The sequence below is a fragment of the Microbacterium sp. genome, from assembly GCF_049650565.1.
Classification (GTDB): domain Bacteria; phylum Actinomycetota; class Actinomycetes; order Actinomycetales; family Microbacteriaceae; genus Microbacterium.
In genome coordinates this window covers 1-40,647 of sequence record NZ_JBASAK010000031.1, presented here as the reverse complement: position 1 = coordinate 40,647, position 40,647 = coordinate 1, and the positions used below count along the sequence as shown (strand labels likewise).

Annotated in this window: 36 protein-coding genes, 4 tRNA genes and 1 pseudogene; 20 read left to right on the top strand and 21 right to left on the bottom strand. The window is 69.1% G+C overall.

What is annotated here, in order from left to right; genetic code table 11:
• Positions 1-213 (top strand): annotated as a pseudogene (locus WA967_RS05690) (murein biosynthesis integral membrane protein MurJ); the annotation flags it as partial.
• Between the two features lie 27 nt (positions 214-240).
• Here WA967_RS05690 and WA967_RS05685 read toward each other — a convergent pair.
• Entirely contained in the window at positions 241-1,263 is a 1,023-nt protein-coding gene (locus WA967_RS05685) for a sugar-transfer associated ATP-grasp domain-containing protein (RefSeq protein ID WP_424419933.1), read from the bottom strand.
• Positions 1,264-1,376: 113 nt separating this feature from the next.
• Here WA967_RS05685 and WA967_RS05680 point away from each other — a divergent pair, with 113 nt between their 5' ends.
• Positions 1,377-2,066, top strand: a complete 690-nt coding sequence (locus WA967_RS05680; protein ID WP_424419931.1) for an alanine racemase — start codon at positions 1,377-1,379, stop codon at positions 2,064-2,066.
• Positions 2,066-3,094: an alanine racemase gene (locus WA967_RS05675; protein ID WP_424419929.1), complete on the top strand. Its 1,029-nt coding sequence runs from the start codon at positions 2,066-2,068 to the stop codon at positions 3,092-3,094. The genes WA967_RS05680 and WA967_RS05675 overlap by 1 nt, the downstream gene beginning before the upstream one ends.
• On the opposite strand, the gene WA967_RS05670 is transcribed toward WA967_RS05675, so the two are convergent.
• The gene (locus tag WA967_RS05670) at positions 3,078-3,290 is read right to left on the bottom strand and encodes a DUF7455 domain-containing protein (RefSeq protein ID WP_424419927.1); all 213 of its coding nucleotides are present in this window, start codon (positions 3,288-3,290) and stop codon (positions 3,078-3,080) included. The genes WA967_RS05675 and WA967_RS05670 overlap by 17 nt on opposite strands.
• 183 nt (positions 3,291-3,473) lie before the next feature.
• Here WA967_RS05670 and WA967_RS05665 point away from each other — a divergent pair, with 183 nt between their 5' ends.
• Complete coding sequence (locus WA967_RS05665) at positions 3,474-5,585, top strand: DNA gyrase/topoisomerase IV subunit B (protein WP_424419925.1); 2,112 nt, start codon at positions 3,474-3,476, stop codon at positions 5,583-5,585.
• Between the two features lie 140 nt (positions 5,586-5,725).
• Here WA967_RS05665 and WA967_RS05660 read toward each other — a convergent pair whose 3' ends face one another.
• The 3 genes from WA967_RS05660 to WA967_RS05650 all read right to left on the bottom strand — a co-directional run bounded on the left by WA967_RS05660 (position 5,726) and on the right by WA967_RS05650 (position 9,507).
• Positions 5,726-6,115: a GIY-YIG nuclease family protein gene (locus tag WA967_RS05660; protein ID WP_424419923.1), complete on the bottom strand. Its 390-nt coding sequence runs from the start codon at positions 6,113-6,115 to the stop codon at positions 5,726-5,728.
• 223 nt (positions 6,116-6,338) lie between these two features.
• Positions 6,339-6,860 carry an AAA family ATPase gene (locus WA967_RS05655; protein WP_424419921.1) on the bottom strand — a complete coding sequence of 174 codons (522 nt, stop codon included), beginning with the start codon at positions 6,858-6,860 and terminating at the stop codon, positions 6,339-6,341.
• Positions 6,861-7,068: 208 nt separating this feature from the next.
• Complete coding sequence (locus WA967_RS05650; RefSeq protein ID WP_424419919.1) at positions 7,069-9,507, bottom strand: DNA gyrase/topoisomerase IV subunit A; 2,439 nt, start codon at positions 9,505-9,507, stop codon at positions 7,069-7,071.
• An 83-nt stretch (positions 9,508-9,590) separates the two neighbouring features.
• Between WA967_RS05650 and WA967_RS05645 the strand changes: the two genes are divergently transcribed.
• Positions 9,591-10,718, top strand: a complete 1,128-nt coding sequence (locus WA967_RS05645) for an alkaline phosphatase family protein (protein WP_424419917.1) — start codon at positions 9,591-9,593, stop codon at positions 10,716-10,718.
• 60 nt (positions 10,719-10,778) lie between these two features.
• Here WA967_RS05645 and sepH read toward each other — a convergent pair whose 3' ends face one another.
• Positions 10,779-11,822, bottom strand: a complete 1,044-nt coding sequence (sepH, locus tag WA967_RS05640) for a septation protein SepH (RefSeq protein ID WP_424419915.1) — start codon at positions 11,820-11,822, stop codon at positions 10,779-10,781.
• Between the two features lie 206 nt (positions 11,823-12,028).
• Here sepH and WA967_RS05635 point away from each other — a divergent pair, with 206 nt between their 5' ends.
• On the top strand, positions 12,029-12,322 hold the full coding sequence (locus WA967_RS05635; RefSeq protein WP_424419913.1) for a DUF4193 domain-containing protein: 294 nt from the start codon (positions 12,029-12,031) through the stop codon (positions 12,320-12,322).
• 63 nt (positions 12,323-12,385) lie between these two features.
• Here the strand turns inward: WA967_RS05635 and WA967_RS05630 are convergent, their stop codons facing one another.
• The gene (locus WA967_RS05630; protein WP_424419941.1) at positions 12,386-12,871 is read right to left on the bottom strand and encodes a DUF3093 family protein; all 486 of its coding nucleotides are present in this window, start codon (positions 12,869-12,871) and stop codon (positions 12,386-12,388) included.
• A gap of 12 nt (positions 12,872-12,883) precedes the next feature.
• Here WA967_RS05630 and dut point away from each other — a divergent pair, with 12 nt between their 5' ends.
• The 5 genes from dut to dxs all read left to right on the top strand — a co-directional run bounded on the left by dut (position 12,884) and on the right by dxs (position 19,944).
• Entirely contained in the window at positions 12,884-13,333 is a 450-nt protein-coding gene (dut, locus tag WA967_RS05625) for a dUTP diphosphatase (protein WP_424419911.1), read from the top strand.
• The gene (locus WA967_RS05620; protein ID WP_424419909.1) at positions 13,330-13,923 is read left to right on the top strand and encodes a DUF3710 domain-containing protein; all 594 of its coding nucleotides are present in this window, start codon (positions 13,330-13,332) and stop codon (positions 13,921-13,923) included. The genes dut and WA967_RS05620 overlap by 4 nt, the downstream gene beginning before the upstream one ends.
• Entirely contained in the window at positions 13,920-14,684 is a 765-nt protein-coding gene (locus WA967_RS05615) for a DUF3159 domain-containing protein (RefSeq protein WP_424419907.1), read from the top strand. Before WA967_RS05620 ends, WA967_RS05615 begins: the two co-directional genes overlap by 4 nt.
• Before the next feature lie 129 nt (positions 14,685-14,813).
• Entirely contained in the window at positions 14,814-17,693 is a 2,880-nt protein-coding gene (acnA, locus tag WA967_RS05610; RefSeq protein ID WP_424419939.1) for an aconitate hydratase AcnA, read from the top strand.
• Between the two features lie 307 nt (positions 17,694-18,000).
• Positions 18,001-19,944, top strand: a complete 1,944-nt coding sequence (gene dxs, locus WA967_RS05605) for a 1-deoxy-D-xylulose-5-phosphate synthase (protein ID WP_424419905.1) — start codon at positions 18,001-18,003, stop codon at positions 19,942-19,944.
• Between the two features lie 2 nt (positions 19,945-19,946).
• On the opposite strand, the gene WA967_RS05600 is transcribed toward dxs, so the two are convergent.
• From WA967_RS05600 to WA967_RS05585, 4 genes are read right to left on the bottom strand one after another with little or no spacing between them, the layout of a single operon-like run.
• Positions 19,947-20,489, bottom strand: a complete 543-nt coding sequence (locus WA967_RS05600; RefSeq protein ID WP_424419903.1) for a hypothetical protein — start codon at positions 20,487-20,489, stop codon at positions 19,947-19,949.
• Complete coding sequence (locus WA967_RS05595; protein WP_424419901.1) at positions 20,486-21,157, bottom strand: TetR/AcrR family transcriptional regulator; 672 nt, start codon at positions 21,155-21,157, stop codon at positions 20,486-20,488. The genes WA967_RS05600 and WA967_RS05595 overlap by 4 nt, the downstream gene beginning before the upstream one ends.
• Before the next feature lie 40 nt (positions 21,158-21,197).
• Positions 21,198-22,646: an FAD-dependent oxidoreductase gene (locus WA967_RS05590; protein WP_424419900.1), complete on the bottom strand. Its 1,449-nt coding sequence runs from the start codon at positions 22,644-22,646 to the stop codon at positions 21,198-21,200.
• Entirely contained in the window at positions 22,643-23,227 is a 585-nt protein-coding gene (locus WA967_RS05585; RefSeq protein WP_424419899.1) for a helix-turn-helix domain-containing protein, read from the bottom strand. Before WA967_RS05585 ends, WA967_RS05590 begins: the two co-directional genes overlap by 4 nt.
• 20 nt (positions 23,228-23,247) lie before the next feature.
• On the opposite strand from WA967_RS05585, the gene WA967_RS05580 reads away from it, so the two are divergent.
• From WA967_RS05580 to WA967_RS05570, 3 genes are read left to right on the top strand one after another with little or no spacing between them, the layout of a single operon-like run.
• Positions 23,248-24,873: an FAD-binding oxidoreductase gene (locus tag WA967_RS05580; RefSeq protein ID WP_424419898.1), complete on the top strand. Its 1,626-nt coding sequence runs from the start codon at positions 23,248-23,250 to the stop codon at positions 24,871-24,873.
• A complete protein-coding gene (locus WA967_RS05575; protein WP_424419897.1) occupies positions 24,866-25,774 on the top strand; it encodes a diacylglycerol kinase family protein in 909 nt (302 codons plus the stop codon). Before WA967_RS05580 ends, WA967_RS05575 begins: the two co-directional genes overlap by 8 nt.
• Positions 25,771-27,393, top strand: a complete 1,623-nt coding sequence (locus tag WA967_RS05570; RefSeq protein ID WP_424419896.1) for a GMC oxidoreductase — start codon at positions 25,771-25,773, stop codon at positions 27,391-27,393. The genes WA967_RS05575 and WA967_RS05570 overlap by 4 nt, the downstream gene beginning before the upstream one ends.
• A gap of 62 nt (positions 27,394-27,455) precedes the next feature.
• Here WA967_RS05570 and WA967_RS05565 read toward each other — a convergent pair whose 3' ends face one another.
• The 4 genes from WA967_RS05565 to WA967_RS05550 all read right to left on the bottom strand — a co-directional run bounded on the left by WA967_RS05565 (position 27,456) and on the right by WA967_RS05550 (position 32,658).
• Entirely contained in the window at positions 27,456-29,600 is a 2,145-nt protein-coding gene (locus tag WA967_RS05565; RefSeq protein ID WP_424419937.1) for a 3-hydroxyacyl-CoA dehydrogenase NAD-binding domain-containing protein, read from the bottom strand.
• A gap of 8 nt (positions 29,601-29,608) precedes the next feature.
• On the bottom strand, positions 29,609-30,814 hold the full coding sequence (locus tag WA967_RS05560) for a thiolase family protein (protein ID WP_424419895.1): 1,206 nt from the start codon (positions 30,812-30,814) through the stop codon (positions 29,609-29,611).
• Positions 30,815-30,887: 73 nt separating this feature from the next.
• Positions 30,888-32,084 carry a ribonuclease D gene (locus WA967_RS05555; RefSeq protein WP_424419894.1) on the bottom strand — a complete coding sequence of 399 codons (1,197 nt, stop codon included), beginning with the start codon at positions 32,082-32,084 and terminating at the stop codon, positions 30,888-30,890.
• Positions 32,077-32,658: a DUF3000 domain-containing protein gene (locus WA967_RS05550; protein ID WP_424419893.1), complete on the bottom strand. Its 582-nt coding sequence runs from the start codon at positions 32,656-32,658 to the stop codon at positions 32,077-32,079. The genes WA967_RS05555 and WA967_RS05550 overlap by 8 nt, the downstream gene beginning before the upstream one ends.
• Before the next feature lie 25 nt (positions 32,659-32,683).
• Between WA967_RS05550 and WA967_RS05545 the strand changes: the two genes are divergently transcribed.
• Positions 32,684-33,841: an alpha/beta hydrolase family protein gene (locus tag WA967_RS05545; protein ID WP_424419892.1), complete on the top strand. Its 1,158-nt coding sequence runs from the start codon at positions 32,684-32,686 to the stop codon at positions 33,839-33,841.
• Positions 33,842-33,847: 6 nt separating this feature from the next.
• Here WA967_RS05545 and WA967_RS05540 read toward each other — a convergent pair whose 3' ends face one another.
• Together WA967_RS05540 and WA967_RS05535 are read right to left on the bottom strand one after the other, a co-directional pair.
• A complete protein-coding gene (locus WA967_RS05540; protein ID WP_424419891.1) occupies positions 33,848-34,279 on the bottom strand; it encodes a SufE family protein in 432 nt (143 codons plus the stop codon).
• Between the two features lie 18 nt (positions 34,280-34,297).
• On the bottom strand, positions 34,298-35,194 hold the full coding sequence (locus WA967_RS05535; protein WP_424419890.1) for a sulfurtransferase: 897 nt from the start codon (positions 35,192-35,194) through the stop codon (positions 34,298-34,300).
• A 139-nt stretch (positions 35,195-35,333) separates the two neighbouring features.
• Here WA967_RS05535 and zapE point away from each other — a divergent pair, with 139 nt between their 5' ends.
• Positions 35,334-36,389: a cell division protein ZapE gene (gene zapE, locus WA967_RS05530; RefSeq protein WP_424419935.1), complete on the top strand. Its 1,056-nt coding sequence runs from the start codon at positions 35,334-35,336 to the stop codon at positions 36,387-36,389.
• 18 nt (positions 36,390-36,407) lie between these two features.
• Here the strand turns inward: zapE and WA967_RS05525 are convergent, their stop codons facing one another.
• A complete protein-coding gene (locus tag WA967_RS05525; RefSeq protein WP_424419889.1) occupies positions 36,408-37,022 on the bottom strand; it encodes a YceI family protein in 615 nt (204 codons plus the stop codon).
• 192 nt (positions 37,023-37,214) lie between these two features.
• Between WA967_RS05525 and WA967_RS05520 the strand changes: the two genes are divergently transcribed.
• Entirely contained in the window at positions 37,215-38,450 is a 1,236-nt protein-coding gene (locus WA967_RS05520) for an ammonium transporter (RefSeq protein ID WP_424419888.1), read from the top strand.
• A gap of 20 nt (positions 38,451-38,470) precedes the next feature.
• Positions 38,471-39,049: a type II toxin-antitoxin system PemK/MazF family toxin gene (locus WA967_RS05515; protein ID WP_424419887.1), complete on the top strand. Its 579-nt coding sequence runs from the start codon at positions 38,471-38,473 to the stop codon at positions 39,047-39,049.
• Between the two features lie 11 nt (positions 39,050-39,060).
• Here the strand turns inward: WA967_RS05515 and WA967_RS05510 are convergent, their stop codons facing one another.
• The 3 genes from WA967_RS05510 to WA967_RS05500 form a co-directional block, all read right to left on the bottom strand.
• A complete protein-coding gene (locus WA967_RS05510; protein ID WP_424419886.1) occupies positions 39,061-39,957 on the bottom strand; it encodes a TIGR01777 family oxidoreductase in 897 nt (298 codons plus the stop codon).
• A 101-nt stretch (positions 39,958-40,058) separates the two neighbouring features.
• Positions 40,059-40,134 (bottom strand) — tRNA-Gly (locus WA967_RS05505).
• A gap of 1 nt (position 40,135) precedes the next feature.
• Positions 40,136-40,208, bottom strand: a tRNA-Val gene (locus WA967_RS05500).
• Positions 40,209-40,423: 215 nt separating this feature from the next.
• On the opposite strand from WA967_RS05500, the gene WA967_RS05495 reads away from it, so the two are divergent.
• Positions 40,424-40,496, top strand: a tRNA-Gly gene (locus WA967_RS05495).
• Positions 40,497-40,550: 54 nt separating this feature from the next.
• Positions 40,551-40,621, top strand: a tRNA-Cys gene (locus WA967_RS05490).
• The last annotated feature ends 26 nt before the right edge of the window (positions 40,622-40,647 follow it).

Below are 40,647 nucleotides of genomic sequence, written 5' to 3'. Positions count from 1 at the left end.
TTCGTGCTGATGGGTGTCCCGGCGGCCGCGGCCGGCTGGGGAGTGTTCCTGCTCAGCGGCGGAACCACGGGCTGGATGCTGCAGGACAAGCTCTGGGGCGCGCTGGGCTCGGCGGTCATCGCCGCAGTGGTCGGCGGCGTCTACGTGGCGCTTCTGGCGGTGTTCCGAGTGCCCGAGCTGCGCACGGCCGTCGGGATGATCCGCCGGCGCTGATCGGCGGCATCCGCTCTTTCCAGGCTCTCAGAATCCGATCACGGCGCGATAGCGCGGCTTGTTGCCCGTCCGGATGCCCGATACCGAGGGCTTGTTCTCGTACACGCCCGCGCCCCAGTTGCCCTCGACGAGCACCGGACCGGTGGGGGTGATCACGACATCCCAGCCCACGTACTGCACCTGCGGCACGACACGGGCGACCCGGTCGATGAACTCGGCCAGCTGGTCGAAGTACGGCAGCTGGAAGTCGGCGATCACGAAACCGGACTCCGGGTGCCTCTCGTGCACGTTCTCATGTGAGTCGTAGCCGGCGGAGCGGGCGTGGCCGTTCTCGTCGAGCATCGTGTAGAAGCCGCCGTAGGTCATCTGGTCGCTGACCGCGCCGCGGCCGAACTTCTGCGCGACCGCGAGGATGTGCGCCTTGTGACCGTCGAAGAACGCGGTCACGCGTGTGGTGTTCACGGTGCCGGGGCAGACGGCCGCGAGGTCGTCGTGCTGCACGATGGCCTGCTCCACCAGCAGCTCGCCGCGCTTGCGCAGCTCGCCGTGGAACTGCGCCCAGTCGGTGATGTCGGCGGCGTGGTAGCGGCGCACGCCGGTGCCGGCCTGGCCCATCGGAGTCTTGGTGATCAGCGTGCCGTGCGTGCGGCCGAACTCCTCGAGCTGGGCGGCGTTGCCCTCGACGACCTCCATCCAGTCGCGGTGCAGGAACTCGTCGAACGTGCGGTTGAAGGCCAGCTTGTCCTGGAACAGGCCGCGGAAGTCCGGGTGGTCGTACTTCTGCGAGAGCTGGTTGGAGACCGGGTGCGTCATGTACGTGGCGCGCTCGGCTGCGGTGAGCATGGCGAAGTCGTAGTCCACGTAGTCCTGGAAGCCGACCTGCTTCGTCGCGGCGCTCCAGAGCATGTCCACGACCACAGCCGGGACGGGCTTGCCGTGGTGCTCGTGCACCTCGCGGGCACGCGCGAACACCGATCCGACATCGATGCGACGGGCGCGGCTGACGAGGTAACGCAGGCGGGGCATGACGCCCAGGCCGTTGGCAGGCATTCGTTCTCCAGTTCGTGACGGACATCCCATTCTAGGCGGGAGGTGCCGCCCACCCTGAGTGCGAGCGGCGGGCGCCGCCGGGATGCCGGAGAGCCGCGCCCTAGACTCGGAGGATGGTCCTTCTCCGCAGTTCAGCGACCACAGCCGTGATCTCCCGCTCCGCCCTGGCATCCGCAGCGCACGCGGCGGCCGGGTCGGGCGGGAGCGTCGCCGACCTGCGCAGGGACGCCTACGGACACGGCCTGCTCACCGTCGCCCGCGCGGCGCAGGATGCCGGCATCCGCACGATGCTGGTCGACGGAGCCGACCAGATCTCGTTGCTGCACGACGCGGGGATCGACGCCACCGACGCGGGCGAGGCGGATGTCCCGGTGCGCGTGCTGTACGGGCTGAACGCCGGTGCTCGACCGGTCATGCGACTCACCGGGCACGTGATGTCCCTCAAGGATCTTCAGCCCGGCGACGCCGTCTCCTACGGCTACACCTACCGCGCCGAGCGTGCGACGACCGTCGCGCTGATCACGGGCGGTTACGCGCAGGCCGTCGTGCGCCTGCTGGGCAACCGGATGGACGTCGAGATCTCCGGCGCCCTGCATCCGATCGTCGGCCGGGTGGCCATGGACGTGTGCGTGATCGAGATCGGCGACGCCGACGGCATCCAGGAAGGCTCCGAGGTGACCTTCTTCGGCGGCACGGGCCCGGCCCGCGACGCGATCGATCGCTGGAGCGGAGTGACGGGCCTCGGCCCGCTGGAACTGGTCTGCGCGGCGGGGCTTGCGGCCACGCAGGCGGAGGAGGACTGATGCCCGCACGTCTGGAGATCGACGCGGAGGCGCTCCGCGAGAACATCGCCGCCGTCCGTGAGCGCATCGCTCCCGCCGAGCTCGTGCTGGTCACCAAGGACGAGGCGTACGGTCACGGCCTGGACTGGGCGGTGCCCGCTGCCCTCGAAGCCGGCGCCCACTGGATCGGCTCCTATGACATCGGTTCGGCGCTGCGCATCAGGGCCATGGCGCCCGAGGTGCGGATCTTCGCCTGGGAGACCTCATCGGCGCCGCTCGTGGCAGACGCCATCGCCGCGGGCATCGACCTGGGCGTCGGGACGATCGAGTACCTGCAGCGGGTGATCGACGAGTCCCGCAAGGCGGAAGCTGTGGCGCGCGTCCACCTGAAGATCGACACCGGTCTGCATCGCAACGGCATCAGGCCGGAGGGCTGGGCGGACGCCGTTGCCGTCGCGCGCGCAGCGGAGGATGCCGGGCTGCTGCGCGTGGTCGGGGTGTGGAGCCACCTGGCCGAGGCCAGCGACGCGGAGGACGATGACGCGCAACGCGAGTTCCGCGCGGCCGTCGAGGCGCTGAAGGCGGCGGGGGGCACTCCCGAGCACCTGCATCTGACGGCATCCGCGGCTTCCTGGTGGCGGCCCGAGCTGCGCGGCACGATGTGCAGGATCGGCGCCTTCTGCTACGGCATCCGATCTGCAGACGGCCCCGAGCTCGACGGGCTTCGCCAGGTCTCGGCGCTGAAGGCCGACGTGATCGACGCCGCCGCCGACCGCGTGCGGCTGGACATCGGTGCGCTGGACGGCTTGCCGTCCACGCTGGCCGGCGCGGCGGTCGGCGACGGGTCGGTGCGGATCCTGCGCGTCGGCCCGACCTGGACGGACCTTGAACCCTGGAAAGGCGCGGCCTGCGGGCAGACGTTCACGATCCTCGGCCCGGGCGCCGTCAGCGCCACGGACCTGGCCGAGCACATCGACACGGTCGGCGAGGAGATCCTGACCAGGATCTCGCCGCTGATCGCTCGCGTGGAGGTCAGTCCGCGTCGATGAGGCGGGCGGTCTCGTCGTGCCAGCTGGTGGCGACGGCGCGCAGCTTCTCCTCGTACTTGCGGCCGTGGTGCGCGCAGAAGAGCATCTCCGTGCCGTTCACCTCGGCGGCGATGTAAGCCTGCGCCCCGCACGAATCGCAGCGGTCCATCGCGGTGAGGCGGTACGGGAGGGTCTCTCGCTCTGTCGTAGCGTTCATCTCGGTGCCTCCTCAATAGGGTTCTGTCCGATTCGAGATCGTGCTCAATACAACCACGCGTGGCGCTCGTGCATGCCCGGTTTGCGGCGTGTTTCGCTCAGCGCGTACGCGCGGGGTCCCGGTACTGGGACGAGGGAGTGTCGTGGCCTGGCGGAGCGCGACCTCGAAATAGAATCGAACATTGTGACAGCCGAGTATTCCGCCCATCATCTCCAGGTGCTCGAGGGGCTCGAAGCCGTCCGCAAGCGCCCCGGCATGTACATCGGATCCAACGGATCGCCGGGCCTCATGCACTGCCTCTGGGAGATCATCGACAACTCCGTCGACGAGGCCATCGCGGGCACCGGATCGAAGATCGACATCGTGCTGTACGAGGACGGCAGCGTCAAGGTCTCCGACCGCGGCCGCGGCGTGCCGGTGGACATCGAGCCGCGCACCGGCCTCACCGGCGTCGAGGTGGTCTACACCAAGCTGCACGCCGGTGGAAAGTTCGGCGGCGGCTCGTATGCGGCATCCGGCGGTCTGCACGGCGTCGGCGCCTCGGTCGTGAATGCGCTCTCCGAGCGGCTCGACGTGGAGGTCGACCGCGGCGGCAAGACCTACGCCATGTCCTTCCGGCGCGGTGAGCCCGGCGTGTTCGCCGATGACGGCGAGCCGCACCCGGACTCGCCGTTCACCCCGTTCGAGAAGCGCAGCGAGCTGCGCGTGATCGGGAAGGTTGCCAAGGGCGTCACCGGCACGCGCGTGCGCTACTGGGCCGATCGCCAGATCTTCACCAAGGATGCCGCGTTCCAGCTGAACGAGCTGGTGACCCGCGCCCGCCAGACGGCCTTCCTCGTGCCGGGGCTCGAGATCGTGGTGCGCGATGAGCGCCCCGCCGCGCACGCCGAGGACGGCGGCGAGGGCCCGGTGGAGACCTCGTACCACTACGAAGGCGGCATCTCCGAGTTCGTCGACTTCCTGGCAGCCGATGCGCCAGTGACCGACACCTGGCGCATCCAGGGCAGCGGGCACTTCACCGAGACGGTGCCGGTGCTCCAGCCCAACGGCCACATGAAGCCCGAGGAGGTGCAGCGCGAGTGCCAGGTCGACATCGCGCTGCGCTGGGGGACCGGGTACGAGACCGTCGTGCGCTCGTTCGTGAACATCATCGCCACGCCCAAGGGCGGCACGCACCAGCAGGGCTTCGAGCAGGAGCTGCTGAAATCGCTGCGCGGTCAGGTCGATCAGAACTCCCGCCGGCTGAAGGTCGGCAACGACAAGCTCGAGAAGGACGACGTGCTCGCGGGGCTCACGGCGGTGCTGACGGTGACGCTGCCCGAGCCGCAGTTCGAGGGCCAGACCAAGGAGGTGCTCGGCACTCCCGCCGTGCGCTCCATCGTCGCCAAGGTGCTGCGCACGGCGCTGGCCGAGCGGTTCAGTTCCACCAAGCGCGACGACAAGAACCAGGCGTCGCAGCTGTTGGACAAGATCGTCTCCGAGATGAAGGCCCGCGTCTCGGCGCGTGCGCACAAGGAGACGCAGCGGCGCAAGAACGCGCTGGAGTCCTCGTCGCTGCCGGCGAAGCTGGTCGACTGCCGGTCCAGCGACGTGTCGCAGTCCGAGCTGTTCATCGTGGAGGGCGACTCGGCTCTCGGCACGGCCAGGCACGCGCGCAACAGCGAGTTCCAGGCGCTGCTGCCCATCCGCGGCAAGATCCTCAACGTGCAGAAGGCCTCGGTCAGCGACATGCTGAACAACGCCGAGTGCGCGGCCATCATCACGACGATCGGCGCCGGATCGGGGCGTTCGTTCGACCTGTCGCAGGCGCGGTACGGCAAGATCATCCTGATGAGCGATGCCGACGTCGACGGCGCGCACATCCGCACGCTGCTGCTGACGCTGTTCTTCCGCTACATGCGGCCCATGGTCGAGGCCGGACGGATCTTCTCGGCTGTGCCGCCGCTGCACCGCGTGATCGTGATGAACCCCGGCTCCAAGCCCAACGAGACGATCTACACGTACTCGGAGGCGGAGCTGCACGCCCTGCTGGCCAAGCTGCAGAAGGCCGGCAAGCGCTGGCAGGACCCGATCCAGCGGTACAAGGGGCTGGGCGAGATGGATGCCGATCAGCTGGCCACCACCACCATGGACAAGGGCGGCCGCCTGCTGCGGCGGGTCACGATCCAGGATGCCGAGGCGGCGGATGCCGCGGTGCGCACCTTCGAGATGCTGATGGGCAGCGAGGTCGCGCCGCGTCGTGAATTCATCATGAGCTCCAGCGACAAGCTCAGCCGCGACTCCATCGACGCGTGACCGCGCACGCGGAGCCGTCGAAGCATCGCTCTGGTTCACGGGGTGTTTCCTGTCTGGGTCGCTGAGCTTGTCGAAGCGTCGCTCAGGTTCACGGGGTGTTCCTGTCTGGGTCGCTGAGCTGGTCGAAGCATCGCTCTGGCTCACGGTGCGTTCTCCACCTTGGCCGCTGAGCTTGTCGAAGCGTCGCTCAGGTTCACGGGGGTGTTTCCTGCCTGGGTCGCTGAGCTTGTCGAAGCGTCGCTCGAAGACTTCGACCTGGACAACGTCGGCAACTCCGCCCCGCGCCCTTCGATCAGTGCGATCTTCTTCGCTCTGCTCCATCCTTGGAGCTGCTTCTCCCGGTAGAACGCGGCATCGATGGTCTTGAACTGCTCGGCGTACACGAGCACCAGCGGTCGGCGTTTGATCGTGAAGCGCGCCGCCCACTGCTCGTCGTGATTGTGCTCCCAGACGCGTGCTTCCAGGTCGCCGTTGGTGCTGCCGGTGTAGAAGCTGCCGTCGCGACAGCGGAGGATGTATGTCCATGCCATGACGGTGAGTCTGCTCGGTTTCCGGGATCAACGGAATCGGGCTGTGGACAACGTGCGGTGCCTCGCGCTTCCGGCTCTCGAGGCTGGCGACGCTTTGAAGGGTTCAGCGACCCAGTTTCTCGGGTCGGGCGGCGCTTCGACAGGCTCAGCGACCCAGAAACGAGGCACCCAGTGAACCAGATGGCGACGCTTCGCTCGCGGCGCGGCGGCCTAGGAATGAGAGTCACGAGTTCAGATCGGCCACAATGCGCTCGACGATCTGCGGGAGCGTCTCCTCGGGGCCGATCCTGCTCTCTTCGATGAACGTAAGAGGCTGCCAGCCGTCGTGCCAGCGACGCATGTCCTCGGGAGTGAAGGCATGGCGCAGCTCGCGCGTCCCGTGGCGTCTGACAGTCTCATCGAACCCCACGTCGAACTGGTAGACGCGGGTGATACCGACGTGGTCGTGCCAGAGTTTCTCAAGAAGCTCCGCGTAGTCGCGCAGGTTGAATATTCCATCGAGGATGACGTCGTAACCGAGGTCGAGAGCCTGACGTCCAGCAGTGTCGATGAGAGCGGCGGCATCGGCTGAACGCGACAGCTTATCAGAGCCGGCGAGAAGCTCTCGACGGAAGTGGTCCTGGTGGATGAGCGCTGTCTTGTCTCCGAGGAGAGGACGAAGCGCGGCGGCCGTGGTGGTCTTGCCCGAGCCGGAGTCTCCTCGCAACACGATGAGGCGCGTGCTCGCTGATCCGACCGGTGGCATGAGTCCAGTGTCACATCTGTTCCCCAATGGGTTACGACCGGTGACGCGTCAGCAAGCTCAACGACCCAGTCCTTAGGTCAGCGACGCTTCGACAGGCTCGGCGACCTCGTTCATGGGGTCGGCGACGCTTCGACAGGCTCAGCGACCCAGTTCCTGAGGCCGGCGACGCTTCGACAGGCTCGGCGACCTCGTCACAGGAAGCGCCGGGTCAGCCGATGGTCGTGCCGATGGAGCCGATGACGGCGTCGAGGGGCTGGCCGGAGGCGTCGCGCTTGGCGCCGGGCTCGGGCAGTCTGCGGGTGGCGCCGTCGGAGCCGATGGCGCGGGGCTCCACGCCCACCCAGGCCAGAGTCAGCCGGTCCTCGCCCTTCAGGAACGCGTGCGCGCGCACGCCGCCGGTGGCGCGTCCCTTGCCGGGGAACTCCGCGAACGACGAGACCTTCGCGCGTCCGGCATCCGCTCCCGCCAGCATCCCGCCAGAACCAGACACGGTGACGACCTCGGCGTCCTGCGCGGATGCCACGACGGTGAACGAGATGACCTCCGCGCCCGAGCCAAGCTTGATTCCTGCCATGCCACCGGCGGGCGCGCCCTGCGGGCGCACGTTCGCGGCGGGGAAGTGCAGCAGATGCGCGTCGGACGTGACGAAGACCAGTTCCGCGTCGTCGGATGCCGGAGCTGCGCCCACGACGACGTCCTTCGGCTTCAGGCCGATGATCTCCAGTTCGGGGCGGACGGCCAGCGCCGACGGGACGATGCGCTTGACCACGCCGTCCCGGGTGCCCAGCGCCAACGGCGTGTCGTCGTCGAAGCGGATCAGCGCGAGCACTCGCTCGCTCCGGTCGGTCAGCCCGAGATAGTCGTGAATGCGCACCCCGGCGCCCAGCCCGACCGAGGTGGCGGGAACGGCAGGGATGTCGACCGGCGTGAACCGCAGCACGCGGCCCGTGCTGGTCACGGCCCCGACCTCGCTGCGTGTGGTCGTGGACAGCGTCGCCTGGATGGCGTCGTGCTTGCTGCGCCGTGCGGGTGTCGTGATCACGGCATCCGCCTCCAGGTCCACGCGCACGGCGCGACCGGTCGTCGACAGCAACACGGTCGTGGGCGCGTCGGCGATCTGCAGCTCGGCAGCGGTCTTCGCCGTGCGGGCCTTCGGGGGAGCGGCGTTCAGCAGCAGCGTGCGCCGCGGCGTGCCGAAGGTCGCGGCGACGTGATCCAGCTCCAGTGCGACCTGCGCCCGCACCAGCGCGGGGTCGCTCAGCAGCTTCTCCAGTTCGGCGATCTCGGCCAGCAGCCTGTCGCGCTCGGTCTCCAGCTCGACTCGCGAGAACTTGGTCAACCGGCGCAGGCGCAGCTCGAGGATGTACTCGGCCTGCACCTCGTCGAGCTCGAACACCTGCTGCAGGCGCGTGCGGGCGGTCTCGGAGTCGTCCGACGAGCGGATCACCTGGATGACCTCGTCGATGTCCAGGATGGCCAGCAGCAGGCCGCGCACCAGGTGCAGCCGCTCGTTGCGACGCGCCAGGCGGAAGCGGCTGCGTCGCTCGATGACGCCGATGCGGTGCTGCAGGTACACCCGCAGCAGTTCCTTCAGGCCCAGGGTGCGCGGCTGGCCCTCGACGAGCGCGACGTTGTTGATGGAGAACGAATCCTCCAGCGGCGTGTACCGGAACAGCTGCTCCAGGACCGCGGCCGGATCGAAGCCGGTCTTGACGTGGATGACAAGCCGCAGGCCGTTCTTGCGGTCGGTGAGGTCGTGCACGTTGCTGATGCCCTGCAGCTTCTTCGCGTTGACAGCATCCTTGAGCTTCTCGATCACCCGCTCCGGGCCCACCTGGTACGGCAGCTCGGTCACGACGATCCCGGTCTTGCGCGGTCCCAGCGACTCGATCGAGGTCTTGGCACGCAGCTTGAACGCGCCGCGCCCGGTCTCGTAGGCCTCCTTCACGCCGTCCAGGCCCATCAGGATGCCGCCGGAGGGGAAGTCCGGCCCCGGCACGAACTCCATGAGCTCGGCCGTGGTGGCGTCGGGGTTCTCCAGCAGATGCGTCGCTGCGGCGATGACCTCGTTGAGGTTGTGCGGGGCCATGTTCGTCGCCATGCCGACCGCGATGCCGCTGGCGCCGTTGACGAGCAGGTTCGGGAACGCCGCCGAGAGAACCGCGGGCTGCTGGAACTGGCCGTCGTAGTTGGGGACGAAGTCGACGACGTCCTCGTCGAGGTTCTCCGTCATGGCCAGAGCGGATGCCGCCAGCCGCGCCTCGGTGTAGCGGGAGGCGGCGGGGCCGTCATCCAGAGAGCCGAAGTTGCCGTGCCCGTCGACCAGCGGCACGCGCAGCGCGAAGTCCTGCGCCAGGCGCACCAGCGCGTCGTAGATGGCGGAGTCGCCGTGCGGGTGCAGCTTTCCCATCACCTCGCCGACGACGCGGGCGCTCTTGACGTGACCGCGGTCGGGGCGCAGCCCCATCTCGGCCATCTGGTACAGGATGCGTCGCTGCACGGGCTTGAGCCCGTCGCGCGCGTCCGGAAGCGCCCGCGAGTAGATGACCGAGTACGCGTACTCCAGATATGAGCCCTGCATCTCCTGGGAGAGGTCGATGTCCTGGATGCGCTCCTGGACGGGCTCGGATGACGAGGGCTTTGGCATGGACTTCCTGCTGGACGCTCGGGGTGGACTCGCGACAGCGCCCGGATGCGGCGCGGCGGGACGCCTGTGAAAGACTGACCCGGATGCCTCTCATGCTACCGTCCAGCCCCGATCAGACCCGGAGCATCGCCGGGGTGGCGCCCCAGCTGCTCGCGGCCCTGCGCGGTGCGCCCGGTGACCTGCGCGGCGCCCGATCGACGGTCCTGGTGGTCATGGACGGCGTGGGTGCCATCTCGCTGCGCGCACATGGCGGGCATGCCCGCACGCTGAACGGTGCGATGGGGAAGAAGGACGTCGCGGGCTCGGTCTTCCCGACGACCACGGCCGCGGCGTTGACGACACTGCTGACCGGCGTCACCCCGGGGGAGCACGGCATGGTCGGCTACCGGGTGCGGCATCCGCAGCGCGACGTGCTGGTCAATCAGCTGCGGGAGTGGGAGACGGCCGGCGTCGATCCGTACACCTGGCAGGCGGCGCCGACGATCTTCGAGCAGGCATCGGATGCCGGGCATCCCACCTTCGCGGTGGGCATCTCCGAGTACGCGAACTCGGGCCTGACCCGTGCGACGCTGCGCGGCGCGGAGTTCCGCGCGGCGGGGTCACCGGCGGATCGCGTGGAGTTGGCGTGGGAGCTGGCTGATGCCCACGATGGCGCCCTGGTGTACTGCTACCTGCCCGAGGCCGACAAGGCCGGCCACAAGCACGGCGTCGACTCTGCAGCGTGGACGGCGGCGCTGGAGGACATCGATGCGGCCCTCAGCCGCCGCGTGCCCGACGGCGTGGGCGTGGTCGTCACCGCCGATCACGGGATGGTCGATGTGCCCGCGCATCGACAGCTGATGCTGGACGCGGCCGGCGGCTGGCACGACGGCATCCGGCACATCGGCGGCGAGCCGCGGATGCTGCACGTCTACACCGAGCCCGATGCTGATGCGGGCGCGATCCTGGCCCGCTGGCGCCGGGATCTGGAGGGCTTCGCCGACGTCATCAGCAGGACCGAGGCCGTCGGTTCGGGGCTGTTCGGGCCGATGGTGACGGATGCGGCGCGCGAGCGCGTCGGCGACATCCTCGCCGTGGCGCACTCCAACCGGGCCCTGTACGACGCCGAGGCCGCCGATCAGCGGGGTCGCGGCATGGTCGGCCAGCACGGCGCGCTGACGCCGGACGAGTGGCGCGTGCCGTTGATCAGGATGGGCGCCTTCGCACGCTGAGGAACGCCCCTTCGACGGACTCGGCACCCAGATTCTTGTGCCCGGAGACTCAGTGAGTCCCTACTCGTCGGTGCGGGCGCCGAAGACGATCTCGTCCCAGCTGGGCAGTGCGCTGCGGCGCTTGCGCCGACCGGATGCGGACTCTGCGGGCTCCGGCTCCGGCGGCGTGGGCGCGGGGTCGCTCTCCTCCTCGAGCGCATCGAAGAGCGCGATCGGAGACGACTCGTCGTTCTCGTCGTGCTCCTCTGCGTCGAACAGCGGAGCGGTCTCGCGCTGCCCGCGGCGGCGGCGCAGCGCCTCCAGCAGATCGGCGGTCTCGGCGCCGGGGTGGCTCTCCTCAGGCGCGCGCCGTGCCGCGGCCTCCTGGACGGCGGCGCTGGAGTGCTCGGGCTGCTCGAAGACGACGGCGACCTCCGGAGCGGGTTCCTCGGGATCGGGCAGCAGCCGCGGCCCGAACGCGCCGGAGTCGAAACGGCTGTCGTCCTTGTACGGGGAGACCCGCTCGGTGTCGACGGCGCGCAGGCGGGGGATGAGCCCCTCGGGCAACGAGCCCTGGCGCGAAAGCTGCGTGGCATCCGCATTGATCGGAGACAGCGTGCTGCGGCGGGGATCGAAGCTCCAGCGCGCGTCGTGCTCCACCTCGGCCGCGGTGAACTCGAGCTTCACGGTCCAGCCGGACTCGTCCTTCCAGCTGACCCAGCGCTCGTCCGAGGCGTGCAGGTCGGCGAGTTTGGCGCGTACGGCCGCGCCGAAGGTGGGCTGCGCATCCGGCTCCACCTCGCTGCCGATGAGCACGGGGACGGCCAGCGCCTGGTCGACGATGTGCTCGCGCTCGGCGAGCACCGGACCCTCGAAGCGTGCGACATCCTCTTCGCTGACACCCAGCAGGGCGGCGACCTCCGCGGCGGACAGTCCCGCGCGGATCTGCGCCTGGATGTCACGGGGGCTCGCGGCCAGTCGTGCCACCACGGGCTCGGCCTCACGGGTCGCTCGACGAACCTCGCGGTGCAGCATGTCGTCGATGGGCAGCGCGAACCGCTGCCCGGACTCGGTGGCGAGGACGAGGACTCCCGCTTCTGTTCCGACGATGGTGACGTTTTCCATACCGATGCCCCTCTGATGGGTGTGCGTTCATGGTGTCATGACCACCTGTGGAGGGGCGGGAATACCGTGGGCGCGCCGTGAGTTTTCCCGGCAGAGCTTGAAAGCATTTGCGAAATTGCTCCCGGTCGTGCAAACTGACGCCCGCTGAACACCCGAATCAGCTCCCCCCCAAACCCACTCGTACCACGGAAGTGGAGATGCACCACATGGCAACCGACTACGACGCGCCCCGCAAGAGCGACGACGACTCCGAGTCGATCGAAGCCCTCAAGGAACGCGTGCCGAACAGCAAGTCCGGCGCAGGCGATGTCGAGGATTCCGACAACCCCACGCCTTTCGACCTCCCCGGGGCCGATCTCTCCGACGTGGAGGACGTTGTCGTCGTTCTCCCGGCGCAGCAGGACGAGTTCACCTGTATGAGCTGCTTCCTCGTGAAGCACCGCTCGCAGCTGGACCACGAGGGCCCCGAGGGTCCCATCTGCAAGGAGTGCGCCGCCTGACGCACCTCGAGACGCACCACGCGCCCCGGCCGATTCGGCACGGGGCGCGTTCTGTGCTCGGCGTCAGTGGTCGGCTGCTGCTGCTGCGGCGCGCGCTGTGCGGATGGCCGCGGCGAGTCGGTCTGGCATGCGCGTGGAGATGGTCCACGACCTCATCGGGTCGGCAGGATCGGTGATCGGCACGACCACCAGGCCGTCGATGCCGCCGCGGATCAGGTGCCAGCCGTCATGCGCGATGTCGCGGCCGCGCCGGTCGCGGGCATCCTGAGCGGTGAAGTGCTCGGGCTCGCCCAGCCACCGCGCGTCGATGTGCGCGCGTCCGGCGTACAGGGTCGTGCCGTTGACCCGCACGACCGGGGCGAGCAGGATGCCGGCGGCCACCAGCACCAGTGACACCGCGGCCCCGATGATGCCGGCGACGCTGGAGGCGACCGGCAGGAAGACCAGGGAGGCCATCGGACCCATCAGGGCGATGGTGATCAGCATCCACAGACTCGGGGACAGTCGCTCGCGATGGACGTCGCGTGTTTCCAGGGGTGTGTTCTGCATTAGCCTCATGGGGTGACTCATTCCGTTGCCGTCCCCATTATCGCCGCACAGGTGCCGCAGTACGCCAATCCGGGCGACGCCGGCGCCGACCTGGTCTCCACCGAGGCCGTGCGGCTGGAGCCGGGGGAGCGGGCCCTCGTCGGCACGGGCGTGCGCATCGCGCTGCCCGAGGGCTATGCGGCTTTCGTCGTGCCGCGCAGCGGCCTGGCGGCCAAGCACGGCATCACGATCGTCAACTCGCCCGGCACCGTGGATGCGGGGTACCGCGGCGAGATCAAGGTGAGCCTGCTGAACACCGATAGCAAGGACGCGTACGATGTGGCGGTCGGTGATCGCATCGCGCAGCTGATCGTGATGCCCGTGATCCAGGTGCGCTTCGAACCCGTCGAGGCGCTGCCGGAAAGCATCCGCGGCGAAGGCGGGTTCGGATCCACCGGCTACACCCAGGGAAAGAGCGAATGACTGAAGAGATCGAACCCACGCCCACGCTGAAGTCGGCGCCGGAGGACCGGGCCACCGCGGGGCCGTTCGACGACACCGAGGCGAACCCGGTTCGCCCGTACATCGACCTCGGTGGCATCAAGGTTCTGCCCCGCGAGGGTCTGAACCTTCGCCTGGAGGTCGAGGAGCAGACCAAGCGCATCGTGGCCGTGGGCCTGGACTACGCGAACTCGTCCCTGCAGGTGCAGCCCTTCGCCGCACCGCGCAGGCGGGGGCTGTGGGAGGAGACCCGGGTGCAGCTGCGCGACCAGATCCGCACCCAGGGCGGCCGCGTCGAGGAGCGCGAGGGCGCATTGGGCCGTGAGCTGCTCGCCGAGGTGCCGATGACGGCCGCCGAGGGATCGGGCATGCGCCTGGCGCGCTTCATCGGCGTCGATGGGCCCCGGTGGTTCCTCCGTGGCGTGATCGGCGGCGAGGCGGCATCCGATCCCGCCGCCGCCGAGCAGGTCGAGGATCTGTTCCGCTCCATCGTCGTGGTCCGCGGCGGCTCTCCGATGCCCCCGCGCGATCTCATCCCGCTGAAGATGCCCTCCACTCCGGGCGCGGCGTGAGCCGACCCGACGACGAGCAGTCGCGTGCCGATGCCGAATCGCCCGCGCACGCCGATGCGGGCACCGGAGCGGATGCTGCGGAGCCGACCGCCGCGGAGCTGATCGGGGCCGCACTGAGCGGCGCCGCGAGGCGTGCGGGGCTGAGCTCCGACGGCGGCGAGCGCACTCAGACCGTGGTCTGGAGCGCGATGGGCGGCTGGCGCGGCATCCTCGAGTCGGTCCTGCCCAGCCTGGCGTTCGTGGTGCTGTTCACGCTGCGCCCGGAGCCGCTGCTGCTCTCCCTGGGCGCGTCGGTGGGGCTGGCCGCGGTGTTCACCGTGGTGCGGCTGGTGCAGAAGTCGCCGCCGTCGGCCGCCCTCGGCGGCCTGGTCGCCGCCGGTGCCGCAGCCGGGCTCGCATTGTGGACCGGTCGCGGTGCGGACAACTTCGTGCCCGGGCTCATCACCAATGCGCTCTACGGCTCGGCCATGATCATCGCGGCGCTGGTCGGCTGGTCCCTGATCGGTCTGGCCGTCGGGTTCCTGATGGGGGACGGCACGGCCTGGCGGGCAGACCGACGCAAGCGCCGAGCCTTCTTCTGGCTGGGCATCGCATGGGGGGTGCTGTTCTTCGCCCGCTTGGGCGTGCAGCTGCCGTTGTATCTGACCGACCAGGTCACTCTGCTGGGCACGCTGAAGCTCATCATGGGGCTTCCGCTGTTCGCCCCGATGGTGGCGGTGACCTGGCTGGTGGTGCGCGCGCTCTACCCGCGCGCCGAGTGAGCAGCGGCCCTGTTCCTCTGCTAGATTTATCTTGACATCAAGATAAATCTCGGGCTTTCGCCCGGACGTCGAGCGGCGCAGACTGGTAAGGCGAGCCTTGCTAGCCTCCGCGTGGCCTTGGCGAGCAAGATGGAGTCGCCTGTCGCTCCCATCAGAACAGAAGGAGACGGATACGTGTCCACGGTGAACAGCTTCGGTGCGAAGAGCACCCTGACGGTCGGCAGTACCGACTACGAGATCTTCCGGATCGACACGGTTGCCGGTCACGAGAAGCTTCCTTACAGCCTGAAGGTTCTGCTCGAGAACCAGCTGCGCACCGAGGACGGCAAGAACGTCACGAAGTCGCAGATCGAGGCGCTCGGCTCGTGGGATCCCACTGCGGAGCCCAACACCGAGATCCAGTTCACGCCGGCGCGCGTCCTCATGCAGGACTTCACCGGCGTGCCCTGCATCGTCGACCTCGCCACCATGCGCGAGGCCGTCACCGACCTCGGCGGCGACCCGAACAAGATCAACCCGCTCTCGCCCGCTGAGATGGTCATCGACCACTCCGTGATCGCCGAGCTCTTCGGCGCCGAGAACGCCCTGCAGCGCAACGTCGAGATCGAGTACCAGCGCAACGGAGAGCGTTACCAGTTCCTCCGCTGGGGTCAGACCGCTTTCGACGACTTCAAGGTCGTCCCGCCGGGGACCGGCATCGTCCACCAGGTCAACATCGAGCACCTGGCCAAGGTCGTCTACGACCGCACCGTCGACGGGGTGCTGCGCGCGTACCCCGACACGCTGGTGGGCACCGACTCGCACACCACGATGGTCAACGGCCTGGGCGTACTGGGCTGGGGCGTCGGCGGCATCGAGGCCGAGGCGGCCATGCTGGGCCAGCCCGTCTCCATGCTGATCCCGCGTGTGGTGGGCTTCAAGCTCACCGGGGAGATCCCCTCCGGCGTCACCGCCACCGACGTGGTGCTCACGATCACCGACATGCTGCGGCAGCACGGCGTGGTCGGCAAGTTCGTCGAGTTCTACGGTGCGGGCGTCGCGGCCGTGCCGCTGGCCAACCGCGCCACCATCGGCAACATGTCGCCGGAGTTCGGCTCCACGGCCGCGATCTTCCCCGTCGACGACGTCACCCTCGACTACCTGCGTCTGACCGGCCGCACCGACGAGGCAGTCGCCCTCGTCGAGGCGTACGCCAAGGCCCAGGGAATGTGGCACGACGCCGCCGACGAGCCCGTGTACAGCGAGTACATGGAGCTCGACCTCGGCACGGTCGTCCCCTCGATCGCCGGCCCGAAGCGCCCGCAGGACCGCATCCTGCTCTCCGAGGCCAAGTCGCAGTTCGAGAAGGACATCCTCAACTACGCCACGCCGTGCACCACCGACGAGCTCGCCGACCTCGAGTCGAAGCACTCGTTCCCGGCATCCGACCCGGGCCAGGTCCCCGGCGAGGAGAACCCGGTCACCCGCCGGGTGCACATCAGCAGCGGCGCTCCGGCCAACGCCTCCAAGCCGGTGCCGGTGACCACCCCCGCGGGCGAGAAGTACCTCCTCGACAACGGCGCGGTCACCCTCGCCGCCATCACGTCCTGCACCAACACCTCCAACCCGTCGGTCATGGTGGCCGCGGGCCTGGTGGCGCGCAAGGCCCTGAAGAAGGGCCTGAAGCAGAAGCCGTGGGTGAAGACCACGCTGGCTCCGGGATCCAAGGTCGTCACCGACTACTACGAGAAGTCGGGTCTGAACGAGGACCTCGAGGGTCTCGGGTTCTACACCGTCGGCTACGGCTGCACGGTCTGCATCGGAAACTCCGGCCCGCTGATCGATGAGGTCTCGGCCGCCGTCAACGAGCACGACCTGGCCGTCACCGCGGTGCTCTCCGGAAACCGCAACTTCGAGGGTCGCATCAGCCCGGACGTGAAGATGAACTACCTGGCCTCACCGCCGCTGGTGATCGCCTACGCCCTCGCCGGTTCGATGCACTTCGACTTCGACACCGACGCGCTGGGCCAGGACACCGAGGGCAACGACGTCTTCCTGAAGGACATCTGGCCGACGTCGGCCGAGGTGCAGGAGATCATCGACTCGTCGATCTCGCGCGAGCAGTTCATCAAGCAGTACGCCACCGTCTTCGACGGCGACGAGCGCTGGACGAGCCTGCCCACGCCCACCGGTCCGATCTTCGAGTGGGACGACGACTCGACGTACGTCCGCAAGGCCCCGTACTTCGACGGCATGACCATGGAGCTCACCCCGGTCGCCGATATCACCGGCGCCCGCGTGATGGCGGCCCTGGGCGACTCGGTCACGACCGACCACATCTCGCCCGCCGGCGCCATCAAGCCCGGCACTCCCGCCGCTCAGTACCTCACCGAGCACGGCATCGAGCGCAAGGACTTCAACTCCTTCGGTTCGCGCCGCGGCAACCACGAGGTGATGATCCGCGGCACGTTCGCGAACATCCGCCTGAAGAACACCCTGGTCAAGGCCGTCAACGACGGCAAGCAGATCGAGGGCGGCTACACCCGCGACTTCACCCAGCCCGGTGGTCCGCAGGCGTTCATCTATGACGCCTGCCAGAACTACCAGGCGCAGGGCGTGCCGCTGGTCGTCTTCGGCGGCAAGGAGTACGGCTCCGGTTCGTCGCGCGACTGGGCGGCCAAGGGCACCACTCTGCTGGGCGTCAAGGCGGTCATCGCCGAGAGCTTCGAGCGCATCCACCGCTCGAACCTGATCGGCATGGGCGTCGTCCCGCTGCAGTTCCCCGCCGGCGAGTCCTGGGAGTCGCTGGGCCTGGACGGCACCGAGATCATCTCGATCGAGGGCCTGACCGAGCTCAACAACGGCACCACGCCCAAGACCGTCAAGGTCACCGCAACGCCGAGCGAGTTCTCGGCCGAGGGTCGCGAACCGATCTCGTTCGATGCGGTCGTCCGCATCGACACACCCGGTGAGGCGGACTACTACCGTCACGGCGGCATCCTGCAGTACGTGCTGCGGTCGCTGGTCTGACGCTGAACGCAGAAGCGCCCCGTACGGCTTCGGCCGTGCGGGGCGCTTCTGCGATCGGGGGCACCCCATCGCCGTTCACGCCGGCTGTCACCATCGCCGGGCGTCGCAGCACGGTGCACCAGGTGATGGCCGACGGCACGCTGCGAGGCCGGCGGCGCGACTGCGGGGGCTCGCAGCACCCTCGCGCTCCTCACCGCAGCAGCGCAACGCCCGCGAATCCCTGCCCGCACTCAGGTCGCTCGATACAATGGCTGGATGAGGTTCGCGCCACCGCGCGGATCACGGGATGAGTCGTGGAGGAGCGTCGATGCCGATTCTGCCGAGCATCTCGGGGCCGAGAGACCTCGATCGACTGTCACCGGAGCAGCTCGCCGAGCTCGCCGCCGAGATCCGAGCATTCCTGGTGGAGAACGTCGCCCGCACCGGCGGGCATCTGGGACCGAACCTCGGCGTCGTCGAACTCACCATCGCGCTGCATCGGGTGTTCTCCTCGCCGGATGATCCGATCATCTTCGACACCGGTCACCAGTCCTATGTGCACAAGCTGCTCACCGGCCGGCAGGACTTCTCGCAGCTGCGCTCACGCGGCGGCCTGGCAGGCTACCCGCAGCGGTCCGAGAGCGCGCACGACGTCGTGGAGTCCTCGCACGCCTCCAGCTCGCTCAGCTGGGCCGACGGCGTCTCCCGTGCGCTGACGGCCACCGGCCGGGCAGACCGGCATGTGGTCGCGGTGGTCGGCGACGGCGCACTCACCGGCGGCATGACGTGGGAGGCGCTCAACAACATCTCAGACGACAACCGGCGCAACCTGGTCATCGTCGTCAACGACAACGGCCGCTCGTACGCGCCGACGATCGGCGGCATGTCCCGCTACCTCAATCGTGTCCGCACCGCGGCGGCATACCGCCAGATGCACGCGAAGTCGGACCGCGTGTTCCGTGCGTTCGGCCCCTTCGGACGCGCACTGTTCCGCGGGGTGCGCGGTGGCACGCACGGCTTCCTATCACGCTTCACGAACAACGTGGCGCTGTATTCCAATCTCGACATCAAGTACCTCGGTCCCGTCGATGGACACGACATCCCCGCCCTCATCGAGACGCTCGAGCTGGCCAAGGGCTATGGCGCCCCGGTCATCGTGCATGCCATCACCGAGAAGGGCCGCGGCTATCAGCCCGCCCGCGACGACGTCGCCGACCAGTTCCATGCCGTCGGACGCATAGACCCGAAGACGGGGGACTCTCTGGCCACGTCCAAGGGCCCGTCGTGGACATCGGTGTTCTCGGACGCGCTGGTGGAGATCGGCGATCGCAATGAGCGCGTCATCGGCGTCACCGCCGCCATGCTTCGGCCCACCGGACTCGCGCCGTTCGCCGAGCGGCACCCTGATCGCGTGTACGACGTGGGCATCGCCGAGCAGCACGCCGTGGCCTCCGCGGCCGGTCTCGCCTTCGGCGGTCTGCATCCGGTCGTCGCCATGTACGCGACGTTCATGAACCGGGCGTTCGACCAGGTGCTGATGGATGTCGGCCTGCACAAGGCCGGCGTGACATTCGTCCTGGACCGCTCCGGTGTCACCGGACCCGACGGCCCCAGCCATCACGGCATCTGGGACCTGGCGATGCTGCAGATCGTCCCCGGCATCCGCATCGCCGCGCCGCGCGACGCGACGCGCCTGCGGGAGCTGCTCGACGAGGCCATCGCCGTCGACGACGCACCGACCGTGATCCGCTATCCCAAGGGGGCGGTTGCGGCGGATGTCCCTGCCATCGAGCGAATGCCGGACGGCGTCGACGTGCTCGTGCGAGACGAGACCGAGGATGTTCTGCTGGTCGGCATCGGCCCGTTCGCCTCGCTGGCGCTGGATGTCGCGCAGCGCCTGCGTGCGCAGGGCATCGGCGCCACGGTCGTCGACCCGCGCTGGGCCATCCCCGTGCAGCCGTCGCTCCTCGAGCTGGCCGCCCGGCACCGGCTGGTGATCACCCTGGAGGACGGCATCCGCGTCGGCGGCGTCGGCACCCGAGTGCGCCAGGTGCTGCGCGAGGCCGGCATCGACACCGCGGTTGACGAGCTGGGCGTGCCCGACGAGTTCATCTCGCACGCCACCCGCGAGCAGGTGCTGGCGGATGCCGGTCTCACGGCCTCCAAGATCGCCCAGGACGTCGTGGCCCAGGTGCTCGGCAGGCGCGTGCCCATGGCGCGCCAGACCGAGAGCACCGGCGCCATCGAGCTGCCGATCCACGAGGGGCGCTGACCTCAGTCCTCGAGTGCGTGGTCCTCGAAGGCTGCGTCGTCGTCAGTGCGCGTCAAGGCGCGTCGGTCGGTTGCGGGGTCCGCGTGATATCGCCTGGCGTGGCGGACGGCCCACGCCCATCCGGCGACGACCGAGATCGTGGTCGCCACGATGACGGGCCAGGCCCAGCCGGCGAAGATCATCGCCACGAGGTCTGTGCCGCTGAGGAGGAGGACTCCTGCTCCCGTCCCCGCGCCCAGCAGGGCGAAGGCGACGACGTGCACGCTGAGCTGGCGAATGCTCCGGAGCAGCGATCCGAGCAACCAGGCGATCGGGCTGAGAAGGACGGTCACGATGGCAGAGATCACGCCGCCGATGATCGCGACGTAGCCGAGGCCGACGAGGGTCATCGGGAGATCTGCGCGTCCCAGCAGCCCAGATGTCGCGATCACCGCCAGCAGGATGGCCATGAACGTGGTCCAGGCGGCGAACGCCCCGCGTCCCACGTCTTCGCACGTGAACGCCATCGGTGCCCGTTCCGACGGCGACGGCCGCGCCGTGCTCATGCTCGCACCTCGGCGATCTGGTCGAGCAGGTCGCGGGCGACGCCTCGCACCCCGGGCACGCGCGCGAACGGCAGGGCGACTCCCAGAAGCTTCAGCGCGGTGTCGAGGAGTCTGCGCGTGCGCGCGTGTCCCTCGGTGTCGTCGTAGGTCCAGCGCAGGATGAGTCCGAGGTAGGCGACGAACACGGCATCCGGGAGTCGCTCGGCGATCTCCGTCGGCAGCCTGTGGTCCGCGCCATCGACGGCGCGCCGGAACAGCCCCACGGTCATCGCGCGGGCAGGCGAGGACTCTCGCGCGAGCGGGTTGATGGGGGAGTCCGGAGCGATCATGGCCGACAGGAACCCCGGAGCCACGCGCTGGTACGGCTCGAGCACCGAGAGCCCCGTCTCGAAGACGATGCGCAGCCGATCGACGAGGCCCTTCTCGCCTTCCAGCAGCGGTACGGCGGCGCGGGCATGCTCCTGCTGCACCTGCTCGTACAGCTCCTGCACGAGGTGCGTCTTGGACGGGAAGTAGTAGTACGCGTTGCCGACCGACACGCCGGCCTCGGCCGCGATGAGCCGGACGGTCGTGTCGGGGTAGCCTCGCTCGACGAACGAACTGATGGCGACGTCCCGGATCCTGGCGCGCGTGCGCTCCGCCTTCGGCGTGAGGTCAGAACTGAACATGTTCAAATACTACTGCGCGAATGCTCGGGAGCAGTGGCAGTCAGTCGAACTCGCTCAGCACAGCGGTCATCAGCTCGGTGGCCATGGGCAGGGCCCGTGCACGATCAGCATCGACGAGGCCCACTCGGGTGCGACGGTCCAGCACATCGTCCGCCGTCAGCGCGCCCTCCGATCGCACCGCGAACTCGATGCCTGCACGCGTCAGCGGCAGATCGTCGAACAGCGGATCAGAGGGGGGAACGACGGCATCCACGAGCCGCAGCGAGGCCGTCCGGCTGGGGCCCGCCGACAGCCCCCGCACTCGCACGGCCAGATCCACGGCGTCCTGCGCCATGCGCCGGTACGTCGTGAGCTTGCCACCCAGCACATTCACGAATCCCGCCTCGGATTCCGTGACCAGGTGCCTGCGCGAGATGTCGGACGTGCTGTCGTCGCCGCTGTCGACCAGCGGACGCAGACCCGCGTACGCTCCACGCACCTGGTCCCGGCGTATCGGCGTCGATAGTACGCGGTTCAGCGAGTCCAGCAGGAACGCTATCTCGCGCTCGGTGGGCCGGGCCACGTCGGGGATCGGGCCGGGGGCATCCTCGTCGGTCAAACCGACATAGACATGGCCGTCCCACTGCGGCAGGGCGAACACGTACCGGCTGATGGATCCGGGCAGGGGGATGGTGAGGGCGGCGTTCGGATGCCCGAGATCCGCCCCGTCCAGCACGACGTGCGTTCCCCGACTCGGCCGCAGCCTGATCTGCTCGTCGAGCGTGCCTGCCCACACGCCGGTGGCGTTGATGACGCTCCGAGCACGGATGCGCAGTCGCCCGCCGGTGATCACATCCTCGGCATCCGCTCCGCGGGCGCTCAGACTGATGGCGCGCACGCGCGTGAGGATGCGGGCCCCCAGGCTCGCTGCCGTGCGCGAGACCGTGATCACGAGCTTGGCGTCGTCGATGAGCTGCCCGTCGTAGCCGACCATCGCGCCGCGCAGCCCGGCGCGATTCAGTGCCGGCACCATCCGGCGCGCGGTGCGGGCCGAGACCAGGCGAGGCCCCGGCAAGGTGACATGCGACGTGCGGGCCTGCAGCCGCAGCACGTCGCCGACGCTCATGCCCGCAGCTCCGGCGAATCTCTGAGCGAGCGTCACGCCCGGCACGAACGGCAGCAGCTGCGGCAGCGAGCGGATCAGATGAGGGGCGATCGCGGTCATGAGCAGGTGACGCTCCTGCGCGCTCTCGCGGGCTGTCGCGAAATCGCCGGTGGCGAGGTACCGCAGCCCGCCATGCACGAGCTTGGAGCTGAAGCGGCTGGTGCCGAAGGCGAGGTCGCGCGCCTCGATCAGCGTGACGCTCAGGCCGCGCGACGCTGCGTCCAAGGCGACTCCCGCTCCGGTGATGCCTCCTCCGACCACCAGCACATCGACCTCGTCCTCGGCGGAGCGCGTCAGCTCCAGGCGCCGCCGAGCGGGATTCAGATCAGGGGAGTGCGGGGTCATGGCCGAAGCAGCCCGTCGAGGGCGGCGCGGAGCTCGTGCTCCCACGACGCCTCGTCGATGAGGTCGCTGACCGTGCTGTGGGACAGGATCGCGGACTGCGCGATCAGCAGCAGCATGACCGCGATGTGCTGCGGTTGGCCCGTTCGCACGGAGCCGGAGAGCTGCGCAGCGGCTACGGACTCCGCCATGCGCTGCAGGATGGCCTTCTGGCTGGTGCCGAAGCGCTGCAGCGTGTATCGCGTGAAGACCTCGGGCTCGCGGTCCAACAGGGCCGCATACAGCGGATCGGCTCGGAAGGCGGCGGAGAAGCGCATCACGTCGTCGACGATCTGCTCCCGCGAATCGGAGACCGGAATGTCCTGCAGCAGCACCAGCACCCGATGCAGCAGCACCGCGCGTACCACCTCGTCAGCCCCGGCCCACGTGCGGTACACGGTGGGCCGCGAGACGCCCGCCTCGCGCGCCAGCTCGGCGACGGCGAGCCCTCCCACGCCTCGCCGGGCGATCAGCCGCTCGGCGGCATCCAGGATGCGCAGCTGCGTGGCATCCCAGGCCCGGGGTTGTGCTTGACGAGTTTCCATAATGTGTCACACTGTAACGCATGGAGCTGCCACACGACAGTGCTGTCGAACCGCCCGAGATGCGGTGGGACGGGTGGGGTGATCCCGACCGCGCCACCGAGCTGCCGCGCGCCGTCCGCGCCCTGCTGCCGCTGATGCTGGGACGGGTGCGCAGGCCCGCGCCCGCGCCCGCGATCGACGACGTCGAGGTGGCGGAGTCCCGACTCACCGCTGAGGACGTCGACGCGCTGCGCGGAATCGTCGGAACCGAGCACGTGCGCACCGACGCCGTGACCCGCCTGCGCCGCGCAGGCGGCAGGTCCACGCCCGACCTGCTGCGTCGACGCGCCGGGCGGCAGACGGCACCGGATGCCGTGGTGCGGCCCGCCTCGCACGATCAGGTGGCGGCTGTCCTGCGAATCGCCGCCGACCGGAACCTCGCCGTCGTCCCGTTCGGCGGGGGCACGAGCGTGGTCGGCGGAGTGGATCCGGATGCCGGCGTGCACCGCGCCGTGATCGCACTCGACCTCGCGCGGATCAGCGGCCTGGTGCGCTTCGACGGAATCAGCAGCGAGGCGGTGCTGCTGGCCGGCACCCGCGCACCGGAGGCGGAGCGGCTGCTGGCCGAGCAGGGCTTCGAGCTCGGTCACTACCCGCAGAGCTTCCGCTACGCGACCATCGGCGGATTCGCGGCTGCGCGCTCCTCCGGGCAGAACTCCGCGGGTTACGGGCGATTCGACGCGATGGTCACCGGCATCCGCATGGCCACGCCGACCGGTGACCTCGAGCTGGGGCGCGCGCCGGGATCGGCGGCCGGCCCGGATCTCGTAAGGCTGCTGCTGGGCTCAGAGGGAGCCTTCGGCGTGATCACCGAGGTGCGCGTGCGCGTGCACCGCACGCCCGCCGAGCGCATCGTCGAGTCCTGGACCTTCCCCGACTTCGCGAGCGGCGCCGCGGCGCTGCGCAGCGTGGTGCAGGGCGGCGGCGGTCCCACCGTCATCCGCCTCTCCGACGAAGCGGAGACCGGCGTCAGCCTGGCTCAGATCGGCCGCATCGGCAAGGTGCTCGCCAAGGGCGCCAGCGCCGTCACCGTGTTCGAGGGCGAGGATGCCCATCACCGCCGCGCGCGCACCGCGGCTCTGATGTCCGAGGCTGGAGGCACCAGCAGCGGGCAGGGCGCGGCTGAGGACTGGGCGCGAACGCGCTTCGACGGGCCGTATCTGCGCGACGCGCTGCTGGACGCCGGGGTGTTCTGCGAGACGCTGGAGACCGCCACCACCTGGTCGAACCTGCTCACCCTGCGTGCGGCAGTGACCGCAGCCCTGAAGGACGGCTTCGCGGATGCCGGTGCACGCAGCTTCGTGATGTCCCACGTGTCGCACGTGTATCCCACGGGTGCGTCGCTGTACTTCACCGTGCTGGCGGGGATCAAGGGCGACCCGCTCGGCGTCTGGGACGGCGTCAAGCATCGCGTGAGCGATGCCATCATGGCCGCCGGAGGCACCATCACCCATCATCACGCGATCGGTCGCGACCATGCGCCGTGGCTGGCGGAGGAGATCGGCGAGACCGGCATCCGCATTCTGCGGGCGGTCAAGCGCGAACTCGACCCGAAGGGCGTCATGAACCCGGGCGTGCTCATCCCTGCCGAGTCGGACCATGGCTGAGCTCCGCCTGGCACTGCTGGTCAACCCGTCTGCGGGCAAGGGCAGGGCGGCCGCTGTCGGTCATCTGGCCGAGCGCGCGCTGCGCGAGACCGGTGCGCGGCTCACGGTGCTCGCCGGCGAGACGGCTGCGCAGACCCGCGCCCTCGCGCACCGGGCCGTCATCGACGGACCCGACGGGGTCGTGGTTGTCGGCGGTGATGGAACCCTCACCGGCATCGTGGATGTGCTGGCCGACGCGGGCATCCCCGTGACGCTGGTCCCCGCGGGCACCGGCAACGACCTGGCACGGGAGCTCCGCATCCCCACCGATGACCCGGGCAGGGCGGCATCCGCTGCGGTGAAGGGGCATGCGAGGCGCATCGACCTCGGCACCATCTCGTCGCAGGGCCATGACGGACTGTTCCTCACCGTCGCCGCGCTGGGCTTCGACGCCAAGGTCAGCGAGCGCACCAACGCGCTCCGTCGTCCCAGCGGCCTGCTGCGCTACTATCTCGCCATCGTGATCGAACTGCTGCGTCTGAAGCCCACGGACTTCCGCGTCGCGATCGACGGCGGGGACGCCGAGCGGATGCCGGGCACTCTGCTGGCCGTCGGCAACACCTCCAGCTACGGCGGCGGAATGCCCATCTGCATCGGAGCTTCGCCCGACGATGGCGCACTCGACGTGGTGCACGTCGCGCCGCTCAGCCGTCTCAAACTGCTGCGGGTGTTCCCGCTGCTGCTCCGCGGTACGCACCTGGGCCGCCGTGAGGTGGTCCACCGTCGTGCCACGAGTCTCCATGTCAGCGCGCCGGATCTCGTCGTCTACGCCGATGGCGAGCGCGTCGGCGCAGGGGAGTGCACGATCGGCATCCGTCCGGGCGCCGTCACCATGATGATCCCGGAGGGACGAGGAGCATGAACGGGTACGACGAGGATGTCGTGATCGTGGGATCGGGGTTCGGCGGTTCCGTCGCGGCCCTGAGGCTGGCGGAGAAGGGCTACCAGGTGCGCGTGCTGGAGGCGGGGCGGCGGTTCGAGGACGACGACTTCGCCAAGACCTCGTGGGACGTCAAGCGATACCTGTGGGCGCCTGCATTGGGCTGCTTCGGCGTGCAGCGCATCCACCGCCTGCCGCACGTGATGATCCTCGCCGGCGCGGGTGTCGGAGGCGGATCCCTGAACTACGCCAACACCCTCTACGAGCCGCCTGCGACGTTCTTCTCGGACGCGCAGTGGCCGCAGGGCACGTCGTGGCAGGCCGAGCTCGCGCCGCACTACGCCACCGCGAAGCGGATGCTGGGCGTCGTGGAGCATTACCCGCACACCGGTCCCGTGGAGCGGATCATGGCAGGCGCCGCCGAGGACCTCGGCGTCGGCGGCACTTTCCGGCACGCGCCGGTGGGCGTATTCCTCGGCATGCCGGGCGTGACCGTCCCCGATCCGTTCTTCGACGGAGAGGGCCCTGCCCGCACCGGATGCACGCTGTGCGGCAACTGCATGGTGGGTTGCCGCGTGGGCGCGAAGAACACGCTCATGAAGAACTACCTCGCCCTCGCCGAGAGGCGCGGGGTGCGCATCGACGCACTGTCGACTGTCGTCGAGGTGCGCGAGGACCCGCGCGGCGGCTTCCTGGTCACCGCGCAGCGCTCGGGCGCGTGGATCCGGCGGCGTCGACGCACGATCCGCGCCGAGCAGGTGGTGCTGGCCGCCGGCACCTGGGGCACGCAGCAGCTGCTGCACCGGATGAAGGCGTCGGGCGCGTTGCCGCGCATCTCGGATGCGGTGGGTCGCCTGACCCGCACGAACTCCGAGGCGCTGGACGGCTCGGTCGCGACGCGGGTTCCGGATGCGTCCGAGTACGCGCATGGCGTGGCCATCACCACCTCCTTCCACGTCGATGACCGCACGCACGTCGAGAACGTGCGCTACGGGCCCGGCTCCAACCTGATGGGTGCACTGGCCACCGTGATGGTGCCCGGGGATCGCCCGCTGCTGCGGCGGCTGGGCGCGCTCGCGGGGCGGGTGCTGCGGCATCCGATCCGTGAGTTCAGGCTCGCGAACCTGCACCGTTGGAGTGAGCGCGGCATCATCGCCCTGGTCATGCAGACCGCCGACAACTCGCTCACGCTGTCGCTTCGCCGCAGGCTGGGCCGTGACGTGCTCACCAGCGCGCAGGGCCACGGCGAGCCCAATCCGTCGTACCTGCCTCAGGCGCACCGCGCGGCGAGCGCCATCGCCGTGCGGATGCAGCAGGAGACCGGTGTGCGCTCGGAGCCGCGCGGATCGTGGCCGGAGGTGTTCGGCATCCCGATGACCGCGCATTTCCTGGGCGGCGCGGTGATCAGCCAGACCGCCGAGAGCGGCGTGGTCGATTCGTACAACCGCGTCTGGGGGCACCCCGGTCTGCATGTCGTGGACGGCTCGGCCGTACCCGCCAATCCGGGCGTGAACCCGTCGCTGACCATCACCGCGATCGCCGAGCGCGCTTTCGCGAACTGGCCGCGCAAGGGGGAGCAGGACACCCGTCCCGCGCAGTGAGCCCCCGGATGCACGAGAGCGGGGCCGCACCGTCCGGTACGGCCCCGCTCTCGTCGATCAGATCAGCTCTGCGCGATGCCGCGGATGGTCGGCGTGTGGAATGTGCCGCCGAAGACCCGCTCGGAGGCGCCCTCACGGTCGAGGTACGGCGATGCGCCGCCGTCGATGAACGGCCAGCCCGCGCCGAGGATCAGGCACAGGTCGATGTCTTCGACCTCCGGCACCACGCCCTCGTCGAGCATGATGCGGATCTCCTGGGCCAGGCCGTCCTGCACGCGGCGCAGGATCTCGTCGGCAGATGCCGGAGTGGAGCCCGTCTGGCCCTTCAGCGCCTTCTCGGCCGCCTTGGTCCAGCCGGTCACGCGACCGCCCTTGTCCTTCTCCACCACGGCGTCCAGTGCTGCCAGGGTGTGGAAGTTCTCGTTGGCGTAGAAGCGCTCCGGGAACGCGTGCACCATGGTGTCCTGCACATGCGCGGCCACTTTCCAGCCGACGAGGTCGATCAGCTGGAACGGGCCCATCGGCAGCCCCAGGGGGCCGAACGCCTTCTCGACGTCGACGACAGGCGTGCCCTCGTACACGGCCCGTGCGGCCTCACCCATGACCTTCGCCAGCAGGCGGTTCACGACGAACCCGGGAGCGTCCGCGGTGAGCACGGCGTTCTTGCCGAGGCCCTTCGCGACCACGAACGCGGTCGAGAGAGCGGCATCCGCGGTGGCATCCGTCTTCACGATCTCGATCAACGGCATGACCGCGACCGGGTTGAAGAAGTGGAAGCCGACCAGGCGCTCGGGGTGGGCGAGCTTCGAGCCGATCTCCGCAACCGACAGCGACGAGGTGTTGGTGGCGAGAATGGCATCCTCGGCGATGATCTGCTCGATCTCGCCGAACACGGCCTGCTTCACGCCCAGCTCCTCGAAGACGGCCTCGATCACGAAGTCGCAGTCGGCGTACAGGGACTTGTCTGTGGTGCCGGTGACCAGCGAGCGCAGCTTGTTGGCGGTGTCCGCGTCCACGCGCCCCTTGGCCTCGAGCTTGCCGATCTCGTCGTGGATGTATGCCACGCCCTTGTCGACGCGCGCCTGGTCCAGGTCGGTGATGAGCACCGGCACCTGCAGCTTGCGCACGAACAGCAGCGCGAACTGGCTGGCCATCAGGCCCGCTCCGATGACGCCGACCTTGGTGACCTTCTTCGCCAGCTGCTTGTCGGGGGCGCCGACGGGGCGCTTGGCGCGCTTCTGCACCAGGTCGAACGCATACATCGAGGCGGCGAACAGGTCGCCGGTCACGAGCTCCGACAGAGCCTCGTCCTCGCGGGCGAAGCCCTCTTCCTTCGTGCCACTGCGCGCCTTCTCGAGCAGATCGAGGGCGACGTACGGCGAGCGGGGCACGGTGCCGATCTTCGACTCCAGCATGCTGCGGGCCATCTTGATCGCCACCGGCCACTTGACCGTGCGCTCGATCTTGCCGGGGACGTTCTTGCGCTCCACCTTGCGGCCGCCGAGCACCTCGTCGGCCCAGGCCAGCGAGTTCTCCAGGAAGTTGGCCGGCGGGAAGATCTCGTCGAACATGCCGTAGTCGTGCGCCTGCTGCGGCTTCAGCATCCGGTTCTGCTTGAGCGGGTTCGAGATGATCACCTCGAGGGCGTTCTCGATGCCGATCAGGTTCGGCAGCAGGTACGCGCCGCCCCAGCCGGGGATGATGCCCAGGAACAGCTCGGGCAGCGCGATCGCGGCCGCCGACGCGTCGATGGTGCGGTACGTGGAGTTCAGCGCGATCTCCACGCCGCCGCCGAGTGCCAGACCGTTCACGAAGGCGAACGAGGGCACGCCCAGATCGGACAGCGAGCCGATGACCTTGTGGCCCAACTGCGCGATCAGGCGGGCGTTGTCCTTGGACCCCACCCTGCTGATGTCGGACAGGTCGGCGCCGGCCGCCAGGATGTACTGCTTGCCGGTGATGCCGACGGCCTGGATCTCGCCGGCGGCCGCACGAGCCTTCAGCGCGGCGAGGGTCTCGCCGAGCTCGGTGAGCGTGGCGGGGCCCAGCGTGTTGGGACGCGTGTGATCGCGGCCGTTGTCGAGAGTGATCAGCGCGAGCACTCTGCCCGAGCCCAGGCGGATGTCGCGCACGGGGGAGTGCGTGATCACCTCGCCCTCGGTGAGGGCCATGATGGGGGAGAAGTCGATGTCGTCGTAGTTCGTCATTCCCGCGCTCACTTCCGCTTCTTGCCGTCGTAGAACGGGTTTTCCCAGATGACGGAGCCGCCCTGCCCCAGACCCACGCACATGGCCGTCAGGCCGTAGCGCACGTCAGGGCGCTCGGCGAACTGCGCCGCCAGCTGGATCATCAGGCGCACGCCGGTCGCGGCGAGCGGATGGCCGACCGCGATGGCCCCGCCCCACTGGTTCACCCGCGGGTCGTCATCGGCGATGCCGAAGTGGTCCAGCAGCGAGATCACCTGGATGGCGAACGCCTCGTTCAGCTCGAACAGGCCGATGTCGGAGATGTCGAGACCGGCCTTCTTCAGCGCCTTCTCGGTGGAGGGGATCGGACCGATGCCCATGATCTCCGGCTGCACGCCGGCGAACGCGAACGAGACCATCCGCATCTTGGGCTTCAGCCCCAGCTCCTTCACGGCACCGCCGCCGGCCAGCAGCGACATGGTGGCGCCGTCGGTGAGCGGCGACGAGGTGCCGGCCGTGACGCGGCCGTGCGGGCGGAACGGGGTCTTCAGGTTCGCCAGGTCCTCCATAGTGGTCTGCGGACGGCGGCCCTCGTCCTCGGTGGCCAGGCCCCAGGCGCCGTCAGCGCCCTTGATGGCGACCGGCACCAGGTCGGGCTGGAACTTGCCCGCCTCGTACGCGGCCTGCACCTTGTGCTGGCTGAGCATGCCGAACCGATCCGAGCGCTCCTTGGTCAGGTGCGGGAAGCGGTCGAAGATGCGCTCCGCCGTCACGCCCATGTTCAGCGCCGCCGGGTCGACCATCCGCTCCGCGACGAAGCGCGGGTTCGGGTCGGCGTTGCTGCCGATCGGGTGGTGGCCCATGTGCTCCACGCCGCCCGCGATCGCCAGATCGTACATGCCGACGCCGATCGAGGCGCCCATCGTGGTGACGGCCGTCATCGCCCCCGCGCACATGCGGTCGATCGCCAGGCCCGGGACCGTCTGCGGCAGACCCGCCAGCAGCGCCACGGAGCGCCCGAGGGTCAGGCCCTGGTCGCCCGTCTGCGAGGTCGCGGCGATGGCCACGTCGTCGATGCGCTCACCCGGAACGGAGGCGTTGCGCTCCATCAGGCCGATGGTCGCCTTGACGGCGAGGTCATCTGCGCGGGTGTTCCAATACATTCCTTTTTCGCCGGCGCGCCCGAACGGCGTGCGCACTCCATCGACGAAGAAGACGTCCGAGATCTCGGCCACTCCTGCCTCCATTGGTTGGGATGAACCCAGCCTAGAAGCGCGTCTGAGGCGTCAGGAATCGGTTGGATCGAACCTACGAAGCGGCTTCGACGGCATCCGATTCGATTTGAGGACCTTCTACAAAGGCATCCACAATCTTCTGTGCGGTATAGGCAACCTGCCAGGGGCGCGCGCCGAGCTCGGTCAGCGCCTTTCCCACGGTCTCGGCAGTCAGCTCCTCCGGAGGCTCCCACGCCAGGCGACGCAGGTGATCGGGGGTGAGCAGGTTCTCCATGGGCATGTGAAGCTCCTCGGCGATGGCCTCGACGACCGGGCGCGCGGCCTTGTAACGCAGGTCGGCCTCGGGGTTGCGGTCCGACCAGCTGCGCGGCGGCGGCGGCGCGTCGCCGCGCAGCCGCAGCGGCGGCAGGTCGTCGGTCGTGCGACCTCGCTGGATGGCATCCCACCAGCGGTCCAGCTGCGTGTGGCTCGCGCGGCCGTTGAAGTCCTTCATGGCGCTCAACGCCGTCTTCGTCGCGGGTGCAGCCAGCACGGCCGCCAGCAGGGAGCGATCCGGCACCAGCCGGCCGGGGGATACGTCCACTTCCTCCGCATACTGCTCACGTGCCGTCCACAGCTCACGGGCGACGGCCAACTGCCGGGCGCCGCGGGCCTTGTGCAGGCCGCTCAGCCGGCGCCACGGATCCACGCGGGGAGCCCTCGGCGGCTTCACGAGCGTGGCGTGGAACTCCTGTGCCGCGATCTCCGTCTTGCCCGCCTCGGCCAGCTGAGCGGACAGGATCTCCTCGACGTCGATGAGGTACAGCACGTCCAGTGCCGCGTACTCGAGCCACGATTGGGGCAGCGGACGGGTCGACCAGTCCGCCGCGGAGTGCTCCTTCTTCAGGACGATGCCCAGCGCGTGCTCGACCACCGCCGCCAGGCCGAAGCCGTCGCTGCCCAGCAGGCGGGAGCCGAGCTCGGTGTCGAAGATGCTGGCCGGGTACAGCCCCAGCTCGTGCAGCGACGGGAGGTCCTGGCTGGCGGCATGGAACACCCACTCCACGTCGCCGATCGCCGCCTGAAGGGCGCTGAAGTCGCCGATCGCGGGCGGATCGAACAGGAACACCCCTGCGCCACGGCGGAACATCTGCACGAGGTAGGCCCGCTGGGAGTAGCGGAAGCCGGAGGCGCGCTCGACATCGACCGCGACAGGACCCTCGCCTGCGGCGAGCAGCGTGCATGCCTTCTCGAACTCCGTGCGGTCATCTATCACGGAGTAGTCAGACACGTCCGCCCTTTCTCGCGCCGAACACGGCGACATCCTCGGACCCCGGCGGGAGCCCGGCCAGCATTCCCACCAGCTCTGCCCATGCTTCCACATGCGGGCGCAGCGGCGCGTCGGGGGTCCACGACGCGCGCAGCTCGATCTGCGCGCCGTCGCCCTCGTCGGCGAGACCGCCGAAGCCCTTCGAGAGCATCTTGGTGGAGGTGCCCGATTCGGAATGGTACTGCGCGTCGCGGGAGTCCAGGGCGTCCACCAGCCAGGACCACGCGACCTCGGCCAGCAGCGGGTCGGTGCCGATCTCGGTCTCCAGCGGAGCCTGGGCGAACGCCACGATGCGCCACGGTCCTCCCCAGGCCGCGGGCTCCTCGGGATCGTGCAGCAGGACGAAGCGGCCGGTGCCGTAGGCGGAGTCGCCGTGGTCGTCCGGCCGCACGTCGGCGGCCAGCGCCAGCGAGAACGGGGCGAGGCGTGCCGGGGAGGGGATCTCGCGCACCACGATGTCCGAGCGGAACGTCGTCTCGCGCAGCTGCGCCGCTGCGGCGTCGAAGAGCGCTGCGGCATCCGGGTTCGCTGTCACGTGGACAGGCTAGAGTCAGGAGGCGATGAAGAGACTCAGGCACGCCGTAGCCATCGCCGTCCCCGCTGTCCTGGCGGTCGGTGCCGCGGCCGCCGCGGCTGTGCTCGCGACGGCGCATCGCGTGGTCACGCCGTCCGTGCGCCGCAACGACACCCACATCCTGGCGGTGGACACCGGCGCGCAGACCATCGAGCTCGACCGGACGCTGGACACCGAGCTCCCCGGCCGCTATGGCCTGTTCACCAGCGGCACGTACGGGTACGTCAAGCTGGGGGCGGTGCTGGGAGCGGATGGCGGGAAGGTCCGCCGCAAGCTGCTCACCCAGATCGAGTCCGGAGCGCAGGTGGACAGGGATGCCGCCTTCAGCGGCTGGTACTACGTCACGCCCGGCGAGCTGCACCTGCCGTGGGAGAGCGTGCTGATCGGCTCACCCGCGGGGCCGTGCCCGGCGTGGTTCTTCCCAGGATCATCGGACACCTGGGTGATCCAGGTGCACGGCCGCGGAACCACCCGCTCGGAGTGCCTGCGGGCGGTGCCGGTGTTCCACGGGCTGGGGATGCCCACGCTGGTCGTCTCCTACCGCAACGATGGCGAGGCCCCGCGCTCGCGCGGCGGCAGTTACGCGCTCGGAGCCGCGGAGTGGCGCGATGTGGATGCCGCGATCTCGTACGCCCTGCGGCACGGAGCCCGTCGCGTGGTGCTGATGGGCTGGTCGATGGGCGGCGCACTCGTGCTCCAGACCGCCGTCACCTCGGGCAACCGCGACCGCATCGCCGGACTCGTGCTGGATTCTCCCGTCGTCGACTGGCGCACGGTGCTGCGCTTCCAGGCACGCGAGGAGGGCCTGCGCGAGCCGCTGCCGGCTCTCGCCATGAGCGCCCTCGAGAACACGTTCACTGCGCGGCTCAGCGGCGCCGAGGAGGCCATCCGCTTCGACCGTCTCGACATGGTCGCGCGCGCGGCCGAGCTGGATGCGCCGATCCTGATCCTGCACAGCGAGGACGACGGATTCGTACCGGCGGATGCCTCGCATGCGCTGGCGGCGGCGCGTCCAGACCTGGTGACCATGCCATCGTTCACAGTCGCGCGGCACACCAAGCTGTGGAACTACGACCAGAACGGCTGGACGTCGGCGATCACGGAATGGATGGCCGCACGGGGCCTGGCCCCTGCGGCATCCTGAGCCGCGTCAGCGCTTGGCTCTGACCTGTCGCTGGGCCCGCACCAGCATCCCCGTCATGCCGCCGATGCGCAGCGGTGAGACGGACTTGGTCAGACCGAGAGTCTGCGGGTAGTCACCCGGGATGGCGAGCACCTCATCGGCGGTGAGGCCGGTGATGCCCTGCGCCAGGATGCTGGCGAATCCTCGGGTGGTCGGAGCCTCGACGGGCGCCGTCGCGTGCATCGCGACGACGCCGTCGTTGACCTCGATGTGGATGAACACAGGGGACTGACACTCGGCCACGCGCTCGTAGAGGTCCTGCTTGCCCGCCAGGTACTCGGGCACGGGCGGAAGCTCCGCCGAGAACTCCAGCAGGAGCTCCAGACGATCCTCCTGCGGAAGCTCGAGGAACTCGTCGCGGAACTCGGCCAGACGTTCGGGCAGATGCGTGTCAGTCACCCTGCGATTCTCCCACCCTCAGAGGGTGCCGGGCTCGGTGCCTGCGACGATCGGGACGCGCACGGCGGAGCCCCACTCGGTCCAGGAGCCGTCGTAGTTGCGCACGTTCTCGAAGCCCAGCAGGTGGTTCAGCACGAACCAGGTGTGGCTGGAGCGCTCACCGATGCGGCAGTAAGCGATGACGTCTTCGCCCTTCTTCAGGCCGGCACCCTCGAGGTAGATCGCCTCGAGCTCGGCGCGGGACTTGAAGCCGCCGTCCTCGGCCACGGCACGGCTCCACGGCACGCTCTGTGCGGTCGGGATGTGTCCGCCGCGCAGCGAGCTCTCGTCGGGGTAGGCGGGCATGTGGGTGCGCTCACCGCTGTACTCCTCGGGGGAGCGGACGTCGATCAGGGGACCGTGTCCGATGAACTTCAGCACGTCCTCCTTGTACGCGCGCAGCTTGGAGTCGTCGCGCTCGACGACGGGGTACTCCGTGGCGGGGCGGACGGTCTTCTCGGTGGTCAGTTCGCGGCCCTCGGCGATCCACTTGTCGCGACCGCCGTCGACCAGGCGGACGTCCTCGTGCCCGAAGAGCGAGAACACCCAGAGAGCGTAGGCGGCCCACCAGTTGTTCTTGTCGCCGTAGATGACGACGGTGTCGGAGCGGTCGATGCCCTTGCGGCTCAGCAGCTCGGCGAAGCCCTTGCCGTCGACGTAGTCGCGCACGACCGGGTCGTTCAGCTCGGTGTGCCAGTCGACCTTCACGGCACCGGGGATGTGGCCGGTCTCGTACAGCAGCACGTCCTCGTCGGATTCGACGACGACGAGGCCGGGCTTGCCGAGGTTGGCGGCGAGCCACTCGGTGGTGACGAGACGCTCGGGTGCGGAGTACTCGGCGAACTTGGTGGATGAGGTGTCGTGCTCGACAGTCACGGATGCTCCTATGGTTTCAGGACGCGGGGTGGGTGATGTGACGGCGTAATGTTGAGCCGTCCCTTCTGACCATAGATCCGTTCGGGCTCGCCCGCATCCGAATCGTAAGACTATGACTTTCATCGACTCCAGGAACGTGATGACCCAGCAGACCAGCGCCTCAGTCGTGCACCTCACCGAGCGCACGCCGGTGGTCAGCGGAAGCGAGATGCTGGCCAGCCTCGTGCCGCCGCCGCAGTTCGGCGCCGCCACCTTCGAGAGCTACCGGGCGGATCCGGCATATCCGTCGCAGGAGGCCACCAAGGAACTCCTGCAGAAGTTCGCGGGTCGCCAGGAGCCCGTCAAGCGCGCGGGCCTGTTCCACCGCGCGCTCAAGATCGCCGCCATGAAGCCGGGCGTGTACCTGGACGGTGGATTCGGCGTCGGCAAGACCCACCTGCTGGCATCCGTGTACCACGCGACGAACTCGCGTCGGAAGTACTTCGGCTCGTTCATCGAGTACACGGCACTGGTCGGCGCGCTGGGCTACCGCAACACGGTGGATCTGCTGCGAGGCTCCGACCTGCTGTGCATCGACGAGTTCGAACTGGACGATCCGGGCGACACGATGGTCATGACCCGCCTGCTGGGCGAGCTGGTCGCATCCGGAACCAAGCTCGCAGCCACGTCCAACACCCCGCCGAACGCGCTCGGAGAGGGACGGTTCGCGGCTCAGGACTTCCTTCGCGAGATCCACGCCATGTCGGAGAGCTTCGAGACCATCCGCATCGACGGCGTCGACTACCGGCAGCGCGCCATCGACGGCAGCGCCGCGGTGTTCGATGACACCGAGTACGCGCAGTGCATCGCGGATGCCGCAGAGCGCGGCAGCGTGTCGGATGATGCGTTCGCCGACGTCATCCGCCACCTGGCACAGGTGCATCCGTCGCGGTACATCCGACTCATCGACGGACTCGACCTGGTGGGCCTGCGAGATGTGCACGTGCTCACGGACCAGTCGGAGGCATTGCGATTCGTGGCCTTCGTGGACCGCGTGTACGACGCGCAGGTACCGGTGGCGGCGACCGGCGTGAGTCTGGACCCGGTGTTCTCCGAGGAGATGCTCGGCGGCGGCTACCGCAAGAAGTACCTGCGCGCGGTCTCGCGCCTGATCGCGCTCACGCACTCCGCGAAGGAGCGCGCCGGCGAGGTCTGAGCACTGCCGGACGAGTGGTCACTCGCTCTCTTCGGCATCCTCCGGCTGAGCGTCGTCGGACGAATCCTCACCCTCGTCGCCTTCGGCGACGACCTTCACTGCGGAGATCTCGAACTCGAGCGTGATCTTCTCGGAGACCAGCACGCCGCCGGAGTCGAGGGGCGTGTTCCAGACCAGGCCGAAATCGCGGCGGTTCAGGCGCCTGCTGCCCTCGAAGCCCGCACGCAGCTCGCCGTAGGCTCCCGTCTCCACGCCGAGCAGGGCCAGCGGGATCATGACCTGCTTGGTGACACCGCGGATGGTCAGGTCGCCGGTGACGCCGAACGCCCGGTCGTCGACCTCCTCGATGTGCGTGGACACGAACGTGATCTCGGGCCACTTCTCCGCGTCGAAGAAGTCGGCGCTGCGCAGATGCTCGTCGCGCTGCTGAACGCGGGTGTCCACGCTGGCGGTCTTCATGACCACCTTCGCCCACGAGTTCTCCGGGTGCTCGGTGTCGACGTGGAGGTGACCGGTCACTTCGTTGAACGCCCCGCGAACGGTCGTGACCATGGCGTGCTTGGCGGAGAAGCCGATGCGGGTGTGCTGTGGGTCGAATTCCCAGTCACCGTTGACTTGTTCGAGGTCGATCACGCGAAGCTCCTATTCGTTCTCCCACCGGGTGACGGGAGTCGGGTTAGAGGATATCAACCGGCCGTCCGGCGCGTGGCGTAACGCGATCGTCACATCCGGAAGGCTGCCGTAACGCGCCCGAAACGAAGCGCGTGCTCGCAGGAAACATGCACTCGCGAGACTCTCCTCATTCGTCGAGAGGAAGAGGCTGCGATGGAAGCGACGGAATCCGTGTCGTGGGGGATCACCGCGACCGCACTGGTCCTGCTGATGACGCCGGGGGTGGCGTTCTTCTACGGCGGCATGGTGCGTGTGAAGAGCGTGATCAGCATGATGATGATGAGCTTCGGCGCGATCGGGCTGATCGCGGTGCTGTGGATGCTGTACGGCTACTCCATGAGCACCGTCGGCGATCCCGCGCAGTTCGCGGGCGATCCGTTCGCCGACTTCGCCCTGGCGGGTGCCGCGTCGTCCACGCATGCCAACACCGCGCTGCTGACGGTCGCCTACGGTGCGACGTTCGCCATCATCACTGTGGCACTGATCTCGGGCGCCATCGCCGACCGGGCGCGGTTCGGCCCCTGGCTCGTCTTCGTAGGGGTGTTCGGCACCCTCGGCTATTTCCCCATCGCAGCGTGGGTGTGGGGCGGCGGCTGGATCACGCACCTCGGCACGACGCTGTTCGGCAAGGACAGCGGCATCGCCGTGATCGACTACGCAGGCGGCACGGCCGTGCACATCAACGCCGGTGCGGCGGCGCTGGCGCTGGCTCTGGTGCTGGGCAAGCGCATCGGCTTCCGCAAGGGCATCCAGAGACCGCACAACGTGCCGTTGACGCTGCTGGGCGCGGCGCTGCTGTGGTTCGGGTGGTTCGGGTTCAATGTGGGTGCGCAGTGGACGACGCCCGGGATGGGACAGGCCGGCCTGATCACCATCAACACGCTGGGCGCCTCGGCCGCCGGCATCCTGGGGTGGATCCTCGTCGAGACCATCCGCGACGGCAAGGCGACGTCGGTGGGTGCGGTGTCGGGCCTGGTCGCGGGCCTGGTGGCCATCACCCCGGCCTGCGCGGATCTCGCGCCGGGCTGGGGGCTGCTGCTGGGCGGGCTGGCGGGGGTCGCATGCGCGGCATCGGTCGAGCTGAAGTACCGGCTGGGGCTCGACGACTCGCTGGACGTGGTGGGGCTGCATCTGGTGGGCGGTCTGCTGGGCACGGTGTACCTGGGGTTCTTCGCCACAGGGCACGGTCTGTTCACCGGTGGTGACGGGCGTCAGCTGGTCGTGCAGGTGCTCGCGTCGGGCGGTGTGCTGGTGTATGCGTTCGCGGTGGCGTGGATCACGGGAACCGTCATCGAGAAGACCATCGGCTTCCGGGTCACGCAGCAGGCCGAGGTCGCGGGAGTGGATCGGTTCGTGCACGGCGAGCAGGGCTACGCACTGGCCGATTGACTCGCGGCTACTGTGGACGGGTGACCTCGACGCAGCGCATCCTCTCCGTCCTCGGCGGTCTCGTCGGCCGACTGCTGACGAAGAGCGGTTCCGACGAGGCTCCGGCGCCGCTGCGGAGGGATGCGGTGCTGCGACCGGAAGGACGCGCCGCAGCGCATCCCGAGGAGGCTACGGCGGGGCGGATGCCGGGCTCTCAGACCGTCGAGGTGGATCCGGAGCGCGTGCGGGATGTGAGCGTCGGATACGCGCCGTCGCGCAATGGCCTGCCGGACTCCGGTGAGGTGATCTGGACCTGGGTGCCGTACGAGGAGAACGACGGACGTGGCAAGGACCGGCCCGTGCTGGTGATCGGACGGCAGTCGAAGGACCGCGTGTACGCGGTGCGGATGACCAGCAAGGACCATGACGGCCAGCGGGACTACCTGTCCATCGGGTCCGGAGCCTGGGACTCGCAGGGCAGGGAGTCCTGGGTGGACATCGAGCAGCTGTACAGCGTGCATGACGCCGGCATGCGCCGTGAGGCGGCGGTCCTCGATCGGCAGCGCTACGGCCGCGTCGCCTCGGCGCTCATCAAGCGGTACGGCTGGGCTCGGGCCTGAGCCTCCTCCGATCAGCCGATCGCCGCGTCGATGGCGTCCTGCGCCGTGCGATGCCGGAACGCGAACCCGCTTCGCAGCAGCACTCGCGGAGCGACATCGGCGTCCGCGAGCAGCAGGCAGTCGGCGGCTGCTCGCCCGAGCCCCAGCCGCAGTGCCCACGCGGGTGCCGGCAGCAGGTAGGGGCGGTGCAGACGACGGGACAGTGCGCGGACGATGTCGGCTGCTGTCGCCGGCGTCGGTCCGGTGAGATTCATGGGGCCCGACAGATCGCTTTCCATCGCGTGCCGGATGCCGCGCACCTCGTCTTCGAGGGAGATCCACGGCCAGACCTGGCGTCCCGTGCCCAGGGGACCGGCCAGGCCCAGCCTGGCCAATCGCGTCAGGGGCTTCAGCACGGCCTCGGGATGCACGACGGACGCGGTGCGCAGCAGCACCGTGCGCACCTGGTCGCCGGCAGTCTCCGCGGCCCCCTCCCACTCGACGCACAGATGGGCGAGGAAGGTGTCGCCGGCGCTGCTGCCCTCGTCGAGCAGTTCGCCTGGCCGGTGGCCGTAGCGGCCCACGGCGGACGCGGAGAGGAAGGCCGGCGCATCGGCGCCGAGGGCGCGCAGGGCGGACGCCAGGGTGCGGGTCGGCGTCAGACGCGATGTGCGCAGGGTGTCCCGATAGCCGGGGGTCCATGGCAGTCGGCCTATGCTCGCACCATTGAGACCGATCACGGCATCCGCTCCGGCAAGGATGTCGGGGGAGAGGGCGTCACCGGCCTGCAGCCAGGCGACCTCGTGCGGTCCGCGTGGCGGGCGCCGGACGAGGTGGATGACCTCTGCTCCGTCCGCGCGGAGGGATGCCGTCAGCGCGCGCCCGATCAGGCCGCTCGCCCCGGCGATGATGATCCGGCTGGGTGCCATGTGACAGACGCTACGCCATATCGGTCGGACGCGTCGCTGCGGGATCTGAGCCGGGCGAAGACGACCGGAGGCCCGGGATCGATGATCCCGGGCCTCCGGAGTGGAGCGGATGACGAGACTCGAACTCGCGACCCCAACCTTGGCAAGGTTGTGCGCTACCAACTGCGCTACATCCGCGTGGGCGATGCCGGACTCGAACCGACGACCTCTTCCGTGTGAAGGAAGCGCGCTACCAACTGCGCCAATCGCCCATATCTCATTGTGGTGTGCACCGTGGCACGATTGAAAAGCATACCCGATCCGCGGAGCGCGCCCGACATCACGGATCCGGTCGGGCGTGGCGCGACGATCAACGGTCTCAGGGACACGCCCGATGTCGTCGCACGGTTTGGTGAACGCCTCGAACCTGGGCTAATGTATCTCGAGTGCCCGGCACTCCGGGCAGCATCTGAGAACTGAATATCATGCGGATGTAGCGCAGTTGGTAGCGCACAACCTTGCCAAGGTTGGGGTCGCGAGTTCGAGTCTCGTCATCCGCTCGAGTGCAGGAGCCCCAGCCAGGGGTTCTGGCATGTGGGTTCGAATCCACCCCTGGTGGCGTGGCCGAGTGGCTAGGCACCGGCCTGCAAAGCCGTTTACACGGGTTCGAATCCCGTCGCCACCTCTCAGCAGACAATTTAACAGCCTTCA

Coding starts and splice junctions, on each gene's coding strand:
- WA967_RS05580 (WP_424419898.1), top strand. CDS start 23,248: ATGGAGCTGCCACACGACAGTGCTGTCGAACCGCCCGAGATGCGGTGG.
- zapE (WP_424419935.1), top strand. CDS start 35,334: ATGACCCAGCAGACCAGCGCCTCAGTCGTGCACCTCACCGAGCGCACG.
- WA967_RS05630 (WP_424419941.1), bottom strand. CDS start 12,871: ATGCAGAACACACCCCTGGAAACACGCGACGTCCATCGCGAGCGACTG.
- WA967_RS05520 (WP_424419888.1), top strand. CDS start 37,215: ATGGAAGCGACGGAATCCGTGTCGTGGGGGATCACCGCGACCGCACTG.
- WA967_RS05510 (WP_424419886.1), bottom strand. CDS start 39,957: ATGGCACCCAGCCGGATCATCATCGCCGGGGCGAGCGGCCTGATCGGG.
- WA967_RS05590 (WP_424419900.1), bottom strand. CDS start 22,646: ATGACCCCGCACTCCCCTGATCTGAATCCCGCTCGGCGGCGCCTGGAG.
- WA967_RS05680 (WP_424419931.1), top strand. CDS start 1,377: ATGGTCCTTCTCCGCAGTTCAGCGACCACAGCCGTGATCTCCCGCTCC.
- acnA (WP_424419939.1), top strand. CDS start 14,814: ATGGAGTCGCCTGTCGCTCCCATCAGAACAGAAGGAGACGGATACGTG.
- WA967_RS05660 (WP_424419923.1), bottom strand. CDS start 6,115: ATGGCATGGACATACATCCTCCGCTGTCGCGACGGCAGCTTCTACACC.
- sepH (WP_424419915.1), bottom strand. CDS start 11,822: ATGGAAAACGTCACCATCGTCGGAACAGAAGCGGGAGTCCTCGTCCTC.
- WA967_RS05570 (WP_424419896.1), top strand. CDS start 25,771: ATGAACGGGTACGACGAGGATGTCGTGATCGTGGGATCGGGGTTCGGC.
- WA967_RS05620 (WP_424419909.1), top strand. CDS start 13,330: ATGACTGAAGAGATCGAACCCACGCCCACGCTGAAGTCGGCGCCGGAG.
- WA967_RS05545 (WP_424419892.1), top strand. CDS start 32,684: ATGAAGAGACTCAGGCACGCCGTAGCCATCGCCGTCCCCGCTGTCCTG.
- WA967_RS05685 (WP_424419933.1), bottom strand. CDS start 1,263: ATGCCTGCCAACGGCCTGGGCGTCATGCCCCGCCTGCGTTACCTCGTC.
- WA967_RS05635 (WP_424419913.1), top strand. CDS start 12,029: ATGGCAACCGACTACGACGCGCCCCGCAAGAGCGACGACGACTCCGAG.
- WA967_RS05650 (WP_424419919.1), bottom strand. CDS start 9,507: ATGCCAAAGCCCTCGTCATCCGAGCCCGTCCAGGAGCGCATCCAGGAC.
- WA967_RS05675 (WP_424419929.1), top strand. CDS start 2,066: ATGCCCGCACGTCTGGAGATCGACGCGGAGGCGCTCCGCGAGAACATC.
- WA967_RS05645 (WP_424419917.1), top strand. CDS start 9,591: ATGCCTCTCATGCTACCGTCCAGCCCCGATCAGACCCGGAGCATCGCC.
- WA967_RS05575 (WP_424419897.1), top strand. CDS start 24,866: ATGGCTGAGCTCCGCCTGGCACTGCTGGTCAACCCGTCTGCGGGCAAG.
- WA967_RS05655 (WP_424419921.1), bottom strand. CDS start 6,860: ATGCCACCGGTCGGATCAGCGAGCACGCGCCTCATCGTGTTGCGAGGA.
- dxs (WP_424419905.1), top strand. CDS start 18,001: ATGCCGATTCTGCCGAGCATCTCGGGGCCGAGAGACCTCGATCGACTG.
- WA967_RS05565 (WP_424419937.1), bottom strand. CDS start 29,600: ATGACGAACTACGACGACATCGACTTCTCCCCCATCATGGCCCTCACC.
- WA967_RS05670 (WP_424419927.1), bottom strand. CDS start 3,290: ATGAACGCTACGACAGAGCGAGAGACCCTCCCGTACCGCCTCACCGCG.
- WA967_RS05600 (WP_424419903.1), bottom strand. CDS start 20,489: ATGAGCACGGCGCGGCCGTCGCCGTCGGAACGGGCACCGATGGCGTTC.
- WA967_RS05595 (WP_424419901.1), bottom strand. CDS start 21,157: ATGTTCAGTTCTGACCTCACGCCGAAGGCGGAGCGCACGCGCGCCAGG.
- WA967_RS05585 (WP_424419899.1), bottom strand. CDS start 23,227: ATGGAAACTCGTCAAGCACAACCCCGGGCCTGGGATGCCACGCAGCTG.